The sequence below is a fragment of the Microcoleus vaginatus HSN003 genome (assembly GCF_022701255.1).
Taxonomy (GTDB): Bacteria; Cyanobacteriota; Cyanobacteriia; order Cyanobacteriales; family Microcoleaceae; genus Microcoleus; species Microcoleus vaginatus_B.
In genome coordinates, this window is the sequence record NZ_CP031705.1 from 4,043,856 (window position 1) to 4,100,167 (window position 56,312).

61 protein-coding genes (2 of these 61 cut by a window edge) are annotated in these 56,312 nt (G+C 46.8%); 37 read left to right on the forward strand and 24 right to left on the reverse strand.

What is annotated here, in order from left to right:
- Positions 1–1,290, reverse strand: partial view of a hypothetical protein gene (locus tag D0A37_RS17530; RefSeq protein WP_242716234.1) — the 5' portion only. It extends 774 nt beyond the left edge of the window; only the first 1,290 of its 2,064 coding nucleotides appear in the window; its start codon is at positions 1,288–1,290; the stop codon falls past the left edge of the window.
- A 246-nt stretch (positions 1,291–1,536) separates the two neighbouring features.
- The gene (gene hslO, locus D0A37_RS17535) at positions 1,537–2,436 is read right to left on the reverse strand and encodes an Hsp33 family molecular chaperone HslO (protein WP_242716235.1); all 900 of its coding nucleotides are present in this window, start codon (positions 2,434–2,436) and stop codon (positions 1,537–1,539) included.
- Positions 2,437–2,867: 431 nt separating this feature from the next.
- Here hslO and D0A37_RS17540 point away from each other — a divergent pair, with 431 nt between their 5' ends.
- The gene (locus tag D0A37_RS17540) at positions 2,868–3,521 is read left to right on the forward strand and encodes a Crp/Fnr family transcriptional regulator (RefSeq protein ID WP_242716236.1); all 654 of its coding nucleotides are present in this window, start codon (positions 2,868–2,870) and stop codon (positions 3,519–3,521) included.
- Positions 3,522–3,989: 468 nt separating this feature from the next.
- On the opposite strand, the gene D0A37_RS17545 is transcribed toward D0A37_RS17540, so the two are convergent.
- Entirely contained in the window at positions 3,990–5,210 is a 1,221-nt protein-coding gene (locus D0A37_RS17545; RefSeq protein WP_242716238.1) for an FtsW/RodA/SpoVE family cell cycle protein, read from the reverse strand.
- Between the two features lie 36 nt (positions 5,211–5,246).
- Between D0A37_RS17545 and D0A37_RS17550 the strand changes: the two genes are divergently transcribed.
- Complete coding sequence (locus D0A37_RS17550) at positions 5,247–5,669, forward strand: EamA family transporter (RefSeq protein ID WP_242716240.1); 423 nt, start codon at positions 5,247–5,249, stop codon at positions 5,667–5,669.
- Between the two features lie 110 nt (positions 5,670–5,779).
- Here the strand turns inward: D0A37_RS17550 and D0A37_RS17555 are convergent, their stop codons facing one another.
- The 3 genes from D0A37_RS17555 to apcA all read right to left on the reverse strand — a co-directional run bounded on the left by D0A37_RS17555 (position 5,780) and on the right by apcA (position 7,396).
- Entirely contained in the window at positions 5,780–5,983 is a 204-nt protein-coding gene (locus D0A37_RS17555) for a phycobilisome linker polypeptide (protein ID WP_006634929.1), read from the reverse strand.
- A gap of 265 nt (positions 5,984–6,248) precedes the next feature.
- On the reverse strand, positions 6,249–6,734 hold the full coding sequence (gene apcB, locus D0A37_RS17560; RefSeq protein ID WP_006634930.1) for an allophycocyanin subunit beta: 486 nt from the start codon (positions 6,732–6,734) through the stop codon (positions 6,249–6,251).
- 176 nt (positions 6,735–6,910) lie between these two features.
- A complete protein-coding gene (gene apcA, locus D0A37_RS17565) occupies positions 6,911–7,396 on the reverse strand; it encodes an allophycocyanin subunit alpha (protein ID WP_242725590.1) in 486 nt (161 codons plus the stop codon).
- A 1,066-nt stretch (positions 7,397–8,462) separates the two neighbouring features.
- Between apcA and D0A37_RS17570 the strand changes: the two genes are divergently transcribed.
- Together D0A37_RS17570 and D0A37_RS29095 are read left to right on the forward strand one after the other, a co-directional pair.
- Positions 8,463–9,665, forward strand: coding sequence for an FHA domain-containing protein (locus tag D0A37_RS17570; RefSeq protein WP_242716242.1), 1,203 nt, complete (start codon positions 8,463–8,465; stop codon positions 9,663–9,665).
- Between the two features lie 61 nt (positions 9,666–9,726).
- Positions 9,727–9,849 carry a hypothetical protein gene (locus D0A37_RS29095; RefSeq protein WP_278187081.1) on the forward strand — a complete coding sequence of 41 codons (123 nt, stop codon included), beginning with the start codon at positions 9,727–9,729 and terminating at the stop codon, positions 9,847–9,849.
- Between the two features lie 7 nt (positions 9,850–9,856).
- On the opposite strand, the gene D0A37_RS17575 is transcribed toward D0A37_RS29095, so the two are convergent.
- Positions 9,857–10,441 (reverse strand): endonuclease dU, encoded by a 585-nt coding sequence (locus D0A37_RS17575; RefSeq protein WP_242716244.1) that lies wholly within the window; start codon positions 10,439–10,441, stop codon positions 9,857–9,859.
- Positions 10,442–10,539: 98 nt separating this feature from the next.
- On the opposite strand from D0A37_RS17575, the gene glpK reads away from it, so the two are divergent.
- From glpK to D0A37_RS17595, 4 genes are all read left to right on the forward strand, one after another.
- A complete protein-coding gene (gene glpK / locus D0A37_RS17580; protein ID WP_242716246.1) occupies positions 10,540–12,027 on the forward strand; it encodes a glycerol kinase GlpK in 1,488 nt (495 codons plus the stop codon).
- A gap of 74 nt (positions 12,028–12,101) precedes the next feature.
- On the forward strand, positions 12,102–12,473 hold the full coding sequence (locus tag D0A37_RS17585; protein ID WP_242716248.1) for a c-type cytochrome: 372 nt from the start codon (positions 12,102–12,104) through the stop codon (positions 12,471–12,473).
- A 231-nt stretch (positions 12,474–12,704) separates the two neighbouring features.
- Positions 12,705–13,202, forward strand: coding sequence for a DUF3122 domain-containing protein (locus D0A37_RS17590; protein ID WP_242716250.1), 498 nt, complete (start codon positions 12,705–12,707; stop codon positions 13,200–13,202).
- A 325-nt stretch (positions 13,203–13,527) separates the two neighbouring features.
- Complete coding sequence (locus D0A37_RS17595; protein ID WP_242716252.1) at positions 13,528–13,743, forward strand: hypothetical protein; 216 nt, start codon at positions 13,528–13,530, stop codon at positions 13,741–13,743.
- A gap of 170 nt (positions 13,744–13,913) precedes the next feature.
- Here D0A37_RS17595 and D0A37_RS17600 read toward each other — a convergent pair whose 3' ends face one another.
- Entirely contained in the window at positions 13,914–16,796 is a 2,883-nt protein-coding gene (locus tag D0A37_RS17600) for a pentapeptide repeat-containing protein (protein ID WP_242716254.1), read from the reverse strand.
- Positions 16,797–17,093: 297 nt separating this feature from the next.
- Here D0A37_RS17600 and rplU point away from each other — a divergent pair, with 297 nt between their 5' ends.
- Positions 17,094–17,486: a 50S ribosomal protein L21 gene (rplU, locus tag D0A37_RS17605; RefSeq protein WP_242716256.1), complete on the forward strand. Its 393-nt coding sequence runs from the start codon at positions 17,094–17,096 to the stop codon at positions 17,484–17,486.
- A 27-nt stretch (positions 17,487–17,513) separates the two neighbouring features.
- Positions 17,514–17,813 (forward strand): 50S ribosomal protein L27, encoded by a 300-nt coding sequence (rpmA, locus tag D0A37_RS17610; RefSeq protein WP_006634942.1) that lies wholly within the window; start codon positions 17,514–17,516, stop codon positions 17,811–17,813.
- A 344-nt stretch (positions 17,814–18,157) separates the two neighbouring features.
- Here the strand turns inward: rpmA and thiS are convergent, their stop codons facing one another.
- On the reverse strand, positions 18,158–18,370 hold the full coding sequence (gene thiS / locus D0A37_RS17615; protein WP_242716258.1) for a sulfur carrier protein ThiS: 213 nt from the start codon (positions 18,368–18,370) through the stop codon (positions 18,158–18,160).
- Between the two features lie 97 nt (positions 18,371–18,467).
- Positions 18,468–19,550 carry a thiamine phosphate synthase gene (locus D0A37_RS17620; protein ID WP_242716260.1) on the reverse strand — a complete coding sequence of 361 codons (1,083 nt, stop codon included), beginning with the start codon at positions 19,548–19,550 and terminating at the stop codon, positions 18,468–18,470.
- 222 nt (positions 19,551–19,772) lie between these two features.
- Here D0A37_RS17620 and D0A37_RS17625 point away from each other — a divergent pair, with 222 nt between their 5' ends.
- Positions 19,773–21,650, forward strand: a complete 1,878-nt coding sequence (locus D0A37_RS17625) for a DUF1565 domain-containing protein (protein WP_242716262.1) — start codon at positions 19,773–19,775, stop codon at positions 21,648–21,650.
- Between the two features lie 669 nt (positions 21,651–22,319).
- Here the strand turns inward: D0A37_RS17625 and D0A37_RS17630 are convergent.
- Positions 22,320–22,997 (reverse strand): peptidoglycan-binding domain-containing protein, encoded by a 678-nt coding sequence (locus tag D0A37_RS17630; RefSeq protein WP_242716264.1) that lies wholly within the window; start codon positions 22,995–22,997, stop codon positions 22,320–22,322.
- On the opposite strand from D0A37_RS17630, the gene D0A37_RS17635 reads away from it, so the two are divergent.
- The 5 genes from D0A37_RS17635 to D0A37_RS17655 all read left to right on the forward strand — a co-directional run bounded on the left by D0A37_RS17635 (position 22,989) and on the right by D0A37_RS17655 (position 29,568).
- Entirely contained in the window at positions 22,989–23,156 is a 168-nt protein-coding gene (locus D0A37_RS17635) for a hypothetical protein (RefSeq protein WP_242716266.1), read from the forward strand. The two genes, D0A37_RS17630 and D0A37_RS17635, sit on opposite strands and share 9 nt — an antisense overlap.
- Positions 23,157–23,395: 239 nt before the next feature.
- Positions 23,396–25,327 carry an MSCRAMM family protein gene (locus D0A37_RS17640; protein ID WP_242716268.1) on the forward strand — a complete coding sequence of 644 codons (1,932 nt, stop codon included), beginning with the start codon at positions 23,396–23,398 and terminating at the stop codon, positions 25,325–25,327.
- A gap of 79 nt (positions 25,328–25,406) precedes the next feature.
- Entirely contained in the window at positions 25,407–25,577 is a 171-nt protein-coding gene (locus tag D0A37_RS17645; protein ID WP_242716270.1) for a hypothetical protein, read from the forward strand.
- 290 nt (positions 25,578–25,867) lie between these two features.
- The gene (locus D0A37_RS17650) at positions 25,868–28,309 is read left to right on the forward strand and encodes an MSCRAMM family protein (protein ID WP_242716271.1); all 2,442 of its coding nucleotides are present in this window, start codon (positions 25,868–25,870) and stop codon (positions 28,307–28,309) included.
- A gap of 398 nt (positions 28,310–28,707) precedes the next feature.
- A complete protein-coding gene (locus tag D0A37_RS17655) occupies positions 28,708–29,568 on the forward strand; it encodes an SDR family oxidoreductase (protein ID WP_242716272.1) in 861 nt (286 codons plus the stop codon).
- Between the two features lie 613 nt (positions 29,569–30,181).
- Here the strand turns inward: D0A37_RS17655 and D0A37_RS17660 are convergent.
- A complete protein-coding gene (locus D0A37_RS17660; protein ID WP_242716273.1) occupies positions 30,182–31,210 on the reverse strand; it encodes a hemerythrin domain-containing protein in 1,029 nt (342 codons plus the stop codon).
- Positions 31,211–31,533: 323 nt separating this feature from the next.
- Between D0A37_RS17660 and D0A37_RS17665 the strand changes: the two genes are divergently transcribed.
- The 3 genes from D0A37_RS17665 to D0A37_RS17675 all read left to right on the forward strand — a co-directional run bounded on the left by D0A37_RS17665 (position 31,534) and on the right by D0A37_RS17675 (position 34,900).
- Positions 31,534–32,799, forward strand: coding sequence for a M16 family metallopeptidase (locus D0A37_RS17665; protein ID WP_242716274.1), 1,266 nt, complete (start codon positions 31,534–31,536; stop codon positions 32,797–32,799).
- A gap of 284 nt (positions 32,800–33,083) precedes the next feature.
- On the forward strand, positions 33,084–34,352 hold the full coding sequence (locus D0A37_RS17670; protein ID WP_242716275.1) for a M16 family metallopeptidase: 1,269 nt from the start codon (positions 33,084–33,086) through the stop codon (positions 34,350–34,352).
- A 383-nt stretch (positions 34,353–34,735) separates the two neighbouring features.
- Entirely contained in the window at positions 34,736–34,900 is a 165-nt protein-coding gene (locus tag D0A37_RS17675) for a helix-turn-helix domain-containing protein (protein ID WP_242716276.1), read from the forward strand.
- Positions 34,901–34,952: 52 nt separating this feature from the next.
- Here D0A37_RS17675 and D0A37_RS17680 read toward each other — a convergent pair whose 3' ends face one another.
- Positions 34,953–35,231, reverse strand: a complete 279-nt coding sequence (locus tag D0A37_RS17680) for a BrnA antitoxin family protein (protein ID WP_242716277.1) — start codon at positions 35,229–35,231, stop codon at positions 34,953–34,955.
- Positions 35,232–35,300: 69 nt separating this feature from the next.
- Complete coding sequence (locus D0A37_RS17685; RefSeq protein WP_242716279.1) at positions 35,301–35,471, reverse strand: BrnT family toxin; 171 nt, start codon at positions 35,469–35,471, stop codon at positions 35,301–35,303.
- A 212-nt stretch (positions 35,472–35,683) separates the two neighbouring features.
- Between D0A37_RS17685 and D0A37_RS17690 the strand changes: the two genes are divergently transcribed.
- The 9 genes from D0A37_RS17690 to D0A37_RS17730 all read left to right on the forward strand — a co-directional run bounded on the left by D0A37_RS17690 (position 35,684) and on the right by D0A37_RS17730 (position 43,564).
- Positions 35,684–37,504 carry an efflux RND transporter periplasmic adaptor subunit gene (locus D0A37_RS17690; protein WP_242716281.1) on the forward strand — a complete coding sequence of 607 codons (1,821 nt, stop codon included), beginning with the start codon at positions 35,684–35,686 and terminating at the stop codon, positions 37,502–37,504.
- Between the two features lie 372 nt (positions 37,505–37,876).
- Positions 37,877–39,142 carry an ABC transporter permease gene (locus D0A37_RS17695; RefSeq protein ID WP_242716283.1) on the forward strand — a complete coding sequence of 422 codons (1,266 nt, stop codon included), beginning with the start codon at positions 37,877–37,879 and terminating at the stop codon, positions 39,140–39,142.
- A 380-nt stretch (positions 39,143–39,522) separates the two neighbouring features.
- Positions 39,523–39,858 (forward strand): cation:proton antiporter subunit C, encoded by a 336-nt coding sequence (locus tag D0A37_RS17700; RefSeq protein WP_015176833.1) that lies wholly within the window; start codon positions 39,523–39,525, stop codon positions 39,856–39,858.
- Positions 39,855–41,285 carry a cation:proton antiporter gene (locus D0A37_RS17705; RefSeq protein WP_242716285.1) on the forward strand — a complete coding sequence of 477 codons (1,431 nt, stop codon included), beginning with the start codon at positions 39,855–39,857 and terminating at the stop codon, positions 41,283–41,285. Before D0A37_RS17700 ends, D0A37_RS17705 begins: the two co-directional genes overlap by 4 nt.
- Entirely contained in the window at positions 41,282–41,665 is a 384-nt protein-coding gene (locus D0A37_RS17710; protein ID WP_242716287.1) for a Na+/H+ antiporter subunit E, read from the forward strand. Before D0A37_RS17705 ends, D0A37_RS17710 begins: the two co-directional genes overlap by 4 nt.
- 145 nt (positions 41,666–41,810) lie before the next feature.
- Positions 41,811–42,041: a hypothetical protein gene (locus tag D0A37_RS17715; RefSeq protein ID WP_242725593.1), complete on the forward strand. Its 231-nt coding sequence runs from the start codon at positions 41,811–41,813 to the stop codon at positions 42,039–42,041.
- Positions 42,038–42,325 carry a monovalent cation/H(+) antiporter subunit G gene (locus D0A37_RS17720; RefSeq protein WP_242716289.1) on the forward strand — a complete coding sequence of 96 codons (288 nt, stop codon included), beginning with the start codon at positions 42,038–42,040 and terminating at the stop codon, positions 42,323–42,325. Before D0A37_RS17715 ends, D0A37_RS17720 begins: the two co-directional genes overlap by 4 nt.
- The gene (locus D0A37_RS17725; RefSeq protein ID WP_242716291.1) at positions 42,315–42,899 is read left to right on the forward strand and encodes a DUF4040 domain-containing protein; all 585 of its coding nucleotides are present in this window, start codon (positions 42,315–42,317) and stop codon (positions 42,897–42,899) included. Before D0A37_RS17720 ends, D0A37_RS17725 begins: the two co-directional genes overlap by 11 nt.
- Positions 42,899–43,564: a Na(+)/H(+) antiporter subunit B gene (locus D0A37_RS17730; RefSeq protein WP_242716293.1), complete on the forward strand. Its 666-nt coding sequence runs from the start codon at positions 42,899–42,901 to the stop codon at positions 43,562–43,564. The genes D0A37_RS17725 and D0A37_RS17730 overlap by 1 nt, the downstream gene beginning before the upstream one ends.
- A gap of 309 nt (positions 43,565–43,873) precedes the next feature.
- On the opposite strand, the gene D0A37_RS17735 is transcribed toward D0A37_RS17730, so the two are convergent.
- The 3 genes from D0A37_RS17735 to D0A37_RS17745 are packed head-to-tail and all read right to left on the reverse strand — an operon-like array spanning position 43,874 to position 46,661.
- The gene (locus D0A37_RS17735; protein WP_242716295.1) at positions 43,874–44,494 is read right to left on the reverse strand and encodes a Uma2 family endonuclease; all 621 of its coding nucleotides are present in this window, start codon (positions 44,492–44,494) and stop codon (positions 43,874–43,876) included.
- A gap of 44 nt (positions 44,495–44,538) precedes the next feature.
- Positions 44,539–46,002 (reverse strand): class I SAM-dependent methyltransferase, encoded by a 1,464-nt coding sequence (locus tag D0A37_RS17740; protein ID WP_242716297.1) that lies wholly within the window; start codon positions 46,000–46,002, stop codon positions 44,539–44,541.
- Positions 45,999–46,661, reverse strand: a complete 663-nt coding sequence (locus D0A37_RS17745; RefSeq protein ID WP_242716298.1) for a type II restriction-modification system restriction endonuclease — start codon at positions 46,659–46,661, stop codon at positions 45,999–46,001. Before D0A37_RS17745 ends, D0A37_RS17740 begins: the two co-directional genes overlap by 4 nt.
- A 118-nt stretch (positions 46,662–46,779) precedes the next feature.
- Between D0A37_RS17745 and D0A37_RS17750 the strand changes: the two genes are divergently transcribed.
- A complete protein-coding gene (locus tag D0A37_RS17750) occupies positions 46,780–48,048 on the forward strand; it encodes an IS701 family transposase (RefSeq protein WP_242716299.1) in 1,269 nt (422 codons plus the stop codon).
- 112 nt (positions 48,049–48,160) lie between these two features.
- On the opposite strand, the gene D0A37_RS17755 is transcribed toward D0A37_RS17750, so the two are convergent.
- Positions 48,161–48,409 (reverse strand): DUF4926 domain-containing protein, encoded by a 249-nt coding sequence (locus D0A37_RS17755; RefSeq protein ID WP_242716300.1) that lies wholly within the window; start codon positions 48,407–48,409, stop codon positions 48,161–48,163.
- Positions 48,410–48,427: 18 nt separating this feature from the next.
- The gene (locus D0A37_RS17760; RefSeq protein WP_242716301.1) at positions 48,428–48,760 is read right to left on the reverse strand and encodes a DUF6883 domain-containing protein; all 333 of its coding nucleotides are present in this window, start codon (positions 48,758–48,760) and stop codon (positions 48,428–48,430) included.
- A 75-nt stretch (positions 48,761–48,835) separates the two neighbouring features.
- Here D0A37_RS17760 and D0A37_RS17765 point away from each other — a divergent pair, with 75 nt between their 5' ends.
- Entirely contained in the window at positions 48,836–49,960 is a 1,125-nt protein-coding gene (locus D0A37_RS17765) for an IS630 family transposase (RefSeq protein ID WP_242716302.1), read from the forward strand.
- A 99-nt stretch (positions 49,961–50,059) separates the two neighbouring features.
- Here D0A37_RS17765 and D0A37_RS17770 read toward each other — a convergent pair whose 3' ends face one another.
- The 4 genes from D0A37_RS17770 to ndhC form a co-directional block, all read right to left on the reverse strand.
- Positions 50,060–50,830 (reverse strand): putative endonuclease domain-containing protein, encoded by a 771-nt coding sequence (locus tag D0A37_RS17770; RefSeq protein WP_242716303.1) that lies wholly within the window; start codon positions 50,828–50,830, stop codon positions 50,060–50,062.
- Positions 50,831–50,975: 145 nt separating this feature from the next.
- The gene (locus tag D0A37_RS17775; RefSeq protein WP_242716305.1) at positions 50,976–51,479 is read right to left on the reverse strand and encodes an NAD(P)H-quinone oxidoreductase subunit J; all 504 of its coding nucleotides are present in this window, start codon (positions 51,477–51,479) and stop codon (positions 50,976–50,978) included.
- Positions 51,472–52,194 carry a photosynthetic/respiratory NAD(P)H-quinone oxidoreductase subunit K gene (ndhK, locus tag D0A37_RS17780; protein WP_242716307.1) on the reverse strand — a complete coding sequence of 241 codons (723 nt, stop codon included), beginning with the start codon at positions 52,192–52,194 and terminating at the stop codon, positions 51,472–51,474. Before ndhK ends, D0A37_RS17775 begins: the two co-directional genes overlap by 8 nt.
- Positions 52,185–52,547: a photosynthetic/respiratory NAD(P)H-quinone oxidoreductase subunit C gene (gene ndhC / locus D0A37_RS17785; RefSeq protein WP_006635500.1), complete on the reverse strand. Its 363-nt coding sequence runs from the start codon at positions 52,545–52,547 to the stop codon at positions 52,185–52,187. The genes ndhK and ndhC overlap by 10 nt, the downstream gene beginning before the upstream one ends.
- A gap of 161 nt (positions 52,548–52,708) precedes the next feature.
- On the opposite strand from ndhC, the gene D0A37_RS17790 reads away from it, so the two are divergent.
- The 6 genes from D0A37_RS17790 (at position 52,709) to D0A37_RS17815 (ending at position 54,834) form a co-directional block, all read left to right on the forward strand.
- Entirely contained in the window at positions 52,709–53,044 is a 336-nt protein-coding gene (locus tag D0A37_RS17790) for a rubredoxin (RefSeq protein ID WP_242716309.1), read from the forward strand.
- 31 nt (positions 53,045–53,075) lie between these two features.
- Entirely contained in the window at positions 53,076–54,044 is a 969-nt protein-coding gene (locus D0A37_RS17795) for a photosynthesis system II assembly factor Ycf48 (protein WP_242716311.1), read from the forward strand.
- A 56-nt stretch (positions 54,045–54,100) separates the two neighbouring features.
- Positions 54,101–54,349, forward strand: a complete 249-nt coding sequence (gene psbE / locus D0A37_RS17800; RefSeq protein ID WP_006635503.1) for a cytochrome b559 subunit alpha — start codon at positions 54,101–54,103, stop codon at positions 54,347–54,349.
- Positions 54,350–54,369: 20 nt separating this feature from the next.
- Entirely contained in the window at positions 54,370–54,510 is a 141-nt protein-coding gene (gene psbF, locus D0A37_RS17805; protein WP_242716313.1) for a cytochrome b559 subunit beta, read from the forward strand.
- Between the two features lie 9 nt (positions 54,511–54,519).
- Positions 54,520–54,642: a photosystem II reaction center protein PsbL gene (gene psbL, locus D0A37_RS17810; RefSeq protein WP_242716315.1), complete on the forward strand. Its 123-nt coding sequence runs from the start codon at positions 54,520–54,522 to the stop codon at positions 54,640–54,642.
- A 69-nt stretch (positions 54,643–54,711) separates the two neighbouring features.
- Complete coding sequence (locus tag D0A37_RS17815; protein WP_006635506.1) at positions 54,712–54,834, forward strand: photosystem II reaction center protein J; 123 nt, start codon at positions 54,712–54,714, stop codon at positions 54,832–54,834.
- Between the two features lie 322 nt (positions 54,835–55,156).
- Here the strand turns inward: D0A37_RS17815 and D0A37_RS17820 are convergent, their stop codons facing one another.
- Positions 55,157–55,372, reverse strand: a complete 216-nt coding sequence (locus tag D0A37_RS17820) for a hypothetical protein (protein WP_242725856.1) — start codon at positions 55,370–55,372, stop codon at positions 55,157–55,159.
- Between D0A37_RS17820 and D0A37_RS17825 the strand changes: the two genes are divergently transcribed.
- On the forward strand, positions 55,316–56,312 hold the start of the coding sequence (locus tag D0A37_RS17825; RefSeq protein WP_242725596.1) for a transglycosylase domain-containing protein. 1,259 nt of this gene lie beyond the right edge of the window; 997 of the gene's 2,256 nt are visible here — the first part of the coding sequence; its start codon is at positions 55,316–55,318; the stop codon falls past the right edge of the window. The two genes, D0A37_RS17820 and D0A37_RS17825, sit on opposite strands and share 57 nt — an antisense overlap.

The following is a 56,312-nucleotide window of genomic DNA, read 5'->3' on the forward strand; positions in this document are numbered from 1 at the left end:
CAAATCATTTACCCCACCTGGCGCCGCCAGTCTGCTTGCCAAATCCAAAACTTTCACATCAGCCATTTCTTGTTGCCAGCGGCCGACTAAATCTTGAGCTTGTTTGTATAAAGGGCGGCCAGAATTCAAATTTTGAGCGATCTCGATCGCCTTCGAGAAACCCTCAACAGAGCCGGTCGAAGCCTGAGCAGTAGCATTCGCCAACTGGTTAAAATCCTCAACTTGTCGCTTTAAATTTGCAGCGTCGGGAATCTTGTTAGCGATCGCGATCGCCTGCTGCCAATCCCCTGTCTGCAAGCGTTTTTGGGCGATTTCCAGAATTTTCTTACTAAATTCCGCGATCGCCTTATTGGCAGCTTGATACAAATAACTGTTTTGACCAATTCCCTGAGCCAGCTTAATCCCCGTCACAAGATTTTCGAGACCTCCCTCTGCTGCTGTATTCCGGGCTTTTACCAACTTATTGCCCTCAGCCCGAGTCGCCTGAATTAGCTTAGTCAATTCCTCGTACTTAGTCGATTCCCAGAAAGTATTTCCCAAATCCAAAAGCAAAGTAGCTTGGCGGAAAGCCAGCGTCCACTCTTCCTGACGCAAGTGGTCTTCGGCCGTGCGGTAAATTTTCTCTGCATCGCTCCATATCGACTGCCACTTTTCAATCTGCTTTTCCACTGTCACGTAAGCGGGAACGTTTTGAGGAACCTTGCGAGCGATCGCAATGGCCTGCTCCAGCTTTCCTTCTTGGAAACTAGCATTTCCCAGCCTGAGCATATCCTCCGACCACCGAGCAATTTGAGTGTTAATTCTTGGCCGCAGCGGATGGTCTTGTGGCAAAGCATTCACTAATTCGATCGCCCTGAGCAAATCATCCGCCGTCCGCTTGCTTGCTGCTTCTTGAGCACAAAAAAAGCGATCGTTAGCAGAAGCCGTCGGCCAAAAAATCTTTGAGCAATTTGACTGCGAGGTCAGGTTGAGTAAAGACGCAATTGCCACAAACCCCATACCCACCGATAGTATCAAACTCAGCGCCAGCCAAAACTGCCACTTATTCGACCACTTGCGCCAAAACGGATTGTGTTCCTCCGGCGACTGCGAGTTTTCCCCAGACAAATTCGGCGGTAGTTCCAGATGCCCTCCCGGCAGTTTTCCCGAAGTAACCAACTCTCGGAGCTCTTTAAGTCGTTCAGCTCGGTTTTTCCTTGCTGGTAAACGCACCAGCGACGAAGTATCCTTTTTTGACTCCAAAGATTCTGATGCAGACCAACGGCCTGGTATTTTGCGATCTTGACTCATATCCTCACCACAAACAGCAACCAGCCAGCGTTAGTTATTTAAAAACTGCGAGCGCTGCTATCAACTGCTCTATAAAATGTATTCATCACTTTTACATACTCCCGTCGGCTCTAGACTACAAGAGCCGATCGCCAAACCGCCAAAATCAAAATTTTGTGATTAGGTAATTGATAATGCGTAATTGGCAATTGGTCAAGGCCGTCATTCCTAACTCGCACTCAATAGAGCCAATTACACATTATCCTCTCAAGAACCGGAGTTTGAGCGCAAATCGCCGATAAGTTCTGCAAGTTGGTCGCTATTAGCTTGGTAAACCTCGTTGCAGAAATGGCACGTAGCCTCAGCCCCCCCATCTTTTTCAATCATGTCTTGGAGTTCGGCTTCGCCCAACATTTTCAAAGCTCCCAAAACTCGATCGAACGAACAGCCACAGTCAAAGCGCACCATCTGAGTTTCCGGGAAAATTTCCAGGCCCATATCTCCCAGTAACTCTTCGAGAATCTGGTGCAGCGTTTTGCCCGATCGCAGCAGCGGCGTAAAGCCCGCCAGTGCAGCAACTCTAGATTCTAAAGTTTGCACCAGTTTTTCGTCCGTTGCCGCCTTCGGCAGAACCTGCAACAGCACACCCCCAGACGCTTGTACCCCGTCCGCCCCCACAAACACCCCCAAAACCAGAGCCGAAGGCGTCTGCTCCGAGGTTGCTAAATAGTGACTCAGATCGTCCCCTATTTCGCCGGAAACCAATTCTACCGTACTTGAATAAGGGAAGCCGTATCCAACGTCCCGCACCACGTACAAATAACCGTCACCTATTGCCCCGCCGACATCGAGTTTGCCTTTAGCATTGGGCGGCAATTCCACTCCGGGATTGTCCACATAACCTCGAACTGTTCCATCAAGTCCCGCATCCACCAGAAGCCCGCCCAGCGGCCCATCTCCTTTGATGCGAATATTGACTCTCGATTCGGGGCGTTTCATGCTGGAGGCGAGTAACAGCCCCGCCGACATTGTGCGGCCGAGGGCGGCTGTAGCCACGTAGGAGAGCTTGTGCCGCTGTCTTGCTTCTTCGGTGAGGCGGGTGGAAATGACACCTACAGCGCGAATTCCGCCCTCTGCGGCTGTAGCGCGAATTAATTGATCGGCCATGAAAAACCTTACTTTGTCTTTTGATACCTTCTTTAACTATTTTAGAAGTTCTTGAAGGTTGTGGCAGCAGATAGCAGGAGTTGACGCGGCGGGCTGGGGAGTGCGATCGAACTTCAGATCTCGCCTCTGTTTTCTATTTAACCTTAATTAACCGACTATTTATTAACACATACTCTGAGGGATTCTTCAACATAAATATTTATTGGAAAAGCCCCAAATAACGAGTGCCTTTATTTTCCCAAAGCTAGCGTACCCTCAGTCATTTTATAACAACTAACAACTAATGACTAATGACTAATGACTACTGACTAATGACTAATGACTAAAGCTTATCTTGCCGCTAACCAGACGATTACCAAACCTTTACCTTTGTCGGCTATAGTGAGAGGCGTAGGTCTCAGACCAATGTTTTTTAGCTGGAAATAAGGGATATGCCACCAACATCCAAAGCACTTTTAGCGGAAATCCAGCATAACACAGGAGCGACTAGAAACTTGCATTTTTATGCCAAGGGCGAAACCATTCCTATGATGTCGCAAGGTCTTTGGCGAGTCTGTCAAGGTCTAGCACAATTGAGTACGCTTTATCCAAGCGGGGAAGAAGGACTTTTGGGTTGGGTTGGGCCTTCGATGTGCTTCGGTTTGTGGTTGACAAGCTTGCAGACTTACCGAGCTACGGCGACATCAGATGTTTATTTGATGTGGTATTCTATGGTGGAAATCGAAGCTTCTCCTCAATTGGCTCACGAGTTGCTGCCTCAAATGGTACGGCGGCTGCGGCAAATGGAAGCAATTTTAGCGATCGCCGGACAGCGGCGAGTAGATGACCGTTTGTATCAGCTACTGCTATTATTGCAACAGGAATTCGGTCAGCCTGTGGTTGAGGGAACTCGTTTGAATATCCGCTTGACACATCAAGATATTGCTAATGCGATTTGCACGACGCGGGTAACAGTAACTCGAATGCTGGGAAAATTGCAGCAGCAAGGGTTAATCAGTCGAGATGGCGATCGGCATTTAATTCTTAACAAAGGTGTTTTTGCGTCAACGTCGGATTTGTTTAGCTGCAACCCTCAAGCAATTTAGAACCGACAGCCACTTGCATTTACACTTTTTTTGCATCTAAATAAAGTCTTCCAGTATTTGCTATCAAATCTCAGTGCATGAGAATTTTTTGTCTGGCTCTTGCTCCCGCTATCTACAGCCATACCTTTGCAGTTGGAAAAGATATAATTAAGCGGTGCATCTATTTAGGACAAAACTCCATGGCTAACTCAACCCAAGAAACACCGCAACCCGACAAAAAAGAATTAACTGACATCACAGCTAAACCTCAAGAACAGCAAGAAGAACCGCCAAATAAGGGTGACGGGCGGAAATAGTCGATCGTTAGTTTTTATTTGCTATTACTCGTTCCCCGGCTCTGCCTTACCAGGCAGAGCCGGAGGCTCCCCCTCCAATTTGCCCCAGCAAGAATCGAGGCAGAGCCTCTGGGGATTGGTTCCCAGGCAGAGCCTGGGAACCAGTTAATCGGGTTTGTGTACTATTGACAAATTATTCAGTTTGTGTAGTTGCGTTGTTCGATCGCAAATTCGGCTTTTCCGGCTTCCCTCTGCGTCCATCCAAAGAAACCACATCAGCCTCAGAACTCTCTCTAGCCACCCGAATCAGCAACCCCGACAACAACAAACTTGCCAACATCGAAGAACCCCCGTAACTAAAAAACGGCAGTGGCAAACCCGTAGTTGGCAAAACCCCCGTCGCCACCCCAATATTCAGCAGCGACTGTCCCACCATCACCACCATCACCCCAATCGCCACCAACTGACTCTCAATATTCCGGGCCCGCGTCGCCACCCTCAAAGCCACAGTAGAGTAAGCCGCCAACATCAGCAACAGTGAGAAACCTCCCACCAAACCAAACTCCTCAGCAAACACAGCAAAAATAAAATCGCTGTACTGAATCGGCAAATAAAATAACTTTTGCTGCGACATCCCCAAACCCACACCCCAAATGCCCCCAGAACCCACCGCCAGAAGACTTTGAATCAACTGATAGCCGTCTTGCATCGGATCAGCCCAAGGATTGAGGAAAGACATAATCCGGCGGCGCTGGTATTCCCTAAAACTAATACTTAAAACCGCCAAAAGCATTCCCCCCATAGCCGTTGCGCCCAACTGCAAGTAAGGCAAGCCAGCCGCTAAAGCCACCAACCACAAAGTCATCCCGCACAAAGCGGTGGTACTCAAATTTGGCTGCAACAAAATTCCCAACAGCATTGCACCGAAAATTAACAGCCAAGTTAAGCGAACTTTATTCGTCAATCGGGCCCAGTTGCCGAAAATGCGGGCGCTTTGGAGAACAAAAAACGGCTTGATCAACTCAGAAGGTTGAATAATCGGAACCGGGCCCAGAGATATCCAGCGAGTCGCCCCGTTGATTGTGGTTCCCACTCCGGGAACTAAGGTCAACCAGAGCAATCCCAGCAGCAATAGAACCCCTAACTGAGCTGTTTTCATGATGTAGCGCAGTGGGGAGTACACTATCAAGTTAAAGCCGGCCAGCCCGATCGCCACTGCGATTAGCTGTCGTTTAAAATAATAAAGGCCATCTCCAAATTCATAATTTGCAATGGGATAGGAAGCCGAAAACAATGCTGTCAGCCCTACAAACAGCCACAGAAAAGTCAGCCACCTCAGCCAGCGGGCCTCAGCGGCCCATTGAGACGCGCTGGGGTCAAAAAATGGAATCAAGCGTCGAATGTCATTAGCCATAGGATTTTAGAATGATCTCAATAAACTCTAACAAAGATGGCTAAAGTACCAGATTGGTTAATTTACGCATTAATCTGCTCGCTGTTATATGGTTTGTGGGGATTTTTTGGCAATTTAGCGACTAAATATATTGACTACAAAACTGCTTTTGTTTATGAAGCAATTGGCGCTATTTTAACTACTTTATTTATTATTTTCCAGACTAATAATTTTACTTTTGAGGGAGATGTTAGGGGGATTTTGTTTGCGATGTTAGTGGGCGTTTGTGGGACGGTGGCATCATTAGTATTTTTTATAGCCCTTGGCAAAGGTGAAGTTGCCAATGTAGTGAGTGTTACCTCTATCTACCCGCTGATTACTATATTATTATCGTCTTTATTCTTGAAAGAGGCTATTACATTACCACAAATGCTTGCTGTTTTGTTAGCCATAATCGCAGTTATACTTTCCGCTTATTGAAATATTGGTCAATGATTAAATTAACAACGCTGGACATTCTTTCTTCTGCTATAACAACAAAAAAGAGGTCATCGCGACCTCTTACCCCTCTACTAATCCAGCTTCGGCTCTTAAAGTAAACCTGTATTGGCTCCGGGCTTACCGGTAGCCAGTTGCACTTTAATAATTCTGCCGCCCATTTTCATAATTCTTTGCTGTTCCCGAAACCAGTTGTCGTAAGGAACGAGCTTAGTAAAATAGGTATTTTGCAATTCGCGCTGAGTGCGGATGCGAGTTTGACTGGGGACGCAAGCAGTCACCTTAAACATTCTCATGGGAAACTAACTCCTGAGTAGGTTTACAGATTATTAGATGGATTTTTTAAAGATTGAAGGCAGGGAGTTAGGAGTCAAAACTAGCTCGTTAAAACTCGTCGGGCTTTCTCGACAAGCCTTTGACGGTCTAGCAATCACTCTCAACTTCCCTGACCTCTTTTCAAAGTCAAAGGTAACAAGTCCAAAGTTAAAAGTTAAAAGAGGCAAGAAATAAGTGTTATTTCTTCTTCTTTCTTCCTTCTCCCTTCTTCCTTTTTCCTGAGTCTTAGCTCAAGCCAGAGCAGATGTAGTCGAAATAGACGCCCATTTCTTTACCAGCGTCAGAACCGACCAAACCAGCGGTGACTTCTTTCATTGCTTGGATTGCTTGTACGGTAGAACCGATGGGCACGCCCAAGGAGTTGTAGGTTTCTTTCAAACCGTTGAGCACGCGCTCATCGAGGATGGAAGGGTCGCCAGCTAGCATAGCGTAGGTGGCGTAGCGGAGGTAGTAGTCCAAGTCGCGGATGCAAGCTGCATAACGACGAGTGGTGTACATATTGCCGCCGGGACGAGTTACGTCAGAGTACAACAGAGACTTAGCAACTGCTTCTTTGACGATTGTGGCTGCATTGGCGCTGATGGCTGTAGCGGCGCGGACGCGCAGTTCGCCAGAAGCAAAGTAGTTCTTGAGCTTGTCTAGAGCGCTGATGTCGAGGTACTTACCTTGAACGTCAGAGGAATTGATAACGGCGGTAATTGCGTCTTGCATGGTTGTCTTGTTTCCTAGAAAGTGGCTGAGTCAGTCCAATTTTGGAGCTAGAATTTGGAATTTGGGATGTGGGATTTAAGATTTTTAACTGGCTGGTTATTTGCAAAAGCTTTTAACTTGTTGCCGGCAACCCCCAATTTTTCAATCTAAAATCGAAAACCTAAAATCGAAATTCCTTACTGCATCGCACCGATAACGTAGTCGAAGTAAGAGGAAGCTTCGGAAGCATCTTCTCCAGACAGCAGCGAACTGGCTGCATTTTTCATAGCGCGAATGCCTTCGGCGACGCCTTCAATCGGGGTTCCGAGAGATTTGTACATTTCGCGGACGCCGACAATACCGATTTCTTCGATCGGAGTAATGTCGCCAGCTACGATTCCGTAGGTGATCAAACGCAGGTAGTAATCCATGTCGCGCAAGCAAGTTGCGGTCATTTCTTCGCCGTAAGCGTTGCCGCCGGGAGAAACAATATCAGGGCGCTTTTGGAAAAGTTGGTCGCCTGCTTGCTTGACGATGCGTTCGCGGGATTCGCTCAAAATTTGGGCGATGCGGACGCGGCGTTCACCAGAGGTGACAAAGCTCTTGATCCGATCTAATTCACCTGGGCTCAAGTAGCGAGCTTCGGCGTCTGCGTTGACGATTGATTTGGTGACGATACTCATCTTGTGTGTACCCGCTGGATATTTTGCTATACGAACTGCTCCGCGCTGAGCTAGCGACGGCGGGCGCTTGCATCCCTTACCTTTCATGCTCAGGCAGGAGCTTTGACGGAGAAGGCTGGACTTTCCACAGTCAGCAACTGTTAAAGTTGTTGGCCGCAGCCTGCCTTCGGTGTTTGACGGCGCTTGTTCTTCACGCCGGTGCGCTTGTGAGTGCCCGCACTAAGCCTGTCGCTTACAATACCACAAATGACTGATGCGATCTTTAATTTTTGATCGAGATTGCAGCAGGCCACTAAGTGGCGATCGAGTGACTGTCGGGCAGTTAGTAAGGATATTGCTTCTCTGACACAACTACCTCTCGCAAGTATTTTGAGGCATTATGTTCACATTCTGAGTGTTACTGTAATAGTTTGTAACATTCGTTTTCATATTTGGGCCCTCGCTTGGGTGTTCTCAGTTAAAATTTCATAGTTAAAAAAATCGATAGAATCCTCTTACAGCAAGGATTGCGGGCGATGTAACCCTGAGAGGGATTTGTGGCGGGCGACGGCGCGAGGATCAAAGACTTTTCCCTGAGAGGGAGACAAGCGGCAGATGGGGGGAGACAGGCGGGAGAGAGGCGGGCAGAGAGAGGTGCGATCGTCTCACATCTTGCACCATTCTCAATAAGTCTTGGACGGGCGCGCTCTCTTGCCCAGTGGTGTCAACTTAAGGTAAAACCGATAGTCCGTCAGGGGTTGAAACCCCTGCCTCAAAGCGAAAGTCCTCTAAAAGAGGACTAAGGAATGATTCAGTCCTCTTTTAGAGGACTTTTGCTATAAGCCCCGTGGAATTCATTCCCTGGCAGACTGCTGGGTGAGCGGGAGGACTGGCGGACTAAAAGCTTAAGTTGACACCAATGGCTCCTGCCCAACCCCTACTACTCATAAGAAAACTCAACTCTTTGTTTTTGTCGAACAACCCAGAAAGCCTGTTCTCGATCGTGGTGCAAGATATCAGAATCATCGGAAATCGTAACTTTCGAGCTTGTAGCTAGATTTGACTCTCACTTTTAATCTGGTGCGCCGTGAAAAGAAATCTATCAGCCCTTAAAAAAGCTTTGCAGTTTGGAATTAGCGGTGCAGTCGGCGGTTTCGTCGGCAATCTCATCACCGAACCTTTCATGCAGCGGCTCAATAATCCACAATCTGTTTTTGACAGTGTATTTTCTACAGCTCGCTGGTTTGGATTGGTAGGCGGTGGCATTGCTACTGCTATCATGTTCGGCTATTATTACTATATCAAAGGCAAGCCTCAAATTAAACAGGCTTTGAAAAATGGCGGATTGTTTGGTTTAATAGCAGGAGCCATTTCTGGGGCGATCGCCGAAGGTATTTACAGCGGAATTGGCGACGGAAATAACGAATTATTGCGAGTAATTTGCTGGGGAATAGCGGGCAGTTTGTTAGGACTTGGACTTGCACAGCGGATTCCTAATTTGGGAGCGCTTCGCGGCACGGGAGGCGGCGGTGTTGGAGGAGTTTTGGGCGGCTGTTTGTTTATTCTGTTTGCTTACAATCTATCGGGTACCGCGGGCCGCTTAGCTGGCTGTGCTGCGATCGGTTTTTGGATTGGAATTATGTTGGTTGTAGCTGAAACTTTGTTCAACAAAGCTTGGCTGGTAATTAGTTACGATACAGGAGCAAATCGCACTCTGACTCTGGGCTCGGAACCGATCACTTTTGGCAGTGATGAAAATTTGTCTATTATCTGCATTCCTAATGTTTCACCCTTGGCAATGCGGTTTCAATTGGAAGCAGGTCAAATTGTTTGCGAGAATCTTGAGAGCGGGGCGGTGAGTTATTTGCGATCGGGCGACCAAAAGAAAATCGGCAACTGTACAATTACAGTAGGAAACTCTGACTTGCCTGCTGCAACTTCGGCTCAGGTTCCGGCTAGTATTATATCACCAAAATCCGCACCAAATTCTTTTACCACCAGCCAATTTTCCCTGAAATTAGCCAGTCGAGTTATTCCTCTGAGTGCGGGAACTCAACTATTCACCTCTGACATACCGAGTTTAACAGCCGCAGCATCTAACGGTTTGGTAGCTATAGTCACTTCTCGATCGAGAAACGAGCTTTCGTTAGGATTGACCAATTTGTGCGATCGCGCTTGGTGGGTTACAGACATTCAAGGCGATATAAAAATGATAGAACCTGAAACTACCCTGACTTTGGCGTTGGGAACTCAAATCGAATTCGGTGAAATTGACGGCGAGATTGTGTAAGTAAGCGAGTACAAACTGAGATATTGCACCATTGTCAATAAACCTTTCATGGGCGGGCAGGATGCCCACCCCACAAGAAAATTTCCTCTTTGTGGAACGGGCATCTTGCCCGTTCTTAACAGGATCTCCGGCCCACCCACAAAAAAATTACTCTTTGTGGAACGGGCATCTTGCCCGTTCTTAACAATAATTCAAGCAGAACTGCTGCTAACTCCATTAATTACCGCCGCACCAATCAAATGAGCCAAACGCAAAGCTTCAGGAACTTTCCCAGTGTCTGTCAAACGCTGAAGCACCAGCGCAATTACTTCCGGCTTTTCGCCGGAAACTTGAAAAAAGAAAGGTTCAAAAGCGTGAATTTTCCCGGCGCGGCGCAACAATTCTAAACGGTATTCTGAGTCGGGTAAATGACCGAGGGCTTTTTCAACAGCATCTAAATTTGGTTGGCGGCGCATGACAGCAACGCAAGGAATTTGCAGCCGCGATGCTAACTCGGGAAGGTCAATAATATTGAAGCCGCCGAAAGCAATTCCGTCTAGCAAAACCAGATGCAATTGCGGCAAAAATTTGCCTCCGATGAGTAGCCCAGAAATAGCATCCGTAGCATCTAATCCGTCGGGGAGGACTTGTCCCCACACCATTCCTTCAAATCGAGTTCCCCCGCAGACTATGCCCGCGATCGACACCAGGCTGCCGCTTGTACGAGAAAACGGAGCGTCGTCAAAGCCAATAACCTTAATTGTGCGATCGAGCCTGAGCAAATCTGCCAGTTTCAACTTGTGGAGTTCCCTAAACTAAAGTTTTTGAGATTAGCTTGTGTTTTACATAGTATCATATACGTTAAATAGCTCATTACTAAAAAGGTTTTAGACAATTGGCCAAAAAATACGTAGCAGCGATCGACCAAGGAACCACCAGCACCAGATTTATCATATTCGATCGCCGGGGACAGATAATTTGCAGCAACCAACAAGAACACCAGCAAATCTATCCGCAACCAGGATGGGTTGAACACAATCCCGATGAAATTTGGCAGCGCACCCAAAGCGTGATTAAAAATACCCTCGAAATCGGTAATATCGACCCCAAAGATATTGCAGCACTAGGTATTACCAACCAGCGCGAAACCGCAATTGTTTGGAACAGAAAAACTGGTCAACCTTACGGCAATGCAATTGTTTGGCAAGATACTCGCACTCACCAAATTTGCGAAAAATTAGCTGAAGTTGAGGGCAAAAATCGATTTCAAAAACGATGCGGTTTGCCACTGGCAACTTATTTCAGCGGGCCGAAAATTAAGTGGATGCTGGACAATATTGCAGGATTGCGGGAAGCTGCAAATCAAGGCGATGCGATTTTTGGCAATGTCGATACTTTCCTAATTTGGCACCTGACTGGCGGCGCGCACATTACCGATGTTACCAACGCCAGCCGCACGATGCTGATGGATTTGCACACCCTCGATTGGGATGCCGAAACTTTGGAAATAATGACAATTCCCCGCCAGATGCTGCCAGAAATTCGCCCTTCGAGTCAAGTTTTTGGAACTGCAAAAGGATTGCTTGCAGGTGTTCCAATTGCTGCTGCTTTGGGCGATCAGCAGGCCGCTCTCGTCGGGCAAACTTGTTTCAGTCCCGGGGAGGCAAAAAATACTTACGGTACGGGCTGTTTTATGCTGCTGAATACTGGTGAGGCGATCGTCCCTTCAAAAAACGGGTTACTAACAACAGTCGCCTACAAGATGGGGGAATCGCCCGCTGTGTATGCTTTGGAAGGCAGTATTGCGATCGCCGGAGCTCTAGTGCAGTGGCTGCGAGACAATTTGGGCATCATCAACACATCTGCGGAAGTAGAAACATTAGCAAATACAGTCGAAGACAGTGGCGGAGTTTACATTGTGCCGGCATTTTCTGGACTCTACGCGCCCTATTGGAAAGACAGCGCGCGCGGAGTAATTGCAGGTTTAACTCGCTACGTGACTAAGGCACACATTGCCCGCGCAGTATTGGAAGCTACAGCGTGGCAAACGCGGGAAATATTGGATGCGATGAATCAGGATTCAGCAGTGCAGCTTTTGTCTTTAAAAGTAGACGGAGGTATGGTGGGAAATCACACGCTGATGCAGTTTCAGAGCGATGTTTTGGGAGTGCCTGTGGTGCGGCCTGTGGTAGCAGAAACTACTGCACTCGGTGCGGCTTATGCGGCCGGTTTGGCGGTTGGTTTTTGGAGTCAGCTAGCCGAATTGCGCGACAATTGGGCGGTGGATTGTACTTGGGAACCCAAAATGCCGATCGCACTTCGCGAACAAAAATATCGCTTTTGGAAAAAAGCAGTTTCCCGCACATTCGATTGGGAAGAATGAATCGCTGAGTTAACCCGAAAATGCGTATTTAGTGATATCATTAAATCCAGCACTATTTTTCAAATTGCAAATAGATGATTTCGCTAAATAACTTAAAAAAAATTCTCACCGCCTTTGTATTGATAGTGACACTGGCATTTGTAGAAATCGCCACTAATTCCCAAATCGCCCTCGCAGATACAGCTACAAATCCCACAACCGCAGCCGAAGTCTTCAGCGCCAACTGTGCAGGTTGTCACATCAACGGCAGCAACATTATAAGGCGCGGCAAAAACTTGAAACAAAAAGCATTAAAAAAATACGGCATGGATTCCATCGCCAACATTTCCAACTTAGTAACCAACGGCAAAGGTATTATGCCCGCTTACAAAGATCGTTTGTCGGAACAACAAATTATCGATGTTTCAGCTTACGTGCTATCCCAAGCTGAAACCGATTGGAAATAAACCAGACTATCTACATTGTAAGACCAGGTTTAGCGCCTAACTTCAGGAAACAAAACCGAGGTATAATGTATGGGCAGGTTTAGCGCGTAACTTGGTCAGAGATCAATAATCTTTATACAAAACCTGCCTGGTTCTTGTCTTCTATTGTTCATTCTTTAATAATCTCAATACAAACCTGTCCTTTTTTCGGTTTTTTGCTAAAATAATGTAAATTATTGGAGGTATTGGAAGTTGAAAAAATATTATTGGCGTAGAACTTTAACTATTATTAGCTTGTGCTTGTCTCTAATCTTAGCGGTTAGCCCGCCCGCTTTGGCCTCGATTCACAAATATCCAGAAACTGCCGAGACAGTAATGTTCCGATCCGTACAAAGCCTGCGTGATACAGATGACAAAGCATGGCAAGTTGTTTTGTACAAGCGAGTCAAGTCGGGAGTAGTAAAGTCTTTAAATCTGAGATTAGTAGGATTTCCCGGAACAGAATTGCAGCACCCGGTTCCGCTGAAAGTTGCGGCGGGCAAGCGCGAAATTGGCAATGCTAATGATATTTGGAACGAGTCGGGTTTGCCAATTAATGTCGGAGAATACGATTTCAAATCAATAATTACACAATTGGAAAGTAATCGACCTTTGCTGTTGCATTTGCCCGTGAAAAATCAAAAAGAAACAGAATTGCTGGTTCCTCCTTTTGCTGTCAGAGAATGGCGGCTGTTGTTAGACAGAAACTAAATATACCAATTTAAGCGCACTCTACATTTAAAATCGATACAATTTCCAATGTCACAAATCGCTATGTTTAAATTATGCCTTAAGGTAGATTTAACGTTTTTGAAGAATAATAGAGTAGGGCAAAAACTAAATAGATCAATTTAATCGCACTGTAGATTTAAAATCGCTAAAGTTTCATGGATGTATCAAAAATAACTTTATTTACATAGACCTTAAGGTAGATTTAACCTATTTGAAGGGTAATTATGAAACAAACTAAAAGCTGAGCTAGTCGGTTGACAAAACTCCAGTGTTTTAACGTGCACGTCTTCAGGGTGAATCTAGTATGACTTTAATCAGTAAAATTGTCCGAAAAGCTTTGGCAACAGGTTACTTAACGGTTGAGGCCGAAGAACAGTTGCGACAGCAGTTGCAGATGACTAAGTACGGTTTAGAAGATTTTGAGGCTTTTATTAATTTGCAAAAAGAGGTGATGGAAGGTCGGGTGAAACAGCAAGCTTTGGAATTGTTACGATCGCGCAAATGTTCTGTGACGGCTTGAATCCAGTTCGATCGACCTTTTGGATAAAATAAGGTCGATCGACCTTCGTATGTCGATCGGTCTTTCGGGCGCGGACTAGGAGGGCCCAGCCGACAAGAAAATTCTGTCTTTGTGGAACAGGCCGGAAAGCCTGTTCATAAAAATGATACGCCAAGCCTGGAAAAAGGTTTCTACTGCATTCCTAGCTGTCGCCTTAACGCTTCTGGAACATCAACGGCTGTATCCAAACCTCGAACATTCTCCCAGTTTGTGTCTTCATCCCATTTGATATCTCCAAAAGTGCGATCGCTGAGGTCTGCGCCGCTGAGGTATGCGCCTAAGAGGCGTGCGCCGCTGAGGTCTGAGCCGCTGAGGTCTGCGCCTAAGAGGCGTGCGCGGCTGAGGTATGCGCGGCTGAGGTTTGCGTCGAATAGGTTTGCGCCGAAGAGGTCTGCGCCGCTGAGGTTTGCGCCGCTGAGGTTTGCGCCGAATAGGTTTGCGCCGAAGAGGTTTGCGCCGCTGAGGTATGCGTCGCTGAGGTTTGCGCCGAAGAGGTTTGCGCCGAATAGGTTTGCGCCGAAGAGGTTTGCGCCGCTGAGGTTTGCGCCGAATAGGTTTGCGCCGCTGAGGTTTGCGCCGCTGAGGAATCTCCCAACTGTTTGCAAAAAGCCAGAATTCCCAACACAACAGCTATAACCGATGAGACGCAACAACCGACTTGCATCGTCAAGTTTACCTTCAGCATTAGGTCTCCCACCAGGATAAAACACCATTGTGGCTTTGAATTCATCTTTCTCCTGACCGTAACGGTGCAACTCCAACAGCAAAATCATCACATTCAAACCAGCATAAATATCTATTTGTCGCTGTCCCAATTCTTGGGTTTTCAATTGTTCTCGCAGCAGCCGCAGCTTCTTCTGAGGCAAACTTTCCGGCAGCATATCAATAAATTCCCCCTCGCACCACCGCTGATAAAAATTTTCCAGACGCTGGAATAACTCCACAGGGCGAAACTGATTTTCCTCCCCTGGAGCGGCCGGAGTTGTTAACAACCCCATCAAATATTCCACAATTTCTTCTGTCAGCGGCCCATAACCCAACAAATCATAAATCTCCCAGTCCATCTGAGAGTCTTGAGTATTAAATCCTCTACCTTTTTTTCCCGGTTCCGTCCACTCTTCCAGACTTTCTTTCAACCGTTCCGCACACAGAAATTCACCAAAACTCTTGTGTACAAACTCCACAGAACCTTCTTTACTGCCTTGCTGAAGATAAAAAACCGCCAAAGCATTTCTCAGAGGATTATCACCAATCCGTTTTTGTGCTTCTTCAAGTAATGCTTTAACCGAGTTGTTTTCTCTCAATCGTTCCTCAATCATCGCTACAGGAGCGCATTCCCCTCCCGACTGCACCACGCACAACCCTGCTTCTGTAAGGATGCGCCGCAAATCTTCTGTTTCCAGTTCGGTCAAATTGCGATTGAGCAATTTAGACCGCTGTTCTGTGAGTACCCAATTCACAGCTTGGTTGTAAATTAAAATTTTTGCTTGAGTGCTGTTAGTTCCTTGAAAATTTTCAACTTTCAACGTTTCGTCCCGGTGCATTGCCGCTAATAAATAAAGCAATAGCGGTTCTCGCGCTAAGTCTGATTTTACCTGTTCAGGACAGCGTTCGTGTTGCAAAAACTGCTGAAAAGCTGAAGTTGTTTCCGCCCCAAATTGGGCTTCCCACTTGGTCAACCACTGCTGCTGAAGTCCGTTATCCATCACCTGAATTTCGACTCGCTCTAGGTTGTCCGGCATTTGCCTTTCAATCCCTTGCAAAGCTAAAGTTCTCCCAGTAATCAAAACCCGGTGTCCCATTTCCGAATACCGATCGCAGTCCCGCTGAAATTGTCCTACTTGCTTGAGAAATTGCTCTAAACCGCCGCTGCTTCTCCCTTCCATCAGCAACTCGTCAAAGCCATCCAAGAAAAACAAATATCGCGTGTTTCTATCTGTAAACCAGCCTTTGCTAGCAAAACCAGCATTAACTGCTTCTTGTAGCGTTTCTCGAAAACTCTTTTGCAATGTAGGAATATCTCGCAGTCGAATTAACACGGGTGTCCAAATTGGATGCAAATGTTGCCGCACCCAGTCAGCAAACATCCGACAAAAAACGCTTTTACCGCGTCCGGGCCCAGCTTCGACAAACATCACCCGATTTTGTCTGTTTTTATCCTCAAGCAAGTCTTTTGCCCAACTTTCTAAATCGAAATCTTCTGCATCTTCAATAACCTCGCCATTTTTATCAATTGCCTGTGCCTTCAGAGGCACGTAGATATCCTTGAATGAAAAATTTTCTGCAAATACAGGTTGTAGCGGTAGAGTGGCAATCTGTTCTTGCAGGTAATTGTCAATGCTGTGATATTTCTCCTGTTCCTCCCGCCATTCGCTGAAAGAAGGCTGTCCAAGATGTTTCATTGCTTCGCCCGAAACTGCCCAAGCTTCGATCAAATAGCGGTGAGTATTCGCAGCAACTCTCTTTGTCAAAATTTGAGCTTCATCGGCCTTCAGTCCGGCTTGTTGCAGCCGTTCTGACAGCACTAGGTTAAATTCCGTGGCTAACATCGAATCCCGGAAGCAAATAACAATTTCTTTGGCTGCTTTATCGCTCAATTCCCAATCCGCCAATTTCTTAAGCAACTGCTTTACTTTATCGGAAACCGGAGTTTGCCCGATGCGATTTAACAGACTCTCGTCTTGTCCAAGAAACTCCTTAAAACTTTCCAGATAAGCCTCCTGACTGACGAGGAAAATGCACTCAGCTAAAGTCGGCTGCTGTTGAGTTTTTTCAATAAAAAACGCCAGCATTTTCGCCGCCATCCCGACAAATGGCAATCCAGTTCCCACAACTTGAGCTAAGGGAGAGTTCAAAGCCTCTAGCAGCAAGTTGCTATTGTCCAGCCCTTGTTCTTTGAACATTTTTGCCAATTCGGCGGCTGTTTTGCCTGCTTCTCCGATTGCCTCCGCTGCGTCGGCGGAAAACAGTTCTTTGATATCAGTATTTAAGAATTTCCCGATGCGATTTGCCATTTTTACCTGCCCTGTTTCACAAGAGAGAAGCTGAGAAAATCTACATTTAACTCTGTAAGCATTCCGTAGTTCGTCGCCACAAATCTGTTCTCAAACTAACAATTAGAAAAGATTAACTCTCTTTTACCTTGACAAAACTCCAACAACCCGCAATAATAGTAGATTGTCTGTCTAAATCCGGCTCGGATCAGGTTAAGACATTCCAAAAGCTGGAGAGCAGTCAGCAGTCAAAAGTCCACAACGACCAATGACCAATGACTCATCAGCTACCTGTACGGCAATTTCAACCACCATCCCATGACTTACGCAATCATTGAAACCGGCGGCAAACAATTTCGGGTAGAACCAGGCCGCTTCTACGACATCGAACTGCTTCACGTTGAAGCTGAATCCAAAGTCACCATAGACAAAGTATTTCTGATCCAGCACGAAGACGAGGTTCATATCGGCCAGCCTCTACTAGAAAATGCGACAGTAGAAGGAACGGTTCTCCGGCATTTCCGGGGCCGCAAAGTCCTCGTCTACAAGATGAAGCCGAAAAAGAAAACTCGGAAGAAAAAAGGGCACCGTCAAGAAACAACTCGCTTTATGATTGACTCCATCAGCGTCAACGGTACAGTCTTGGCCGCCAGAGACTTAACTCAAGCAGTTGTGGAAACTCCCCAAACCGCCGAAACTGATTCAGAATAAAAAATAGTAAATACAGTTGAGGATATTATGGCCCACAAGAAAGGTACAGGCAGTACACGTAACGGACGCGACTCTAATTCTCAGCGTCTGGGTGTCAAAAAGTACGGCGGTCAAGTTGTCAGAGCAGGCAACATTTTGATCCGTCAGCGCGGCACCAAATTTCACCCTGGTAACAATGTAGGTATCGGCAGAGATGATACTCTGTTTGCCATGATTGACGGTGTGGTGACTTTTGAAAGAAAAGGCAAAACTCGCAAGAAAGTCAGCATTTATCCTGTTGTAGCAGCACCTGTGGCTGAACCAGTGGCTGAAGCTGTCGCAGTTTAATTCCTCGTTCCTAGGCTATGCCTGGGAACGCATATCTAGAGGCTCTGCCTCCTGATTTTCTATGTTATTAGAAAGTTACAGGAGGCAGAGCTTTTTGCAATTTGTTTCGCCGGAGAAAGGACTCTGGCTGCTTACGAAGAACCACAGAAGCAGGAAAAACTCTCGTTTTTAACTGGTTCCAAGGCTCTGCTTGGGAACCCATTAACTGGTTCCAAGGCTCTGCTTGGGAACCCATATCTAGAGGCTCTGCCTCGACACAGGATTAGGGAGGCAGAGCCTCCGGATTAGCATTACCAGGCATAGCCTGGTAACGAGTAAGGACTGAAGTCCTCACTACGAATCGGTTAGCCTCCTCCGACAATTGTGACAACTTCTAAGATGTCGCCCTCTTGCATCGGTGTAGTTTCCCAAAATTGTTTGTGCAGAATTTCCCCGTTGTACTCCACAGCCACCAAGCGCGGGTTTAATCCCAATTGTTCTAGTAATTTTGGTAACGGTGTGTCGATCGCACAATTGCGGGTTTCTCCGTTAACTTGCAGCGCAATTTGATTTATCATAAGTAAAATATTAGTTTTCAGGGCGGGTTTTGTAACAAAATTATATTTTATGCACAGACTTCCTGCGCTAAACCCGCCCTACAAATCGCAAATAAACCTAGCTTTTCCCGTGCAAAGCTTTCTGAGCTTTTAGATTCTGCATCCGAATCAACTGCGAGATGAAAAACTGCGTCACTAAAGTAGGCTGTTCTGCTTCCATAATCGCCCGTACTGTGGCAACCCTTTGAGCTCCGGCATTCAATACTTCATCGAGGTTGTTGATATCAATTCCGCCGATCGCAAACCACGGAATCGGCGACTTATCAGCAGCATACCGCACATAGTCCAAACCTGCCGCCTGTTTATCAGGTTTAGTAGGAGTGGAGTAAACCGGCCCAACTCCAATATAATCGGCTCCCGCATCAATAGCTCGCTGCATTTCCTCGCCATTGGTAGTCGAACAACCGATGATGCGTCCCGGGCCGAGCAACTTGCGCGCTTCCGCCACAGGCAAATCTTGCTGTCCTAAGTGTACGCCGTCGGCATCCGCTGCGATCGCAAAATCCACGCGATCGTTCACAATCAGCAAAGCATCGTAGCGGTGACAAAGTTCGCAAAGCTTGCGCGCGTTAGCCAGCTTGGCGCCATCGTCTGAGTTTTTGTCGCGGTACTGCACCAAAGTCAGTCCGCCTTGCAAAGCAGCTTCCACGACTCCCATCAAGTTGTCTCTCGGCGAAGTTACAAGGTATAACTGCGATCGAAGTAACTGCTGGTAGCGCCGGTAAGCCAGCAAATTGCTTTCGAGAGTATAAACCCGATAGCGCATCTGCTTAAAAGCCGCGCCCATATTCCGATCGTAAATTTTGCCATACTCTTCGAGTACCCGCAGAGCTTCTTCCACCCGACAGAAATTCGCCTCCAGTAGCTGCTGAATGCTCGAACGCTGCTCTTCCTGCGGGTGAGTCAACTCCGTACCCGGATCACCCGGCGTATCCCTAGCACTCCGAAGTTCTGCGACGTGCCAAGCAGCCAATTCTTGACGCAGTTGCTTGCACTCGCCAGCTAAATCCGCGCTGTTGAGACCAAACCTGCACCATTCTTCAATAATTCTCAACCCTTCGCGCGATCGATCTAAATTTGCATCTAAAATCCGGCAGAGGGCTGGCTGTGCCGGTAAAGTTCTGTTTTGTTTGTCGGTCATTCAGAACCACCCTAATTATAATTAATCTTACCAATCAACCCGCTACATTCTCCCACGCCGTCAAGATCGTGGCAAAGCAGGCGGCTTAATTTTGGCATAAACCAATGTAAATTCGACAATAATTTTTTAAGTTTTATTGAATTCGATGAAAACAAAGCATAATAGATCAAACTTGATGAGAGTGGAATCGTTAAACTGCATACCACACTTCGGAGGAGAGCCGTGAGGTTAGCAGAACAACACAAAAGATTAAGGGAGAACAACCCAAACAGGCGGGCGTATTTAAACTTCGATCGCGAAAACCCGACACGAAACACCGGAGGCGAAACTCGGCTCACAGATAAGTTGCGTTTTTTTATGCTGATTTACTCACAACCGACCTGGTGCAAAGAAAATCGATCGCAAAAATCTTGTTTGAGTTCTTGCCTTCTGCTCGTCTTTGCGATGACCGCCTTTTGCAACCCTCAACCGTCAGTTATCGCTGCCGGGATACCCGGAGTGCAGCTACTTTCTCAGACCCTGGAGAGCGACATTAATATACTTTACGTCAGCTCGACGGGCGGCAGCGACACGGGGGGCAACGGCAGCGATCAAGCTCCATTCAAAACCCTTACCTACGCCTTAAGCGTCGCCCCGCCCAAAACAGCGATTTTGCTAGCGCCCGGTACTTACAGCGAGCAAACCGGCGAAAAATTTCCATTAATGCTCAGGCCCAGCGTGACAGTTCAGGGAAATCCCAACACTCGCGGTCAGAATATTGTCATCAAAGGCGGAGGATACTTTATCAGTCCGACTTCGGCGGGTCAAAATATCGCGATTTTAGGCGCAGATGGGGCGGGACTCAGCGGGGTGACGGTGACGAATACCAACTATCGCGGTTACGCTTTGTGGATCGAATCGAGTTCTCCGACGGTTGTTAACAATACTTTTTCTGGCAGCACTCACGACGGCATTTCGGTAGTGGGTACTTCCAGGCCGACGATTGGCGGGAATGTTTTCTCGAAAAATGGAGCTAACGGCATTACGATTTTTGGCAGTTCCCAGCCGGAAGTTCGAGATAATGTGTTTGAAAACACGGGATTTGGGGTGAATGTAGCGCAGAACGCTTCGCCTCTGCTAATCGGTAACAAAATTACTCGCAATAAAGATGGCGTGGTGGTGCAAGCTAATGCTAGACCTGTGCTGCGTAACAATTATATCGAGAGTAATCGCCGGGACGGAATTGTGGCGATATCGAGCTCTCTGCCGGATTTGGGAACTGCAGCCGAACCGGGGGGGAATGTCATTCGCAACAACGGTCAGTACGATGTGAACAATGCGGCAAAAGGTCAAGTAATCCCCGCTTACGGCAATCAATTGTTGAGAACCCGGACGACGGGCTCGGTTGATGTGGCGGGAACTTTTAGCCCTCCGCCACCGGGGGGAGGTGCTTTGCAGCTAACGACCGATCGACCCCCCAGCATCGGTGGCCCAGACACTTCTCTCCCTGCTTACACTCCCGGGCGGCTAAGTCCCAGAATTGAAAGAGCGCCACTTCCCCCGCCCGCGCCCGTTTCCAGGCGATCGGTGGAAAATCGATCGACACCGCCAAGCGCTCAGTTGCAGCAAGAGCTTTCTCCGAGAAATGCCGGTGCTTCATCGGTAGCCCAAGGGGCGATCGGAATTCCCGTGCCCGATCCGAATTTTCGATCGATTTCGGAAAGTTCGGTAGAGCAACCAATGATTTCTCCCAATTTTGATAGTTCGAGTTCGGTTTCTTCCGAGGGTAGATTGCCGGTTCCGGGCCGCAACATTCCTGTAGGAAGGGGCGGCTATGTACCTGCACCTTTAGGGGGGAATTCTTTGCCCGATGCCGCAGATAATTCGCCGTCATTCGATCGAGCCAGAGCTTTGGGTTTCCGGTATCGAGTTGTGGTGGATGCCAACAGTTGGCGCGATCGACAAAAAATGCAATCCCTCGTTCCCGGTGCTTTTCGCTCTTTTGCCAGCGGACGACCGGTGATGCAAGCCGGTGCTTTTCGGGAACTCGAAAAAGCTGAGGAATTGCTACAAATGCTCAGCGCTAACGGTTTGAATGCTCAAATTGAAGAAATTAAATGAAATGGTCATTAGTCATTAGTTAACTGTTGACTGTTGACTGTTGACTGTTGACTGTTGACTGTTGAGTGTTGACTGTTGACTGTTGACTGTTAACTGTTGACTGTTAACAGCCAAAGACTGCTGACTACTTCAAAAAAATCTCAAAATTTTAGGGCCTAGCATATCGGATGCCAGACCCTAAAAAGTTTGTAAATTAAATTGATTCAAGTGGGTTTTTAGCTCTACTGAGTTTCAGCAAACTACAACTAAGGTGGACTTTTTTGCAACTACTCTGCGGACGAGCTAGCTATCAGCGGAGTCTATTCAGACTTCTGTGTTTGACTGTGCGATCGCAACTTTTGATTAATCAAATAGCCTCAAGCTATCTAACAAATATCGATCGCAATGTCAACCTTTCTTTGCTAACAAGCTACACGGTTCAGGCGTTGCCTGCGGACTAGAGCCGAGCGGGACAAATACTCTAATTCCAAATTTTTTTATCCAAGTTTTTTGTGCTTCTTGGTTTTGCCCCTCATGTTTTTAAGTTAACACCAACTGCGCGCATAAAAACACTTTGTTTACCAAACTTGACACTTTTTGATGTGATGAAATACTTCCAAAAGCGATTATTAACAATTTGTACGATCGCCCGATACCGCAACGTGCACACCCGGCACTTTTCGCTTGCTGTCAACGCAGCAGAGCTTCCCAAGTTGCGCGGCCGACAATGCCGTCTGCTGGCAGTTGATATTGTCGCTGAGCCGCCTTGACAGCAGCTTGAGTTTCCGGGCCGAACACGCCGTCAGCCCTCACCCGCAAAAATCCCTTGGCCCGCAGCCGTTCTTGCAAATCTCTGACTGCCGCCCCCCGCATTCGTCTTCTCAAAACCGGAAAATTAGTTGATTGCACCTGGGGGTTAATCTCTGAATTGTCGGCATTTACAGGATCGTTAGCGATGGGGTTTTCGCTCGCGCTCGGAGTCGGAGGAAACAGTCGGTTCCAAGTATCTTGACCGACTATGGCGTCGGGAGGCAGACCTGCTGCTTCCTGGAACTGAGACACAGCTCTAGCGGTGCTTTGTGAAAAAATCCCGTCTACAGTTCCAGTGTAAAAGCCCAATAATTTAAGAGCAGCTTGGAGTTCGATCACTTCTGAGCCGCGGCTGCCCAATTTGATTGCGGGGCGGACTATCGCACCTGTTTGAGCGATCGGGCTGTTAATGTTACCTTGTTCGGAGGTAGCTAGCTGTGCTGCAACAGGAGTAGGGGCGATCGAGCCTATTGCCAATAAACCGCACAAACTCCAGCCGAAGAGCAAACTCGGAACCTCGCGGGCTTCATTCCAGCTTGCTGTCAAGTTTTGGGACATTGGGAATTCGACCTTTGCAAAACTGGTAGCGATCGTACATCAAATCTGGAAAAAATTGGGAATTTCGGCAACGAGCAATCTACGGGTAACGGATGGATGTTAAGCCAACAAGTCAAGCGTGAAGTTCGGGAACGCATTGGTAACGGCGAATTTAACTGATGGATTTTGAGCCAAGAAGTCAAGCGTGAAGATTTTTCCCCCTCTCCCCCTCTCCCCCTCTCCCCATCTCCCCCTCTCCCCATCTCCCCCTCTCCCATCTCCCCCTCTCCCCATCTCCCCCCTCCCCTTCCCTCTCCTAAAAAAAATTTATCCCTCTCAAATAGCTGCAATTGGCAAAAAAACTGCTAGATTGCCCTACAGAAAACATTGAACCGCGTTCATTGGGCCCCAGCAACACCATGTCCGAATCCAGCACCAGAACCGCCAGCCAAATAGACATCGGCAACGTCAACATCGGGAACTTTCAAGTCGGCAGCATCAGCGGCACCAAATACAACGACTTCAACGCCAACGGCCTCCCAGATCCCGGAGAAGTTCCCATTCCCAACTGGCAACTTTACCTCGACCTCAACAACAACGGCCAGCCAGAATTTAACGAACCTTCCACCCTCACAAACCCGCAAGGCAACTACATCTTCGCCAACCTGCCGCCGGGAACTTACCAAGTTAGGGAAGTCCAGCAGCCGAACTTTCGCCAAACTACGCCAAATCCCGCACCCATCACGATTACCAGCGGCACAAACGCTGACAATATCAATTTTGGCAACAACTTTAACGCAGGGACGATCGCAGGCACAAAATTCAACGACATCAACAACAACAGCAGCCGAGATCTCGGGGAACAAGGGCTAGCTAACTGGCAAATTTACCTCGACCTCAACCGCAACAACAGGCTCGACGGCGACGAACCTTTTACTTTTACAAATGCTGAAGGCAATTACGCTTTTGTCAATATTCCTGCTGATACATATTTAGTGAGAGAAGTCCAGCAACCGGGTTTTATCCAAACCACACCTGACCCCGGCCCGGTTAACGTTACTTCCAACGCCACTGTCAACAACATCAATTTTGGCAATCTCTTTTTTGTCGGCAGCATCAGCGGCATCAAATACAATGACCTCAATGCCAACAGTATCCGAGATGCGACAGATCCGCCTCTGCCAAATTGGCCAATTTACCTCGACCTCAACGGCAACAGCAGCTTTGACCCGGGCGAACCCAACACCATCACCAACCCGCAAGGCAACTACACTTTTGCCAATGTTTCTCCCGGCCAGTATTTGGTGAGAGAAGTCCAGGAACCGGGATGGGTACAGACTACGCCAAATCCAGGCCCGATCGACATCACCGGCAATACCAACGCTGTCGGCATCAATTTCGGCAACAATTTTCCTACTGGCAGCATCAGCGGCTTCAAGTTCAACGACCTCAACGCTAACGGTGTCAACGAACCGACGGAACCGAGAGTGGCCAACTGGCCGATTTACCTTGATTTCAACAACAACGGCAGCTTAGATCCGGGCGAACCTTCGACTTTAACAAACCCCGAAGGTAATTTCTCTTTTATCAATTTGCCTCAAGCGACCTATGCGGTGAGGGAAGTCCCGCAGCCCGGTTTTCGACAAACCACGCCCAATCCGACTCCGATCACCGTCGGCAACGGCACGAATGCCACTAATCTCACCTTTGGTAACGTGTTGGTAACTGGCACAATCAGCGGTGTGAAATTTAACGATTTTAACGCCAACGGCATCCTAGATCCCGGGGAACCGCCGATCGCCAACACTCAGATTTACATCGACCTCAACAATAACAGCAGTTTAGATCCGGGCGAAGCGAGTACATTAAGCGACCTTCAGGGCAATTACAGTTTCCGCAATGTTCCGGTAGGTAGTTATGTTGTCAGGGAAGTTCAGCCGCCCGGTTTCATTCAAACGACTCCGCCTGCGGTGGTTGTTGTCTCGGCAGAGATTGGGGCTAGCAGCATCGATGTGGTGACGGGAGAGTCGGAGGGTAGGTCGGCTAACTCCTTGAAGGGCGACCCGCTGACGGATCGCAGCAACTATGGGGGCGAACCTGGGGGCAATATGGGGACCGATCGCTTGCTTTTGAGTCAGGCTCATGATAGTTATCAAATTAGTAAATTTTTGAGCGATGGATTTTTTGCGAATTTAGGCAATATTCCTAACTTTGGGCAACAGAATGTCGGTCTGGAGCCTAATTCACAAATTGGTAATTTTGTCAAGACCAATGAATTAAATAATGAATGGGGCGATCGCTCACTCGTTGGTGCCGATGGGCGCGAGAGATTTCTAGGTTATGTAGGGTGACACAAAGCTCGATCGCCCCGAATCCCAAACCGCAGATAAAAATCAGAAAGAGGTTAAAGGGCGATCGCGTGATACCCTATTGTTGGCAACCTCCAACGCCAAGCCAGAGTTCCGGGAAGCCCAAAGCTGGCTTGTATATGAGGAGCAAGATTCAGAGGCAGTATCATACCTGTTTTTAGGAATTATCAGACAATTCCCCAAGTGCGATCGCCCTCGTGGCATGGTCGCTCAAGTCACCGAGGTTCAGTGAATTTTAACGTTGTTCCAGCTCTAAACAGCAAGTGTCCACGGGCAGAAGAACTCAGGGCGCAAATCTTGAAGATATTGCGCTCAAATTGCCACAGCTATTCAAAACCTGATATAATCTCGTGCGACCAAGCTGGAGTAAGCCTGATGTTAGATGAGGAACCTTCGAGCAACGTAGACGTATGTATGATTGAGTAGCGATCGTCAGTCGCTAGCAGCAGCTAACTGCTGATTGACAAAGTGATACAGTAGCCTGTAGCTTACGTAGATTTAGGTGTGAAGGAACAGAAAATCATGGCAGAAAGAAATGCTAGTCAGGTAACTCCTGTATTATTCCCAGTAGTGTTACCGCCAACCATCAATTTTGGCAACGCTCCTGCGGGTATCCAGGGTATCAAGTTCAACGACATCAACCGCAACGGCACTCGAGATGCAGGCGAACCGCCAATCTCCAACGTCCCAATCTTTATTGACACCAATAACAACGGCAGTGTCGAGCCAGGTGAACCCTCGACGTTGACAAACGCCAGCGGAAATTTCGTATTTCCAGGCTTGCTTCCAGGCACCTATACAGTCAGGGAAATCTCGCCACCCAATTTCACCCCGACAACTGCCAACCCAGTCGTCGTCAACCTCGCGGGCACTACTGCCACAGTGTTGTTCGGTAATGCTACAGGTGGCGGTCAGATTATTGGCTGCAAATACCTCGACGTAGACAACGACGGCTTTCGAGACGGGAGTGAACCCCCGATGGAAAACGTCAGAATCTATATCGATGCCAACAACAACGGTGAGCTAGATGCAGGGGACACCAGTACCTTAACTGATAGAAACGGCGAGTACCGATTCACCAATTTGCAGCCAGGGCTTTACCGGATTCGGGAAGAGCGAGCCAACGGGCCGGGCACTGAACCGTTAGAAAGAGATTTTCCCCAAAGCACGCCCCCCGGCAACACCCCCCTGCTTGACATTAACCTCGGCCTCAACGAAATCTGGGCCTGTGCTCAAGTCGGCAACACTCCCCTGTACGAAATCCCGATCTTCAAATTCCGGGACGAAAACGCCAACGGCACACAAGATGCAGGCGAAGTTGCCCTTGAGGGCATCCCGTTCATCCTCGATTTGAACGGGAACGGCAGGACAGACGCGGGCGAACCGCAGCAGTCCACTGGCCCTGATGGTAGGGCTACCTTCAGAGATTTGAAGGCTGGCAGCTACTCAGTATTGGAAACCTTTGAAACCTTCATAGCCAACCAGCCGCCAATTCCAACTACCGAGAACCCGGTAGAAGTTACAGCCCCTGGGCCCCTATCGCGACAGCAGGGAACTCTGCCTTTCCTAGTGGCAGATGCAACAGTTCCCGGTGGGCAGCGGGTCGTTTCGGCGAGCTTTCCGCCCCCCTTCCCGCCGGTCAACCCGGAACCCGCAGTCTTCTTCACCTCGATTCCGGTAAATCCAGGCAGCGGTGCAGTCGGGAATACGCGCCCCAACATCACAATCTTCAAATACAACGATCAGAACGCTAACGGTCGTTACGAACCGGGCAACACTCTACAGGAAGTGGGCATTCCCGGCATCACGGCCTACCTGGATGCCAACGACAACGGCGCCCTCGACACAGAGGAACCGTCGATAGTAACGGACGCCAACGGGCGCGGTGCTTTCACCAACCTGGAACCGGGCAATTATGTGGTTCGGGAAGTGCCGCAAGCGGGTTTTAGTCCTACTACTCCGGATCGGGTGCAGTTCGACCTCAGCACTCAAGATGCCAACGTCGTCTTTGGCAACACCCCCAACAGCCGGATCACTGGGTGCAAATTCCAAGATGTGAACGGCAACGGCTACCGAGACGGCTTTGAAACGCCGATCGCAGGGGTCACAATCTACCTCGACAGCAACGGTAACGACGCCCTCGATGCGGAAGAAACCACTAGCGTCAGCGATCAGTTCGGCCGCTGGGAGTTTGGCAATTTGACCCCCGGTATTTACCGAGTCCGGGAAGTCACGCCTTCAAATTCTTTCCAAACTACTCAACCACTGGACATCGTTCTGGGCGCAAACCAAACGTTTACTTGTGCTTTGGTAGGCAACAACCAGATCCCTCAGAGCTTTAGCTTTAACCAGCCAGTTGTGAAGTTCCGCGACGACAACCGCAACGGCTTTCAAGATGAGGGCGAGCCTCCTTTGGAGGGCATCCCGTTCACCTTGGATTTCAACAACAACCAGCTCTACGATCCTGGTACCGAGCCTCTGGTATTTACTGATGCTAACGGTATTGCCCTGTTCACCAATTTAGCTCCGGGCAACTATTCGCTATTGGAAGTTTTCAACGCTCCGGGCGTTCCCAACCCGTTCCCGATTCCGACCGGGCCCAACCCTGTTCCTTTAACGGTGCCAGGGCCGAATGCGGTTGTGACGCCGATCGTGCCGGCGCCAGAGCTAACTGATTTGAGCCTCGATCCGGTGACTGGCGGCACGGGTGTGGTAACTGGTTCTAGCATCCCCAATGATAATGATCTGCTGAATAACCCCGGCAGTTCCTTCGCGGATCAGGTGACAGGCAGCAGCGTCGATGGCTTGCTCGCTCCTAAGACTGAGACTGGTGTTAGCACCTTTGTTAACCCCAACGATTTGCAAAACTCGGCGAATTCCCTGATGGCAATATTTTTTGAAGAGAATGGTCTCGATAAATCATTGTTCGTCGTTCCTCCTAGTCCTACGAATTCGCTTCTTTAATCTTAAGTTGGGTCTCTAGTTCGAGACTCAGCAATTAACAGTTAAGTTGTTGAAACGGCACGTCAAATGATGTTTTGGCGTGCTTTTTGCTGTTGTGACAATAATTAGAGGCTCGCGGGGCGGGTTTATGGATTTCTTTAATTACCGGAAATATTGTTCGTGAAACCCGCCTCTACAACAAATATATCCCCATACTCCTAGGGGCGGGTTTTACCGACAATCTTTCAGGAAAACACACAATTTATATAAACCAGCCCGCCACAATCATGGGCTCGGCTGACGGGTTTATTTATCTCTTTAATTACTGTCTTTAGTCGTAGGGCACGATCGGCAAAAAGAGCGATTCCCTAGTTCCAGAAAACCTTTATTTATGGAGGTAGAACGTAGAGGACTTTTTTATGCCAACTCAACAACAGACCAATCCGGCTCAACATCAAGAACAGCGACCCGGTATTGAATCCGAGATGACCCCCCAACCTCAATCCTTCGCGGAGGGCTATCGCGGTAGCGAGAAATTGCGGGACAAAGTAGCCTTAATTACCGGCGGAGACAGCGGTATCGGCCGTGCAGTGGCGATCGCCTTTGCCAAAGAAGGCGCTAACGTGGTCATCAGCTATCTTAACGAAGATGAAGATGCTAACAAAACCAAAGAGGCGATCGAACAACAAGGGCGCCGCTGTATGGCGATCGCCGGCGACATCGGCGACGAAAACGTCTGTCAAAACCTTGTAGAACAAACAGTTAAAGAATTCGGTCACCTCGACATCCTCGTCAATAACGCAGCCGAACAGCATCCCCAAGAAAGCATCGAAGACATCACCGCCGAACAATTAGAGCGCACCTTCCGCACCAACATTTTCTCGATGTTTTATCTCACAAAAGCCGCTCTCAAACACCTCAAAGAGGGAAGTGCAATTATCAACACTACCTCTGTCACCGCTTACAAAGGCAATCAACAATTACTAGATTACTCCTCCACAAAAGGAGCAATTGTTGCCTTTACCCGCTCTTTGTCTCAAAGTTTAGCTGAGAAAGGAATTCGCGTCAACGGAGTCGCCCCCGGCCCGATTTGGACGCCTCTAATTCCCTCCACTTTCCCTGAAGAAAAAGTGGAGAAATTTGGTGCAGACACGGCATTGGGACGCGCCGGTCAACCCGATGAAGTTGCCCCCAGTTTCGTGTTTTTAGCTTCAAAAGATTCGTCTTACATGACTGGTCAAATTTTGCATCCCAACGGCGGATCTGTGATTAACGGATAGATTTGTCGCGAGTTGAGATATAAATAACCGCAATTTGTGGGGGCGACTTTCACCCACAATCTCTGACTATAACTCACAATCTAAATAAACCCGCCCCCAAAACCACGTTACCTAGGGCGGGTTTATTCATTTTTTTAGTTATATCCAATCCGGTAGCATCGTCGGGCGTAAAATCCAGTCAACACCTATGCCCACTTAGCTTCGCCGAAGGGTCAACAATCACGGGCGGTGCAACCGAAATTGATACAATTAATCCGCGTTAATCTGTGTTGATATGCCCTCATCTGCGGCAAAAAAAAGAATTGCTGAACTGCTGATGACAAGGGATTGACCCTGATTCACGCAGATGAAGAGAATAGATAGATGAATAATCCCGATGCAGCAATCCTCGCATCATTTGTGAATTTCTTACTCCCTCCCCTTGGCAAGGGGAGGGTTGGGGTGAGGTAAAAAATTTACGACTCCTGCAAGGATTGCTATAACAGATTTGATATTAGTTTTTGATGGTGAGTTTACACACAACAGTAATCCCGCCAGGTTGGTAGCGGGATTGATAGGTTGCAGTTTAGCTAGTTTTGAGCTCAGCTAGAGCTACAATTAGCTCGCTGCTGAATTATTTCATGTTAGCCATTTCTTGCTGGATGGTGCTTTTGGCTGCTTTGAATTGAGTAGCCATTTGTTCCATTTGTGCTTCGCTCAAGTTGCGGCGAATTTGAGGGAACATATCGTTTTCTTCTTGTCGAATGTGATCTTTAACCGCTGTTTGGAGCTGTTTGATTTGGGCTTTGAAATCTGAAGAAGTGGGGTTGAGAGCCTTAATTTGGGCGAGCATCTGCTTCATTTCTGCTTGCTCGCTGTACAGTTCTTGAGTATTGCCGTAGTAGCTGCGAACTGCGGGATAAACAATTTGTTCTTCTGCTTCTGCGTGAACGCTGAGGTCTTTGTAAAGTTGACCGAAGAATTCTTGCAGTTTTTGAGGATCCTCGGTGCTTGCGATTTCCATAAAGAGGGTATCGGTTTTGCGGTGATCCATTGAGATGATGTCTGTGATGCTCATCTCATCTTTGGTGCGGGTAACTGCACCGCCGATGATGCCGGTCATTGCTGCCATTGCATCTTGCACGCGTGCCCAAACGCCTTGGTCGGGGTCTTTGCCGGTCAGTTCGCGCACGCCTAAAATTTCGAGAACTCCTTTGAGTTGTTCTTGGTGAGCGCGGTTCTCAAAGTTAACTGTGTTGAGGGGGGTAATGGCAGCTTCGATGTCAGCGCCGACTACTTGAGCAGCTTTGTGAATTAACAAACCGGCCATTGTTTGTTTGTGTTTGAGCAGTTCGTGCTGGGTGACTTTTTCAAACAATGTAAGTTCAGAACCTTGCATGAGTTGCTGAACTTCTTCAAGCATTTTTGTGTTGGTTTCTTTGGGTTCGGCTTGAATGCCGTATTGCACGATCGTGGTTTCTAATACGCCCAAATTTTTGCGATCGTCTGCGAGCATATCCCGGAACCGATCAGCCATTTCGGAGTCGTTACAGGAATTGATGAACAATTGCTCGTTAGCGATCAACAAGTTTTGCAGCGCTTTCATGTCTGCTAATTTAGTAGCGATCGCTTGGCGCTTAGTATCTTCTAGGGTAGCTACCATCTATCGTTTCTCCTCTCAATGTCTTTAGTGTTCTTACATCTCTTAATGTATTGATATGTTCTGATAACATCCTCTTTCTCCCGACTGATTCATTAATATCCCGCGCAACCTATTGACTTCTGGGCAAAAAAATGGTAAGCAATTAAAACTCAAGGTTGCTTGAAAAAAAGCAAAAATTACTTCCTGACAACACTCAACAGTCAACAGTCAACAGTCAACAGTCAACAGTCAACTGACTTTTGTATCAATTAATCCCGATCGCAGAGCTGTAAAGCGCTACCATAGTTGCAGCGAAAGTTAACTAAAGTTTAAGAATAACTAGCTTGTCTCAACTGCTCACTGCTTTAGAGTTCCCAGCCAATGTCTGGAAGCTCAACAACGGGTTAACGGTAATTCACCAGCGGATTTCGGCCACACCGGTGGTCGCGCTAGACGTATGGGTGAGGGCTGGCGCTACGCTGGAGCCGGATTCTTGGTCGGGAATGGCTCATTTTCTAGAACACATGATATTTAAAGGGACGGATTCGATCGCCCCGGGAGAATTTGACCAGGTAATCGAAAATCGCGGCGGTGTCGCCAACGCAGCTACAAGTCACGACTACGCCCATTTTTTCGTCAACGCTGCGGCCGATTATTTAGCAGAAACAGCCCAGCCACTCGCAGAATTGCTGCTGCGCGCTTCTATTCCCGATCGGGAATTCGATCGCGAGCGAGATGTGGTGCTCGAAGAAATCCGCCAAGCTCAAGACAATCCAGATTGGCTCGGTTTCCAAGCAATGATGGAAACAGTTTACCAACGGCATCCCTACAGGCGATCAGTATTGGGGACGGAAGAGCTGCTGATGTCGCGAACTCCCCATGAAATGCGCTGTTTCCATCGATCGCACTATCAGCCGGAAAATATGACTGTGGTGGTAGTCGGGGGAATTGATGAAGAACAGGCTAGGGATGTCACGGGGAAAGCTTTCGAGCAGTTTTCAGACAGGTGGGATTGTCCCAAATTAACCGCAGAGGCGGAACCGCCACTGATAGAAATTCGCCGTCAGGAACTCTGTCTCCCCCGATTGGAACAAGCGCGGCTGATGATGGCCTGGACGGGCCCGGGAGTTGAACACTTACAAAGTGCTTGCGGCTTGGATTTGCTGTCGGTGTTGCTTGCAGACGGGCGGACTTCGCGTTTAGTCAGGGAATTGCGGGAAGAATTACAATTGGTAGAGGCGATCGACAGCACTTTCTCGTTACAACGGGAATCGAGTTTATTTACTATCAGTGCAGTCTTGGACGCGAAGGATGTCGAACAGGTAGAATCTCGGATTTGCGATCGACTTTGGGAATTGCAGTCTGAGCCAGTTTCCGAGGTAGAATTGCTCCGCTGTAAGCGTTTGCTGTGCAACGATTTTGCTTTCTCGCTCGAAACGCCGGGACAGCTAGCGGGTCTTTACGGATATTACAATACGATCGCCACTGCGGAAGTAGCGCTCAGCTATCCCACTAGGATTAAAGCATTTGGGCCCTTAGACCTCCAGCGCCTAGCTCAACAATATCTCTCTCCTCGGCGCTATACAGCCGTGGTGCTCAGACCAATCTAATAATAGTTCACTGTTGACTGTTCACTGTTAACAGCAACTAGGTTGGGTTGAGACATGAAAACCAAGTCTATTAATTGGAAATTTGAGATTTGTCCCTCAATCTAAAATCTCCAATCGCCAATCTCAAATCGTAGGATGGGTAACGCTCACACTCTACCCATCCTACGAATAATCATGACTAACAGCCAACAGTCAACAGCCAACAGCCAACAGCCAACAGCCAACAGCCAACAGTCAACAGCCAACAGTCAACAGTCCACAGTCAACAGTTAACAAATAATTCAATGAAAAATGAAATCCAGCGCACGGTTTTAGACAACGGTATTGTTGTCTTAGCAGCAGAAAATCCAGCAGCAGATATTATTGCAGCTAGGATATTCCTGCGGGCCGGCAGTCGCTACGTGCAGCCGGAACAAGCAGGATTGTGTCACTTGTTGTCGGCGGTAATGACTAAGGGAACAGATCGGCTGTCTTCGCGGGAAATTGCCGAGCGTGTAGAATCGGTGGGAGCCAGGTTGAGTGCCGACTCTACTACAGACTATTTTTTAGTGAGTTTGAAGACGGTTTCTGCGGATTTTGAGGAGATTTTGGAGTTGGCGGCGCAATTGACGCGATCGCCCACTTTCCCGGAAGCTGAAGTCGAACTCGAACGCCGCATTGCCATATCGGCAATTCGATCGCAACAAGAACAGCCATTTGCGATCGCCTTCGAGCAATTGCGACACTCGATGTACCAGGAACATCCCTATGCTTTCTCTCCCTTGGGCACGGAAGCTACGATGTCAAAGCTCACCAGAAACGAGCTCGAAGAGTTCCACAAAACCTATTTCCGTCCCGATAATGTAGTTATTGCTGTAGCCGGCAGAATATCCACCGAAGATGCGATCGCCCTGATCGATCGAACTTTTGGGGACTGGAAAGCGCCTTTAACACCCCTGCCAACTTTAACCGTCCCCCCTCTGTCACCTTCCCCTGAATCGGTCGTTACGGCGCAAGATACGCAGCAATCCGTGATTATGCTGGGCTACCTCGCACCTTCTGTCAAAAATCCAGACTACGCAGCGATTAAGTTGCTGAATACTTATTTGGGTAACGGTTTGTCGAGCCGATTGTTTGTGGAATTGCGGGAAAAGCGCGGCTTGGCTTACGACGTTTCCGCGCTCTACGCGACGCGCTTGGACACGGCTCAGTTTGTCGTGTACATGGGTACGGCGCCGGAAAATACGGCGACTGCTTTTGAAGGATTGCGCGCAGAAGTCGATCGACTCGCCAACAGCGAACTAAGCGAGGAAGAATTGCAGGCTTGCAAGAATAAAATGCTCGGTCAATATGCTTTAGGAAAACAAACTAATTCGCAAATTGCCCAAGTTTTAGGCTGGTACGAAATTTTGGGATTGGGAATTAAATTTGACCAGCAATTTCAAGAAGAAATTGCACAGGTGACAGCTTCACAAGCGCGGGATGCTGCTAAGAAATATTTTGTAGAGCCCTATGTTTCTTTGGTGGGCCCGGAGGCGGCGATTACAGAGTTGGGTGTAGCGGCTGTTTGTTGAGTAGGAAATAGGCGATCGAACTTTTGAAAAGTTCGATCGATGCGATCGCAGATAAAAAGACTTTTCGCTAATTAAAGGTATGTAGTTGCGCTTCAGCGCTCTTAGCTTAGGAAAGAGCGCTGAAGCGCAACTACATACCTTTAATAAAACCACTGGAAGTACACCAATCAACGTGATTGAAAACAGCAAGAAACGATTGAAAAAGTATGACACAGAAATAGAGGACTAATGTTATGGATGAAGCGAAAAAGAAGCGTCTATAAAATCAAGGCTGGAAGATAGGATCGGCCTCGGAATTCTTACAACTTTCACCAGAGGAATCGAGCCTAATTGACATTAAGTTAGCCCTCAGTCTTAATCTCAAAGAACGTCGGCAAAGATTGATGACACAGGCAGAGTTAGCTGAGAAAATCAACTCCAGCCAACCTCGTGTTGCAAAAGCTGAAAATGGCGACGACTCGGTTTCAATTGAACTGTTAATACGCGCAATGCTGGCAACAGGTGCAACGCCTCAAGATATAGGGCAAATTATTGCTCAAGCAGGATAGAAAGAACGATAACTCACCCACTATACTATGCACCACCACTTAAAACGCACGGTTATGCTGAGTGCTGAGTTTTATTGTTCTCTATATATTGGCGTAAAACGTTATTAATTAGAGTTTTATACTGTTCTCCTTGACCCTCAAACCACTGCTTCACATCTGGATCAAGCTGAACTAAGTTGTCGGCTCGATCGGCTGGAATACGTAAAGTCGCTCGTTCAAAAAAATCATCGGTCAGCGGTGGAATATCTGAGTAGTCGATATTCTCTTCTGACCTTGACTCTAAGGCTGCCCAGTTAGTACCAGAGGTACTGTTCAAATCGTTTCTGCTCATGACGGTTGGCTCTTCGCGCTGAAATGATTCGGATTACATTGTTTTGACGTTCTTTCCAGACTACTACCGCTATTCCAGAACCGAGAAAACCGATTCCAACCCCCTATCTTCGCCATAATCAAAACGATCATCTAGCTCAATCAGCATTTCACCATCAAACATCGCGGGAACATCGGCAAAATCAATCTGATGTTTACGGATGTTTTCAAGGTTTTTCGCTTCCTCCCACTCAAATTGCATGAAGGATTAGGGTATGCCAGATTCAACTATCTTCCTTCATTATCACGCATTTGGCCCAACAGGTTTTATGCTGCACTGGAGATCGATGTTGGGATCTAAACTCGATCGCCCGCAAGCATTAAACACGGGAAAAAACTTAGTGTGACTTCAATTGAACCTTTTGTGTTCCCGATGGGTCTAAATTTAAGACAGACCCATCAGGTCTAATTTATATGTACTTAGTAAAGCACTTTCAGATTAAAAAAGAGCTGACTCCCTGGCTTAGCGGACTCCTCGCCGCTTCCCTGCTTGCAGGAGTAGGCTACACAGCTTACAGCCAACTAACAGTCAAATCCAGTCGCGAAACCAGACGTAAGGAAAAAACCGTTGCTGTCGAAAGGGTGAACCTGCCCATTACAATTTCGGCAAACGGCACAATAGTGCCCGAACGTTCCGTTAACGTCAGCCCCAAAACTTCAGGAATGCTCAAAAGTTTGCTTGTCAAGGAAGGAGATAAGGTTGAAAAAGGGCAGATTCTCGCCTACATGGACGACTCCAACCTCCAAGGGCAACTTACCCAAACTCGCGGACAACTCGCAGCCGCAGAAGCAAACCTGGAAAAATTGGTCAACGGCACTCGAACCCAGGACATTGCTGTGGCTAAGGCAGTGTTAGCAGAACAACAGGCAAGTCTGGAAAAATTGCTCAACGGCAATCGAACCCAGGATATTGCTGTAGCTGAGGCAGCGTTAGCTGAACAACAGGCAACGTTGCAAAAATTGCTCAACGGCAATCGAACCCAAGATATTGCTGTAGCTGAGGCACAACTAGCTGAACAAGAAGCAAATTTACAAAAATTGCTTAAGGGCAATCGGCCTGAAGACATCGCCCAAGCGATCGCCAAACTCAGAGATGCCGAATACGCCAAAAACCAAGCTGAGGAAGACTTTCAGAGAAATCAGGAACTCTATAATGCCGGAGCCATTGCTTTGCAAATTGTGAACAACTCCCGCACCGAGCGCGATCGAGCTCAAACGCAAGTCAGACAAGCTGAACAAGCTGTAGCTTTGCTGCAAGCGGGTACTCGCCCCGAAGAAATCGCTTCTGCGCGGGCTGCTGTGGAGCAAAAACGGCAAGCTTTGACCCTGGCGCGATCGGGCGCACGCCCGGAAGACATCGCTGCAGGGCGGGCGGCAGTCGAGCAAAAACGGCAAGCTTTGGCCCTGGCGCGATCGGGCGCACGCCCGGAAGACATCGCTGCGGGGCAGGCCGCCGTCGAGCAAAAACAGCAAGCTTTGGCCCTGCTAGAAGCAGGTTCCCGCCCGGAAGACATCGCCCAAGCCCGCGCACAAGTTCTCGCCGCTAGAGGTAGCCTGCAAAGCGTTCAAGCGCTGATCGACGACACTGTGCTACGGGCTCCTTTCACCGGCACTGTTACCCGGAAGTACGCCGATCCGGGCGCTTTTGTGACTCCCACGACGGCAGGTAGTGCGGTTTCTTCGGCGACTTCTTCTTCGATTTTGTCCTTAGCTTCCAAAAATCAATTAGTAGCAAACGTAGCAGAAACTAATATTTCTCAGATTAAGATCGGCCAGGCTGCGTCTATTCAAGCCGATGCTTTTGCGGGCAAGACTTTTGCAGGTAAAATCACTCAAATTTCGCCTCAGTCAATCGTCGAGCAAAATGTGACAAGTTTTGAGGTCAAAGCGGCAATTATTAATGATGATCAAGAAATGCTGCGATCGGGCATGAATGTGAATGTTGAGTTTAAGGCCGGTGAACTCAAAAATGTTTTGGTAGTCCCGACGGCGGCAATTGTCCGCCAACAAAGGGAAACGGGGGTTTTTGTTGCGGGTGGAGAAGAGGGTAAACCTGCTTTTATGCCGATTAAGACTGGTATGACGATGGATGACAAGACTGAAGTGCGATCGGGTTTGAAAGGAGATGAAAAAGTGCTGCTTAGTTTACCCCCCGGATTGCGGCCTAGATCCCAAAATCCATCGTCGGGCCCGATTCCGGGTTTGCAACCGGGTGGTAGAACGCGCTTGCGTTAGTAATCAGTAGTCATTAGTTAGTCCGCGCGTGAGTCCGACAGTCCGACAGGGATTGAAATCCCTGTCTCATAGCGAAAGTCCTCTGAAAGAGGACTGAAGAGTTAGTTGATCTACATCAGTTTCAGACGAATTTTCAGTCGGTTTCAACCGACTTTAGCTATGAGACGGGGGTTTCAACTCCCGGCGGATCGTGCCACAAATCATATCGTTTCCGGCTGCATCATCAGACGAATTTTCACTCGGTTTCAACCGACTTTAGCTATGAAACGGGGGTTGAAACCCCCGGCGGATCGTGCCTGGTATTAGTGCTTGACAATTACCAATTACCAATTACCACTTACCAATTACCCATTACCCATTACCTATTCCCAAATGAAATTAAAGAGTCGCCCAGCTATTAAGAAAATCTCGAACGTTCAAATCGCGTTCATGGCGACAGAGGCGCTGTGGAATAATAAGTTGCGTACCAGTTTAACTATGCTGGGCGTAATTATTGGGATATCTTCGGTAATTGCCATTACTTCCGTGGGACAGGGAGTACAAAAATCAACTGAAGAACAGTTCAAGGCTTTGGGTACAAATGTGCTGTTGGTTTTATCCGGCGCTTCTCGATCACGCGGTGTGAGTCAGGGAAGCGGTTCTGCTACTACCCTGACTTGGGATGACGCTAGGGCGATCGGCAAACAAGCTCCCGCAGTTAAGGCAATTTCGGCTTATTTGCAGCGCCAAGTGCAAGTCGTTTACGGCGAACAAAATTCATTTACTTCAATTTTGGGAACCGATTTAAACTATCCCGATGTGAAGAACATTCAACCCCAAGAAGGACGGTTTTTTAACGAGGATGAATTGAATGCTGCTGAGCCAGTAGTTGTCCTCGGCTCTAAGGTGCGAGACGAACTTTTTGGAGTCGGAGCTAATGCGCTCTCCTCCGATATTCGCATTCAGGGAAACCGCTACAAGGTCATTGGAGTGATGGAAAGCAAGGGGTCTGTAGGGGGAACCGATCAGGACGATCGAGTGTATATTCCCCTCAAAAATATGTCTTCGCGGATTGTGGGGAGAAATTCTTTAGCGGGGATTGCGATCTCGGGTTTTTGGTTGGAAACTGCGGGCGAAGCGGATTTAGCGGATGCTCAATTTCAAGTGGAAAATATTATGCGCTTGCGCCACAATATTTATCCCCCACAACCGGATGATTTTCGAGTTGTCAATCAAGCTGAAATTGTTAATACTTTCAGCAATGTGATCGGTTTATTTACGGTTATGGTGGGAGCGATCGCCGGAATTTCTTTGGTGGTTGGCGGTATCGGTATTGCTAATATTATGTTGGTGTCTGTTGTGGAACGCACTAAGGAAATCGGGATTCGCAAAGCGGTAGGCGCTACTAATGCAGCAATTCTGATTCAATTTATGGCAGAATCTATTTTAGTTTCCACGGTGGGGGGTACGGCGGGTATTGGCTTGGGAATTGCGATCGCCTTTGGGGCCTCGACAGCATTCAAATTTCCGTTTGTGGTTTCTGTATGGTCGATCGCAGCAGGTTTTGGGCTATCCTTTACTGTAGGCTTATTAGCTGGAGTATTGCCGGCTCGGAATGCGGCTCGCTTAGATCCGATCGCCGCCTTGCGGAATGATTGAACTTAGTTATGTTCGCCCCAGTTAAATTGAACAGTCCTGGACGCAAGTGTCACAATTATAGTCCGGGACGCACGAGTGGTCTGAAACCGGGTTTGATGGACGATCAGACTTGGTTGTCGGTCACAGATTCGCTAAGGCGACTTAGACAAAAATTACGTCAAAAATCGCTGCAAACAAAGACAGGTAAAGGGTTTGAGCTTGAATAGGACTCAGGGCACAACAGACAAGGGTTTGAGCTCTGATAGGGCATCAAACTCTTTCCCTTACCTAGACAGCTTTTCAGGTCTTTGAGGCGCTAGAAAATGTCTAAGTCTCATTAGAAATAATATACGTCTCTTCAAATATAATAACAAAAACCCCTTATCCAACAGGCAATTTCCATGTTAGAAGCATTGGTATTGGCGACAGTATTTTGCGGATTTTTTGGTATCATCTTTAAAAAGAACCTGATCATGAAAATCGTCTGTATGGATGTCATGAGTACAGGGGTTATAGCCTATTACGTGGTGGTGGCATCGCGAGAAGGCTGGCTGACACCAATTATTTCAAAAGGGAAAAATGTCGCTTACGCAGATCCGGTGCCCCAGGCGGTGATCTTAACGGCGATCGTGATCGGCTTTTCGATTCAGGCTTTAATGCTGGTCAGTGTGATGAAGCTGGCACGAGATAATCCGACATTAGAAAGTAACGAAATCGAGATGAATAATACCCCATGAATACCCTGACGCTAGCCTGGATTGGACTCCCGTTTTTTGTCGGGTTTACTATTTACTTGATTCCGAAGTTTGACAAGTATCTGGCAATATTCGGAGCGCTCGTATCTGCTGCCTATGCGTTCCTGCTTTTTGCTATCCCGTCAGCGGTGACGCTGGAATTACTGGATAATTTCAGTGTCACGTTGTTAGTCGATCGCTTGAGCGGCTTTTTCATCTTAACCAATGCCTTAGTCACAGCAGCGGTGATTATCTACTGTTGGCCCACAGATAAGACGGCATTTTTTTATGCACAGATTCTGATGGTACACGGCAGCCTGAATGCGGCCTTTGCCTCTACGGACTTTATCAGTTTATATGTAGGGTTAGAGGTCAGCGGCATTGCGGCGTTTCTCTTGATTGCCTATCCTCGCACCGATCGCTCGATTTGGGTGGCTTTGCGCTATCTATTTATTAGCAACACGGCAATGCTGTTTTATCTCGTAGGTGCCGTGCTGGTTTATAAGGCAAGTAGTTCGTTTAGTTTTGCCGGCTTGGGTGCAGCGCCCCCAGAGGCGATCGCTCTGATATTTATGGGACTCTTGGTTAAGGGAGGTGTGTTTGTATCGGGGTTATGGCTACCGTTAACTCACTCGGAATCAGAAACGCCTGTATCGGCTTTGCTGTCAGGAATTGTTGTCAAAGCGGGGGTATATCCCCTCGTGCGCTGTGCGCTGATGGTGGAGGAGGTGGCACCCATCGTCCAAATTTTTGGCGTCGGGACGGCGCTGCTGGGCGTGTTCTATGCCGTTTTAGAAAAAGATAGCAAACGGATGTTGGCTTTTCACACGGTTTCGCAGTTGGGCTTTATCCTCGCTGCACCGTCCGTGGGTGGGTTTTATGCGCTGGCCCACGGTTTGGTCAAATCGTCGCTGTTTCTGATTGCAGGATCGTTACCGAGTCGCAATCTGAAAGAATTGAAACAGAAGCCGATCGATACCAAGATCTGGATTGCCTTAGTCATAGCTAGCTTATCAATCTCTGGCTTTCCCATGTTGGTTGGCTTTGGGGCAAAGACGTTAACGGTGAAGAATTTGGGTTCCTGGCAAGCGATCGCGATGAATGTCGCAGCAGTCGGAACAGCAATCTCTTTTGCTAAATTCATCTTTCTACCCCGTGGCGGACAAACAGCAGTCAAACCCGGTTTTTGGCCTGCGGTGTTGCTGTTGCTAGCTGGGCTGATTGGAGCCAATGCTTTTGATATTCAGGCTTATACGCTGGAAAATATGCTTAAGGCGATCGCCATCCTCGGCGTTGGTTGGTCAGCCTATTTTCTAATTTTTCAACGCACGGCAATCAAACTGCCACGTATGCTTGAAGAATTCGATCATTTGGTCGGTTTTATGAGCTTGATTTCGCTCCTACTATTCTGGATGGCATTACCCACATGATTGGACAGCTAATATTAAGACTGACGATCTGGTTTCTACTTACTGCCGATTTTAGTTTTGCAAATATTGCGATCGGCATCATCATTGCTGCCCTGTTGCCACGCAGCTACGCACCCCCGGAACCTTTGAGGGAATGGTTGGGGGTGTTGGGTAACATCTTCAGGGCGATTCCGATAGCTTATCTGGAAGCTTTTGAACTCATCTTCCGCCCCCATAGACACGAAGATGTGATCATGGAAAAAGTGCCAAACCATCGATCGCCCCTGCTGATATTCCTAGATGTATTGCTGATCACTTTTACACCTAAGACAATTGTGGTGAAATATCACGAAGACGGTTTTTACGAAGTACACCGAGTGCGACGGACATCAAACACGTAGCTAAACTTTGTTTCAGAAGGATTTAACCGCTCTTGAGGCAGAGTCAGAGAATAAAAGAGAGAAATGAATAATTTCGATTGAGCTAAGTAAGAAAAATCAGGATGGCAGATAATTGAACAACTTAAACAACTTAATCCTAATTGCCATGATTTTGGCTTTGCTCATACCCATGTACGAGGTATGGAAAGATCATGATATCTGGCAGACAATGTTGGCGTTTGCGAGTATTTCGACGAAGACGGCAATCATCGCTCTCGTCATATCAGTCTGGCGCGATGATTGGATGATCGGTGTGGTGGCGGCGATTATCCTCAGTGTGGGTAATGCGGGCTTGATGTTGTTGGCACATATAATCAAACGTATCAGTGACGCATGATCGTAATAAATGTATTGAGCTATACCTGCATCGGTATAGGAATTGTTTTTTGGTTTTGGGGTACTTCTTACCTACTGGGCAAGCGATCGGTTTTGTATAAACTGCACAGTCTTTCGGTAGCAGATACGCTTGGGTCAATGTTGATCGTCGTTGGATTGCTGCTGAAAATACCCAGTAAATGGCCCCTGCTGATTCTGGCGCTCATTTGCTTAGCAATCTGGAACACAATGCTGGGATATGTGTTGGCCTATTGTTCCACAACAGGGAGTAACTATGAACGATAATAGCTACATTTATGTCCTCGTCGCTCTGCTACCCTTAGCTGCTTGTATGGTGGTATTTCAGGTCAATCCATACCACGCATTGGTACTACGGGGGGTATTGGGAGCGATCGCTGCCTTGGTATACGCGATTTTAGGCGCGGCGGATGTGGCATTGACCGAAGCCTTGATGGGAACCCTGCTGGCGATTACACTTTATGCAGTGACGGTGCGTTCATCCCTCGTGCTGCGTCTGGGTGTAATCGAAGAGGGAACAGAGGGCGATGTTATACGAAACGACAAAACCGCAGGTCATTTTAAGCAACTGATAGAGGACATCCGCACAGTTTTTCAGAAACGCCATATGCGCCTGGAATTGGTTCCCTATGCGAGTGCACAGGCATTGCAGCGGGCGCTGATGGAAAAAGAAGTTCATGCAGCTTGTTCCCCAGAAGACCAACTAGAACACAGCGGCGAAGCGCTTTATCACACCGCAATCAGAGTTCGGCGTGTCTATGACATCATGCAAACCGAACTTTCATCACCGGGGACAACCCTAACCTATGTAAATACACCAGACACAGAGGATAAGCATTGATGAAGTGGGTTTACTTTTTATCAGGGATAGCGCTGTTTGTCAAAATGCTGCTTATCGCCAATCCAACAATGGACTTATCGCAGCAAAGTTCGATCGTCGAATTGGTTGTTCAAGATAGTGGAGTACCCAATGCGGTTTCCGGTATCATTTTGCGAAATCGGCTGTACGACACGATCTTTGAAGTCGTGGTATTTACGATCGCCATCTTGGGTGCAAGTTTTATGCTAGCAAATGAAAAGCCGTCCTGCGCCATATATCAGTTTACCGATCAACCATCGATTATTTTGGCGCGATTGGGAGCGACGATTGCCGCCTTGGTGGGTATCGAACTAGCAATTCGCGGGCATTTAAGTCCAGGCGGTGGTTTTGCCGCGGGTGTAGCGGGCGGAACTGCGATCGGCTTGGTAGCGATTACCTCATCACCGCAGTGGATGCAAGAAATCTACAAGCGCTGGCACGCCGCGACTTTGGAGAAGATTTCGGTGCTTGTTTTTATTGTATTGTCAGTTATCACTCTGTCAGGATATGAGTTACCCCACGGAGAGTTAGGCACGCTTTTGAGCGGTGGCATTCTCCCCTTGCTCAATATCCTAGTTGCAGTCAAAGTCGCATTAGGATCGTGGGCGGTGATGTTGGTGTTTATTCGCTATCGCGGATTGCTATAACAAATGTTCCGATCTCAAATCCATTGGCATCAAAATTATTCATCTCTCTCATTCTCTGACTCTGACTTTGTATCCTCTGTGTTTTTTGCGGTTTAATCATTCAGCAAGAACCGTAAACGATATTTTACGTTTATAAGGCTTACACACGAGTAGTCAGAAACCGGGGTTTTTTGCTGAAAAGACGCGTTACACCCGCAGAAACGGTCAAAAACCCGGTTTCTTTGCTTTTGATAAGTAATTCCTGTCTACTCATCTGCGTTTATCAGCTTGCATCTGCGGTTAAATATTCCCGAACGGCAAGATATTAGCTTACACTAAACCAGCTTGAAAAATCTGATTTGCAGTGAGGTTCAAATCGGGAAAAGTTTGGGACACAATCCGGTCATTATCTCGAAACTTGAGGATTTGATATTCACCATCAATCAAGTTACCGACAGAAATTGTCGGTTGTTTGGGATTTCCAATAAAATTGCGTCCACCCAACGCAGCATAATCCACAATCCAATATTCAGGGATACCCATCTCCTCATAATCAGCGTATTTCAAATAGTAATCATTTCGCCAATTGGTTGACACAACCTCAATTATCAAAGGTATCGATCCACCAAAACTGAGGACAGATTGTTTTTGCCACAAAGTTTCCTTCACCAGATTTGCACGATTTAGCACCAACAGATTTGGCAAATAACCCGAATTTTTTTCAGGAGGTTTAACTATCACTTGGTTAGGGATACCGTATGGCAATTTCAGGCGTTTGATTTGAACAGCAATTTCGACAGTAAGAAAGCCTGTAACTTCTTGGTGTTCGCCTACTGGTTGTACAATTTGAATAATATTTCCATTGTGCAGTTCGTAGCGTACCGCCGAATTTTCAGGCAGCCACTCCACAAATTCCTCGAAGTTGACGAGTTTGGGTAAAGCTTGAGTCATAGGTTTTCAGAATTACTGATAATATAAATTATATCTATCTGCGTTTATCTGCGTGCATCTGCGGTTACAAATTGCGAATCTGCCAGCATTGCTAGATTCAGACAATTTAAAATGCTGGATTTAATCGGGCGCTTTTCATCCCAAAATACGATCGAGGAATAAAAGTTAATGGATACAGGTGAATTCAAAAGCTCAAAAGTTTGACGTGCAACTCTCTCGCTGTCAAAGCTGAGAAAGTAAACAGTATCATCGAAGATTGCAGGTTTATTAGCTATTTCACCGATCAACCTAAAATCCAATTTTTTATAAAGCCCGCAAATCGCAATTTTCCAAGGTTGGAAGCTATAATCGCCTACTCCAAAAATCGAAAATCGAGGGTTATTTTGATAAATTTTGCTTTTCCGATTATCTAGATATTGCCCGCACTTCTCTAGATAACGTCCGGTTTTAGGAGCTATAGTTTTGATATTTTCGGTGGATTCCCCGATGAATTTTTGAGTAACTAAGATATATCGATCGGTAGAATTAATGCGATTTTGAGCAACATCAGATCCTTTAAGTAGCGGAAATAGATAAGTTTCCTCAAGATCGACAGCTTCCCCAAATCCATTGACAAACAAATTATCAATTTTCCGAAACTCCATCACGCCAGAACAGTCGTGCTTGACGCCCGATCGCCATTTCGTTCCTGAATTTACAGCATATAAATTACTCAATTTATTGAAAGAATCTATATCTTTAACCAGGAGATTGTTGTGATATCCGATTTGATGGCCGTCAGAAGTTTCTAAACTGCTAAATACATCGCAGAAGTAGTTTTGTGAGCTTGAGTCAAACTTGCAGTATAACAAACACGCATCCACATTTGCACCAAAATACTTTTTAGCATCTATTGTGTAAGTTGCACAGCTAGCGAGATTAAGTTTTTTTGAATGAATGTAACTCAATAACTTTCTAGCAGTGGAAGTTTTGCAAAGCATTGCCAGATCCGCATCGCGATTTTGCAGCCATTGCACCGTCTGAATTAGCATCCATTCTGAGATATCGAAGTTACTCTTACCTGTGAGAGCATCTAAGCCGATGTGATTTTGAAAGTTGTTTTTTTTAGGTAAATTGTCGCTACCAATAGTTCCTTGTTGTGAGTTTGTTACCCAAGGAAAGTTGCCTAGTACAAGCAGTCTATGATTAAAGTGGTTGATTAATGATGTCCAGTCAAACTCAAAAAAATCTCCGTGCTTAACCTCACATCTTTCATCCTGTAACAATTCATGCTTAGCTCTTAATTCTCTTAAATAACTTTGATTGATTTCAACCCCGATAATCTTGCTGGCGGATGGAAAGGAATTTGCAGCAGCTTCAATGAAATTACCTACCCCGCAAGTTGGCTCAATGATGACTTTGGGGTTAACATCAAGTTCTATCAATTTCCGACACACCATCTCGGCTAATTCCAGCGGTGTCTGAAAATCCCCATATTCTAGTTTGGTTTTGCGATCGTTGGAACTCATCGGTTAGATTTATAAACTGCGATAACCCCTTCCTGTTGTCCAGCACGCTCAATGACTCTTCCATACTGAAGTCGCCATTGCAACGCATTAGAAATCGTCAAAAAACCTTGCAATGGTGGGTTTGTCAGTATTTCGTCTGCAATGTTACCTGCTTCAATTTCGTCAACAGGTAAATTTTTGTCAAACATGAAAGCAAGCAAATCATCTTTATTGCCTTCATTGTCTAAAATATTACGAATTCCACGGGTCATTTGAAAATCGGCTGTTCTTTCCGCACTCACGTAAATTGTATGCAAAATATTCAGTGTTGCACTTCGGATGGTACTGTTATCTGTCTTTTCGTAAACAAAGATAATCAGTGAATATCCCAGCCCAAAAATCTTTTGCCTTGCAGATTTGAAAGGACATGACGACTGCGGTTGCCTAATGCTTGTTACCTTCACGTCAACTAATATCCCTGGGAAATCGATGCCGCTTGCTGAATTACCATCTATAAATTCATACTGCTGCTTGAGATAGAGTCTAAACTTTTGCTCCAAATATGTCCCAACAGCCTTTCCGTCTGTGATGCCGTAAAGCAGAGGTTCCGGGTGTTGAGACTCGGCTGCTGAAAATATTGCCGCCTCAGGACAAAGAATTTCTACGGTCAGAGTCGTCATTTTGATGAACCACCAGATTATTTAATTTGCTGACCAATTAACGGGACTTAAACAATAAATCAGAGATAAGTAAGCTATAATGTAAGTAGGGTAAGCATTTAACGTTCCCGTCACACCCATGAAAGAAACCACGCCCGACGCCATGCCCCCATGCTTTGAGAAATGGTGTCATCGGTTCGATGAGGTCTTCAGGCATCAAGCCCAAAAAAAAGGGTTTAGACACTATTTGGGAGGATTATTGGGTCCAAGCGAGCGAAAAAACATCACTCAGATGTCTAATAACGCCGTAGGTGTGGTTTACCACCGATTGCACCATTTCTTGACGGAAGCGACCTGGGATGCCGAGCGGCTCAACGAACGACGCAAAGAAGTGATGCAGGAATGCAATCAAACAAAGCTTAAAAGGGGTTTTACTTTAATAATAGATGATTCGGGACATCGAAAAAGTGGTAAGGAAACTGCTGGAGTTGGTCGACAATATATAGGAGAAGTTGGGAAAACAGACAACGGGGTAGTGGTAGTGACGACCCATTTATATGATGGAGTAAAAAGCCTACCATTAGACGTTGAATTATATCAACACGCGAGTTCACTAGCTGGAGGTAAAGCCGACCCATCATTCATAAAAAAACCAGAGCTAGCATTAAAATTGGTAGAGAAAAGCCTGGAATTAGGCTTACGACCAGGAGTAGTATTAGTAGATGCCGGGTATGGGAACAATAGTACATTTTTGAAGCAATTAGAATCAAAGAAGTTAAAATATGTAGCCGGCTTAGCGAAAAACCGCAAAGTAATTTATCAATTAAAAAGTAATGAAATAAAAGTAGAGACTAGACTAGACGAACTAGCGAAAAGACTTCAGGCACAAGCATTTACAGCGATTCAATTAGATTTAGAAGTCCCAAGAACAGTGTGGGTGGCAACGGTAGAAGTAGAAATGTCAGCCTTTTCAGGAACTAGAACAATAGCTATCGTAATGAATGCTGCTAGTTTATCTGAAGCGACAGAGGTTGACTATTTAATTACTAACGCTGCGGTGACTCAAGCAACAGGGACATGGATAATTACAACTTATTCTCAACGTAATTGGGTGGAAGTGTTTTACCGTGAGGCAAAAGGCTGGTTAGGGCTAAAAGAATATCAAGTGAGAAGCATAAAAAGCCTTCACCGACATTTGATATTAGTTTTTTGCGCTTACACTTTTATTGTTTGGCAACAGTTGACAGGAGGATTGAGACGGCGTTGGGCAAACAAACCTTTAAAGACTTTTACTGATGCTTTGTTAGCTTTTAGAACGGCTATATCTTATAGATTTGTCGGTTGGCTCCAAGATAATGGTGACGTATTTGCCATACACATAGCAGGTTTGGGCTATGTTTGGGCTTGAATTTTGTTCAAGTCCCGTTAAACGGTATCATTAAAGATCGCAGGTTTATTAGCTCTTTCACTTATCAACCTGAAATCCAATTTTTTATAAAGTCCGCAAGTTATTGTGCCACTTATGCTGTAACCATTTCGGGTTTGATATCAGGTGATGCTGGCTCAAAGTACAACACCATGATTTGCTCTGGATGCAACCCGACAGATTCATAAGTGCGTCCGTTGCGATCGCTAAATTCAACCTCGAAAGCTGCACCATCAGCCAACAGTTCAACCACAGTGCCTACTTGTCCGCGCCACAGGTTGTATTCAGGAATGTCAACTGTCAATGCAATGACATCTAGTAATTTAATTGTATTCTTTGCCACTCTTATTACCTCCAGACATTACAGAGGATAGCAGGTTGTTAATCTCGGAATCTCGGAATCATGCTCAATAATCCAGCCACTCCGAAGGGTTGCACTTCTATTTTGCCATTCAATCGTGAAATCTAGGGTGTAGCGTTGCCCGAACCCATCCCGCCTCCCTAACTGAGCTTCGTGAGTTTGAATAACTTCAACCAAAATTTGGCGCAATTCCTCAGCATTGTCAGGCGTCATCCCAAGAATTGACGAAAAAAGTCGCGCTTTGTGTTTACCATCGTCGTGTTCTGGATTGAGGCAGTAGTCACGAAGTTTACGAATATCAATAACTGCATTCTCTGCATTTGGAATGAGCATAGAAAAGCTGATAAGCTGATACGCAGCTAGATTGTATAATATAAATATAAAATAAGCGATAATTAGTTATAATGTATGCCAGCCAAAAACCATCTATCTCAAAATCAAAAACAGAGACTCATTAAACTATTAAAAGAGTCTGAGGATAATTATGTGAGGGAAAAAGTTCTAATCTTATTGCTAATAAATGACGGAAAAAGTTATCAACAAATCAGTGAATTCATGGAGATTGCTTACACAACGGTAGCTTATTGGTCAGTTCATGGCGACCCAGATAATTTGGATAGTTTTTTAGATAAAAGAAGCCAAGGTAATTTTCGCAAAGTCACTCCAGAGTATGAAAAAATATTGATAGATACAATCGATAAAGCTCCGGCAGAATATGGATATGAATTTGGGAGATGGACGGCAGCCAGACTAGCAACATATTTAGAAAAAGTCACAGGAATTAAATTGAGTGGTTCCCAAATATCCAGGATATTACATAAAAAAAAATACGTTTACATTTGGGCTAAATATAGTTTAGAGGACAAACAAAATCCCGTTGAAAGAGAAGTATTTAAACAGAAGCTATCCGAGTATTTAAAAATAACAAAACAAACCCCAGAGCTTTTACAGGTATGGTTTTGGGACGAAAGTGGATTTAGCTTGCGAGTGATAAGAAGAAAAACTTGGGGTAAACAAGGTAGTCGAAAAAAAATCACAGGTCAAAGGAGAAGAGGCAGAGTAAATATCATGGGTGGATTGAGATATTATGACAAAAAAAGGTTAAATTTTGTTGTAATAAAAAAAGGAGACTCGAATACGTTTTATGAGCAAATTAATGCCTTAAATGATTCGATTGTCCAAGAATGGAGAGAACTGGGTAATCAAGCTGAAAGTTTTGCCGAATCAGGAATAAAGATTGTAATTATTTTAGACAATGCTAGTTTTCATAAAAAGAAAGATATTCTGAGCCAAATATCAGCCGAAATGCCTCATATTATTTTAGAATTTTTGCCACCTTACAGCCCCGATTATAATTTGATTGAATTGGTCTGGCATTCAGCGAAAGAATATATAGCACATCGACTGTTTAAGTCAGTAGAAGAATTGTCAGAATTACTACATAGATTATTAAATGAAGGAGAAATGGTTATCAAATGGGAGCGAAAAATCAAAAATAAAGGCAATGCTATTTTATCCGGTTTAGCTGCGTAGCAGCTTACGAATAAGCAGCCCTCAGTTTATCTTGAAATCGGCGATCGCTTTAACGGCCAAGCTCACCGGATGCAGATAATCTTTCGGACTCAACGTCATCTACCTTGAAGATTTAATCTTTTCAATAACCTGCAACATTCTCTTTGCACAGGCATTTGCCTGCTCTTGGGTTTGGCACTCTGAGGCTCGGATTCGCTCAATATGAACCCCCTCATGGGCAAGCATAGTTGTCCTATCATGTGCTTCTGCTGGTGTTTCGTTGTGTACAGTATCACCATCTACTTCTACAACCAGTAAAACACCGTTTTTAACAATGACAAAATCTGGTTCAATTCTTTTGTATTTTTCACCACCTCTAATGAAAACGGGTAATGGAGCAAAGGGTACCCCAAGTAATTTAAGAGCTTTGTAAAAAAGCACTTCGTTCTGAGAACGAAAGAACAGCCCGTCTACTGTTATCGAAGGTATATTATCAGACCTAACACGACCTTGATTATTGACTCCTTTACCTGTGACCCAATTGTTTGCTTTTTGGCGCCACTCCTCACCTGCGCTCAGAATTGGACTAATACTCAAAGAAGCTAAATAATCATCTGGGTATGGTTTGAGAAGTATTCTTGCCTTCTCCAGAATTAGATTTTCACATCCTTCAATATCGTCAGAAATTTGCGAGTAAAGCCAATCAGGAACTTGAAGATAGAGGTGGTAAGTGTTTTGGCCGTATTGTTCCTCACACAAGTTGATACTATACTCTGCATTTGCTAGGAGAGCCACCTCACGCACGGAACCTTCTGACGCAAATAGCCTTGCGCTTGTCGCCAGGAGAGCTTCGATATCATTAATGAGTCTGCGACTTGGGTTTGAGGTCATGCGGAGGTATTAGAATTTTTAGACTAAGAATATCACAAAACATCGCCCTACAGCAATAGACTAAAAAAACCGAGGGCGAGTTTCACATAAAACTTGACCGCAAAAGTCAAATTTTATGATCTAAACCCGCCCTCGCAAAACTCACTTAATAAGCGTCTTGCAACTCGTAAAAATCAGGGGAAATGTAATCTTTCCGCAGCGGCCAGCCTACCCAATCTTCGTTCATCAAAATCCGTTTCAGATTCGGATGTCCTTCGTAGACAATGCCATACATATCGTAGGATTCCCGCTCTTGAAAGTCGGCTGCTTTCCAAATCCAGTAGACTGATGGCACTCTGGGATCTTCGCGGGGTACGAATACTTTGACGCGGACTTCTTCAGGCTTGGAAGCATTATCTGTCAGTTTAGCCAAGTGGTAAACGCTGACTAAATCTTGTCCGGGCCCTTGGTCGTAGGCGCACTGGCACTGCATATAATTAAACCCGTAGGCATACAGTGCTGTTGACATCGGAATTAAGAAGTCTCGATCGACCTTTAATATCTCCACGCCCAAATTATCGGCCGCTAAAGCTTCGTGTTCAAAGCCATTCTGAGTCAACCACTGGGAAACCTTCCCGGCTTCAACAATTGCAGATTCTTGCTCAGCCACGGTTTACCTCCTGTTTTTGTCCTGCAAGCAGGGCCGGCGGTACTGGCATTCCCATTGCTTCCGTCAATTCCTTCGGCGGCGCGATCCGGCCTGGAATAGACAAGTATTTGCCGTCCAAAATGTCGTCTACTACTTTCATTTTGTGGGGTCTGGTGTAGTAGCGGTGGGTTGGCAGCAAATTGGCCCGTTCTTGCATGGAATTGTTGGCGATTTTTTTCCGCAGTTTGATAATTGCGTCAATAATCGCTTCTGGGCGGGGGGGACAGCCGGGTATGTACACGTCTACAGGAATCAGTTTGTCAACGCCTCTGACTGCTGTGGTGGAGTCCATGCTGAACATTCCGCCGGTGATGGTGCAAGCGCCCATCGCGATCACGTATTTGGGTTCCGGCATTTGTTCGTACAGCCGCACCAAGATGGGGGCGTACTTCATGGTAATTGTGCCGGCGGTGATGATCAAGTCGGCTTGTCGGGGACTCGATCGCGGTACTAAGCCGAATCTGTCGAAGTCAAAGCGCGATCCGATCAAAGCTGCAAATTCGATGAAGCAGCAGGCTGTGCCGAAAAGCAGCGGCCACAGGCTCGAAAGTCTCGCCCAATTGTAGAGGTCATCCACTGTTGTCAGGATGACGTTTTCTGAGAGTTGGGATGTAACTTCGGGGCGCTCGACTGGGTTGATAAGCGCTTTTTGTGATGTGTCAGAACTTAAGACCATTCCAAGGCTCCTTTGCGCCATGCGTAGACAAGAGCAATAACGAGAATTGTGATAAAAAACAAGGCTTCAATAAAAGCCAAAAGTCCTAGCTGGTTGAAAGCAACTGCCCAAGGATAGAGGAAGACGGTCTCTACGTCGAAGATGACGAAGACCAGAGCGAACATATAATATCGGATGTTGAACTGAATCCAGGCTCCGCCGATCGGCTCGACGCCAGATTCGTAGGTAGTGCGCCGGTCGTAGGGACGACTTTTCGGGCGCAGTACCTTAGACGCCGTGAGGGCGAGGATAGGGACTAGGCTGGAAATTAACAGGAAGCCTAAGAAATACTCGTAGCCGCTGAGTGCAAACACGGTGAATAATTACTGCCTAGGTGAAAGGGTTCTGTAACTTGTCTTTACATTATATAGATTTTGTGTAGCTGAAATTACGAGTTGGTTGAGATTAATCATCCATCTTCTGCAATAATTTTTAATGTATATTTTAAGATTAGCTGACCTACTCTTTTGGATTTATGAGCGATCGAGCCACTGAGACTAATACCCTCGATCGGCACGAGTGCCGAGCCTGCGGCTACGTCTACAATCCTAAAAAGGGCGATCCTAAAAATGCAATTGCCCCTGGCACTGCTTTTACAGATGTGACCCCGACTTGGGTGTGTCCCGTTTGCGGGGCGCGCAAATCGGTGTTTCAAAATCTCGGTCAGATGGAAGGGGTATCGGGATTTAAGGCAAATCAGCGCTACGGTGTCGGTGTCAACGGCATGACCGAAGGTCAGAAAAGTTTGCTGATTTTTGGCGGCTTGGTCGTTGGTTTCTTGTTTTTACTTAGTATGTATGGTTTGCAGTAAAACGATTGTGAGATTTTGGCAACGAATTGTAATGTTATTGGCCGCTGCCCTCATCTGTACGAGTTGCAGCACCATCGGTTCTGTGAGTTACAACCCCTGGCAAGTGGTTTCCTTGCCGACGGAAGCTAATTTGCAGGATATTGCCTTTACGGGCAATCCTCAACACGGCTGGGTTGTGGGTTCGGAGGCGACTTTGCTCGAAACCCTTGACGGTGGCACTAGCTGGAAGTCTATAGCATTAGATATCGACGATCCTAGGTCGCGTTTTGCGTCGGTGAGTTTTTCGGGTTCTGAAGGCTGGATTGTCGGCCAGCCTTCTGTTTTGCTCCACACGAACGATGAGGGTAAGTCTTGGACGCGGATTGCTTTGAGCAGTCAGTTGCCGGGTTCTCCGAGTACGATCGCAGCTTTGGGCCCGAATTCCGCCGAGATGACGACCGATGTCGGGGCGATTTACCGGACTTCTGACGGCGGCAAAAATTGGAAAGCTGTCGTGCAGGATTCTTTTGGGGTAGTTCGCAATATCAACCGTTCTGAAGAGGGGCAGTATGTTGCGGTTTCCTCGAAGGGCAATTTCTACTCGGTGTGGAAACCCGGACAAGAAGCTTGGGAACCTCACAACCGCAATAGTTCTCGTCGCCTGCAAAATATGGGCTTTACCAAGGATGGGCGTTTGTGGATGCTCGCCCGCGGCGGTCAGATTCAGTTTAGTGACCCGTCCAATCCTGAAGGTTGGGGAAAACCGTTTTTTCCCGATCGCAAGGCGAGTTGGGGTTTGCTGGACATGGCTTACCGGACTGATAATGAAGTGTGGGTAGCCGGCGGCGGCGGCAATTTGCTGTGCAGTTTGGACGGCGGGAAAACTTGGCAAAAAGACCGCGAAGTTGAAGATGTTCCCGCTAATTTTTACAGGATTGTCTTTATGGGCCCCGATCGCGGATTTGTGATCGGCGCGAGCGGTACTTTACTTAAATATCAAGGTTCAGCGCAAGCTGCTTGATAGTAGAATAGTAATAGAGATTGTCTGTCAATTTGTTGTTGAAAGGAGGATTCTAAATGGCTGGTACAACTGGAGAACGTCCGTTTGGGGACATTATTACAAGTATCCGTTATTGGGTAATTCACAGCATCACCATTCCGGCTTTGTTTATTGCTGGATGGCTGTTTGTGCAAACGGGTTTGGCTTACGATGCTTTCGGAACTCCTCGCCCTAACCAGTATTTCACACCGCAGCGGGAAGAAGTGCCGATTATCTCGGATCGCTTTGAAGCTAAGAAACAAGTAGATCAGTTCATTGCCAAGTAATTTAAGAAGGATTTGGAAAAATGACGACGAGCAGAACCCCAAACAATGAGCCAATTTCGTATCCGATTTTTACGGTGCGGTGGTTGGCAGTTCATACTTTAGGTGTCCCAACAATTTTCTTTTTGGGCGCGATCGCAGCAATGCAATTTATTCAACGATAGGAGTTTACAATGCCTTCCCGCGTTCCTAATCCCAATGAACAGCCTGTTGAGTTAAATCGGACTTCTCTTTATTTGGGTCTGTTGTTGATTTTTACTCTGGGTATTTTGTTTTCCAGTTATTTCTTTAATTAACTGGTGTCTGAGTTTGCTTTCGATAGTTCGATCGAATTTGTTTAGCTGTGAATTAGTGAGGTGATAGCTATGTTTAGTGAAAGTGGCAGAATTCCTTTGTGGCTGGTAGCTACTGTCGCGGGCCTCGGTGTTTTGAGCATTGTGAGTCTGTTCTTCTACGGTGCTTATGCCGGTTTGGGTTCTTCGATGTAAGGAGAATCAAGCTGATTTTCGGCTTTTAACCCCCCTTGAAAAAGGGGGGTTTTAATTATGCGAATTGTGTGGGTTAATTATATCAATTCCGGTTGCACTCATACATGATTGTTGACTGTTGACTGTTGACTGTTGACTGTTGACGGGCGGGTCGAAAAACTGAATGGTTGAGTGTTAACTGTTGACTCGATTTTATTATTCCGATGCAACCGGAAACGATATTAGGGAGAAATTTGCTCTAAAGTGTTGATTTTTGGGCAAGTTTATGATATTTTAATTCTCTCGTGATAGCGGGATTTTTGGTGATTGGGTGGAGATTTGCTCAAGAAACTGCTCGCCCTGCGGGTTCACCAATAACCCCAAAATCGATCGCCACTAGCCGACGATCGCCTCCTTCTGTGGGGCCGATCGTGAAATTAGCCAAAAGTTGCGAGTAGAATGGTGCAAGAGCCGATCGCTCGATCGTAGTGCACAGCGAAATATGACCCCACCGCCGCCGCCCCGCAAACCTCAAACCGTCTTGGGTGCGATTACCCAAGCAGTCCAGACTATTGCCAAGGTTAATTTTAACCAGCTAGCGCTGAAACCGAACGCCAAAGTACCCGAATTGTGGGTACAGGATGCGGGTGCAGCTAAAGCTGAGGTTTATCCGCTGTTGGGCGATCGATATTTATTAGGTCGATCGTCCAAATCTTCAGATATTGTAGTTCGCAATCCCGTTGTCAGTCACGTGCACTTATCCCTGTCGCGCGATACTCGGCGGCGGACTCCTTTTGTCATCAAAGATGAAGACTCCACAAACGGCATTTACAATGGCAAAAGGCGAGTTAAAAGTATGTCCCTGCGTCACGGAGACGTGTTCACTTTAGGGCCACCGGAACTAGCCGCCGCTGTCAGAATTCAGTACGTATATCCGCCGCCTTGGTATGTGCAACTTGTGCGTTACAGCTTTTACGGCGTCAGCGGAATCACCGCTTTGATTGCCGTGTTGGTAGGCATGGAATCGACAAAGTTTAAAGTGCGGCCTCTGCCAAGAAGTATCAATGGCCCCGTGATTGTTTACGCCCGCGACGGGCAAACTCCCCTGCGTCCTCCTCAGAATAACGCTCACTTAGAATTAAAACAATTGCAGGACTTTTCGCCTTATCTATCCAAGGCGGTACTTGCTTCGGAAGACAGTCGCTACAATTGGCATTTGGGAGTAGATCCGATCGGAGTTTTGCGCGCGCTTTTGACCAATGTTCGCGGGGGAGGAATTCGCGAAGGTGGCAGCACTGTGACGCAGCAGTTAGCGAGGAGTTTGTTTCGAGATTATGTGGGAACTCAAGATTCTGCGGGACGCAAGTTGCGGGAAGCTGTAGTTGCCTTGAAACTGGAGAATTATTACAGCAAAGACGAGCTGTTGCTGACTTATTTAAATCGCGTCTTTTTGGGAATTGACCTTTACGGTTTTGAGGATGCGTCTCGGTTTTATTTTG

Excerpts from the sequence above, each read along its gene's own strand:
- D0A37_RS17750 (WP_242716299.1), top strand. The coding sequence starts at position 46,780 with ATGAAAGAAACCACGCCCGACGCCATGCCCCCATGCTTTGAGAAATGG.
- D0A37_RS17600 (WP_242716254.1), bottom strand. The coding sequence starts at position 16,796 with ATGGCAAATCGCATCGGGAAATTCTTAAATACTGATATCAAAGAACTG.
- apcA (WP_242725590.1), bottom strand. The coding sequence starts at position 7,396 with ATGAGTATCGTCACCAAATCAATCGTCAACGCAGACGCCGAAGCTCGC.
- D0A37_RS17720 (WP_242716289.1), top strand. The coding sequence starts at position 42,038 with ATGATCGTAATAAATGTATTGAGCTATACCTGCATCGGTATAGGAATT.
- D0A37_RS29095 (WP_278187081.1), top strand. The coding sequence starts at position 9,727 with ATGCCCACCCCACAAGAAAATTTCCTCTTTGTGGAACGGGCATCTTGC.
- thiS (WP_242716258.1), bottom strand. The coding sequence starts at position 18,370 with ATGATAAATCAAATTGCGCTGCAAGTTAACGGAGAAACCCGCAATTGT.
- rpmA (WP_006634942.1), top strand. The coding sequence starts at position 17,514 with ATGGCCCACAAGAAAGGTACAGGCAGTACACGTAACGGACGCGACTCT.
- D0A37_RS17690 (WP_242716281.1), top strand. The coding sequence starts at position 35,684 with ATGTACTTAGTAAAGCACTTTCAGATTAAAAAAGAGCTGACTCCCTGG.
- psbF (WP_242716313.1), top strand. The coding sequence starts at position 54,370 with ATGACGACGAGCAGAACCCCAAACAATGAGCCAATTTCGTATCCGATT.
- D0A37_RS17685 (WP_242716279.1), bottom strand. The coding sequence starts at position 35,471 with ATGCAATTTGAGTGGGAGGAAGCGAAAAACCTTGAAAACATCCGTAAA.
- D0A37_RS17620 (WP_242716260.1), bottom strand. The coding sequence starts at position 19,550 with ATGACCGACAAACAAAACAGAACTTTACCGGCACAGCCAGCCCTCTGC.
- D0A37_RS17680 (WP_242716277.1), bottom strand. The coding sequence starts at position 35,231 with ATGAGCAGAAACGATTTGAACAGTACCTCTGGTACTAACTGGGCAGCC.
- D0A37_RS17710 (WP_242716287.1), top strand. The coding sequence starts at position 41,282 with ATGATTGGACAGCTAATATTAAGACTGACGATCTGGTTTCTACTTACT.
- D0A37_RS17735 (WP_242716295.1), bottom strand. The coding sequence starts at position 44,494 with ATGACTCAAGCTTTACCCAAACTCGTCAACTTCGAGGAATTTGTGGAG.
- D0A37_RS17540 (WP_242716236.1), top strand. The coding sequence starts at position 2,868 with ATGCCACCAACATCCAAAGCACTTTTAGCGGAAATCCAGCATAACACA.
- psbL (WP_242716315.1), top strand. The coding sequence starts at position 54,520 with ATGCCTTCCCGCGTTCCTAATCCCAATGAACAGCCTGTTGAGTTAAAT.
- psbE (WP_006635503.1), top strand. The coding sequence starts at position 54,101 with ATGGCTGGTACAACTGGAGAACGTCCGTTTGGGGACATTATTACAAGT.
- D0A37_RS17795 (WP_242716311.1), top strand. The coding sequence starts at position 53,076 with ATGTTATTGGCCGCTGCCCTCATCTGTACGAGTTGCAGCACCATCGGT.
- D0A37_RS17670 (WP_242716275.1), top strand. The coding sequence starts at position 33,084 with ATGAAAAATGAAATCCAGCGCACGGTTTTAGACAACGGTATTGTTGTC.
- D0A37_RS17725 (WP_242716291.1), top strand. The coding sequence starts at position 42,315 with ATGAACGATAATAGCTACATTTATGTCCTCGTCGCTCTGCTACCCTTA.
- D0A37_RS17650 (WP_242716271.1), top strand. The coding sequence starts at position 25,868 with ATGGCAGAAAGAAATGCTAGTCAGGTAACTCCTGTATTATTCCCAGTA.
- D0A37_RS17760 (WP_242716301.1), bottom strand. The coding sequence starts at position 48,760 with ATGCTCATTCCAAATGCAGAGAATGCAGTTATTGATATTCGTAAACTT.
- D0A37_RS17745 (WP_242716298.1), bottom strand. The coding sequence starts at position 46,661 with ATGACGACTCTGACCGTAGAAATTCTTTGTCCTGAGGCGGCAATATTT.
- D0A37_RS17730 (WP_242716293.1), top strand. The coding sequence starts at position 42,899 with ATGAAGTGGGTTTACTTTTTATCAGGGATAGCGCTGTTTGTCAAAATG.
- D0A37_RS17545 (WP_242716238.1), bottom strand. The coding sequence starts at position 5,210 with ATGGCTAATGACATTCGACGCTTGATTCCATTTTTTGACCCCAGCGCG.
- D0A37_RS17585 (WP_242716248.1), top strand. The coding sequence starts at position 12,102 with ATGATTTCGCTAAATAACTTAAAAAAAATTCTCACCGCCTTTGTATTG.
- D0A37_RS17550 (WP_242716240.1), top strand. The coding sequence starts at position 5,247 with ATGGCTAAAGTACCAGATTGGTTAATTTACGCATTAATCTGCTCGCTG.
- ndhK (WP_242716307.1), bottom strand. The coding sequence starts at position 52,194 with ATGGTCTTAAGTTCTGACACATCACAAAAAGCGCTTATCAACCCAGTC.
- D0A37_RS17655 (WP_242716272.1), top strand. The coding sequence starts at position 28,708 with ATGCCAACTCAACAACAGACCAATCCGGCTCAACATCAAGAACAGCGA.
- D0A37_RS17770 (WP_242716303.1), bottom strand. The coding sequence starts at position 50,830 with ATGACCTCAAACCCAAGTCGCAGACTCATTAATGATATCGAAGCTCTC.
- D0A37_RS17740 (WP_242716297.1), bottom strand. The coding sequence starts at position 46,002 with ATGAGTTCCAACGATCGCAAAACCAAACTAGAATATGGGGATTTTCAG.
- D0A37_RS17595 (WP_242716252.1), top strand. The coding sequence starts at position 13,528 with ATGACTTTAATCAGTAAAATTGTCCGAAAAGCTTTGGCAACAGGTTAC.
- D0A37_RS17675 (WP_242716276.1), top strand. The coding sequence starts at position 34,736 with ATGACACAGGCAGAGTTAGCTGAGAAAATCAACTCCAGCCAACCTCGT.
- apcB (WP_006634930.1), bottom strand. The coding sequence starts at position 6,734 with ATGCAAGACGCAATTACCGCCGTTATCAATTCCTCTGACGTTCAAGGT.
- D0A37_RS17815 (WP_006635506.1), top strand. The coding sequence starts at position 54,712 with ATGTTTAGTGAAAGTGGCAGAATTCCTTTGTGGCTGGTAGCTACTGTC.
- D0A37_RS17555 (WP_006634929.1), bottom strand. The coding sequence starts at position 5,983 with ATGAGAATGTTTAAGGTGACTGCTTGCGTCCCCAGTCAAACTCGCATC.
- D0A37_RS17700 (WP_015176833.1), top strand. The coding sequence starts at position 39,523 with ATGTTAGAAGCATTGGTATTGGCGACAGTATTTTGCGGATTTTTTGGT.
- D0A37_RS17705 (WP_242716285.1), top strand. The coding sequence starts at position 39,855 with ATGAATACCCTGACGCTAGCCTGGATTGGACTCCCGTTTTTTGTCGGG.
- rplU (WP_242716256.1), top strand. The coding sequence starts at position 17,094 with ATGACTTACGCAATCATTGAAACCGGCGGCAAACAATTTCGGGTAGAA.
- D0A37_RS17765 (WP_242716302.1), top strand. The coding sequence starts at position 48,836 with ATGCCAGCCAAAAACCATCTATCTCAAAATCAAAAACAGAGACTCATT.
- D0A37_RS17715 (WP_242725593.1), top strand. The coding sequence starts at position 41,811 with ATGATTTTGGCTTTGCTCATACCCATGTACGAGGTATGGAAAGATCAT.
- hslO (WP_242716235.1), bottom strand. The coding sequence starts at position 2,436 with ATGGCCGATCAATTAATTCGCGCTACAGCCGCAGAGGGCGGAATTCGC.
- D0A37_RS17660 (WP_242716273.1), bottom strand. The coding sequence starts at position 31,210 with ATGGTAGCTACCCTAGAAGATACTAAGCGCCAAGCGATCGCTACTAAA.
- D0A37_RS17695 (WP_242716283.1), top strand. The coding sequence starts at position 37,877 with ATGAAATTAAAGAGTCGCCCAGCTATTAAGAAAATCTCGAACGTTCAA.
- D0A37_RS17630 (WP_242716264.1), bottom strand. The coding sequence starts at position 22,997 with ATGTCCCAAAACTTGACAGCAAGCTGGAATGAAGCCCGCGAGGTTCCG.
- D0A37_RS17790 (WP_242716309.1), top strand. The coding sequence starts at position 52,709 with ATGAGCGATCGAGCCACTGAGACTAATACCCTCGATCGGCACGAGTGC.
- D0A37_RS17640 (WP_242716268.1), top strand. The coding sequence starts at position 23,396 with ATGTCCGAATCCAGCACCAGAACCGCCAGCCAAATAGACATCGGCAAC.